At 60.8% G+C, this 53,700-nt stretch carries 48 protein-coding genes, 1 tRNA gene, 1 rRNA gene and 1 riboswitch; of the genes, 19 read left to right on the plus strand and 31 right to left on the minus strand.

Annotated features, from left to right (window positions below):
* Window positions 1–355 precede the first annotated feature (355 nt).
* Window positions 356–715, plus strand: coding sequence for a hypothetical protein (locus ACTJJW_RS13730; RefSeq protein ID WP_462645570.1), 360 nt, complete (start codon window positions 356–358; stop codon window positions 713–715).
* A 322-nt stretch (window positions 716–1,037) separates the two neighbouring features.
* Here the strand turns inward: ACTJJW_RS13730 and ACTJJW_RS13735 are convergent, their stop codons facing one another.
* The 4 genes from ACTJJW_RS13735 to ACTJJW_RS13750 all read right to left on the minus strand — a co-directional run bounded on the left by ACTJJW_RS13735 (window position 1,038) and on the right by ACTJJW_RS13750 (window position 7,466).
* Entirely contained in the window at window positions 1,038–1,859 is an 822-nt protein-coding gene (locus ACTJJW_RS13735) for a hypothetical protein (RefSeq protein ID WP_462645572.1), read from the minus strand.
* Window positions 1,860–1,940: 81 nt separating this feature from the next.
* The gene (locus tag ACTJJW_RS13740; RefSeq protein ID WP_462645574.1) at window positions 1,941–3,227 is read right to left on the minus strand and encodes an AlbA family DNA-binding domain-containing protein; all 1,287 of its coding nucleotides are present in this window, start codon (window positions 3,225–3,227) and stop codon (window positions 1,941–1,943) included.
* Window positions 3,228–3,391: 164 nt separating this feature from the next.
* Window positions 3,392–7,222, minus strand: coding sequence for a YobI family P-loop NTPase (locus tag ACTJJW_RS13745; RefSeq protein ID WP_462645659.1), 3,831 nt, complete (start codon window positions 7,220–7,222; stop codon window positions 3,392–3,394).
* A gap of 121 nt (window positions 7,223–7,343) precedes the next feature.
* The gene (locus tag ACTJJW_RS13750) at window positions 7,344–7,466 is read right to left on the minus strand and encodes a hypothetical protein (RefSeq protein ID WP_462645575.1); all 123 of its coding nucleotides are present in this window, start codon (window positions 7,464–7,466) and stop codon (window positions 7,344–7,346) included.
* 659 nt (window positions 7,467–8,125) lie between these two features.
* Between ACTJJW_RS13750 and ACTJJW_RS13755 the strand changes: the two genes are divergently transcribed.
* The 7 genes from ACTJJW_RS13755 to ACTJJW_RS13785 all read left to right on the plus strand — a co-directional run bounded on the left by ACTJJW_RS13755 (window position 8,126) and on the right by ACTJJW_RS13785 (window position 14,472).
* A complete protein-coding gene (locus ACTJJW_RS13755; protein ID WP_462645579.1) occupies window positions 8,126–8,323 on the plus strand; it encodes a helix-turn-helix domain-containing protein in 198 nt (65 codons plus the stop codon).
* Between the two features lie 242 nt (window positions 8,324–8,565).
* Window positions 8,566–9,303, plus strand: a complete 738-nt coding sequence (locus ACTJJW_RS13760) for an ABC transporter ATP-binding protein (RefSeq protein WP_462645581.1) — start codon at window positions 8,566–8,568, stop codon at window positions 9,301–9,303.
* 50 nt (window positions 9,304–9,353) lie between these two features.
* Entirely contained in the window at window positions 9,354–10,640 is a 1,287-nt protein-coding gene (locus ACTJJW_RS13765) for a permease (RefSeq protein ID WP_462645583.1), read from the plus strand.
* Window positions 10,641–10,737: 97 nt separating this feature from the next.
* Entirely contained in the window at window positions 10,738–11,649 is a 912-nt protein-coding gene (locus tag ACTJJW_RS13770; RefSeq protein WP_462645585.1) for an ABC transporter ATP-binding protein, read from the plus strand.
* A gap of 32 nt (window positions 11,650–11,681) precedes the next feature.
* Entirely contained in the window at window positions 11,682–12,473 is a 792-nt protein-coding gene (locus ACTJJW_RS13775) for an ABC transporter permease subunit (protein WP_462645587.1), read from the plus strand.
* Window positions 12,474–12,577: 104 nt separating this feature from the next.
* Complete coding sequence (locus ACTJJW_RS13780) at window positions 12,578–13,792, plus strand: sensor histidine kinase (protein ID WP_462645589.1); 1,215 nt, start codon at window positions 12,578–12,580, stop codon at window positions 13,790–13,792.
* Window positions 13,789–14,472, plus strand: a complete 684-nt coding sequence (locus tag ACTJJW_RS13785; protein WP_462645591.1) for a response regulator — start codon at window positions 13,789–13,791, stop codon at window positions 14,470–14,472. The genes ACTJJW_RS13780 and ACTJJW_RS13785 overlap by 4 nt, the downstream gene beginning before the upstream one ends.
* A gap of 138 nt (window positions 14,473–14,610) precedes the next feature.
* Here the strand turns inward: ACTJJW_RS13785 and ACTJJW_RS13790 are convergent, their stop codons facing one another.
* From ACTJJW_RS13790 to ACTJJW_RS13810, 5 genes are all read right to left on the minus strand, one after another.
* Window positions 14,611–16,440, minus strand: coding sequence for an ABC transporter ATP-binding protein (locus ACTJJW_RS13790; RefSeq protein ID WP_462645593.1), 1,830 nt, complete (start codon window positions 16,438–16,440; stop codon window positions 14,611–14,613).
* Window positions 16,437–16,868 carry a lasso peptide biosynthesis B2 protein gene (locus ACTJJW_RS13795; protein ID WP_462645595.1) on the minus strand — a complete coding sequence of 144 codons (432 nt, stop codon included), beginning with the start codon at window positions 16,866–16,868 and terminating at the stop codon, window positions 16,437–16,439. Before ACTJJW_RS13795 ends, ACTJJW_RS13790 begins: the two co-directional genes overlap by 4 nt.
* Window positions 16,861–17,121, minus strand: a complete 261-nt coding sequence (locus ACTJJW_RS13800; protein WP_462645597.1) for a PqqD family peptide modification chaperone — start codon at window positions 17,119–17,121, stop codon at window positions 16,861–16,863. The genes ACTJJW_RS13795 and ACTJJW_RS13800 overlap by 8 nt, the downstream gene beginning before the upstream one ends.
* Entirely contained in the window at window positions 17,118–18,944 is a 1,827-nt protein-coding gene (locus ACTJJW_RS13805) for an asparagine synthase-related protein (protein ID WP_462645599.1), read from the minus strand. The genes ACTJJW_RS13800 and ACTJJW_RS13805 overlap by 4 nt, the downstream gene beginning before the upstream one ends.
* A gap of 99 nt (window positions 18,945–19,043) precedes the next feature.
* Window positions 19,044–19,160 carry a lasso RiPP family leader peptide-containing protein gene (locus tag ACTJJW_RS13810; protein WP_462645601.1) on the minus strand — a complete coding sequence of 39 codons (117 nt, stop codon included), beginning with the start codon at window positions 19,158–19,160 and terminating at the stop codon, window positions 19,044–19,046.
* A 496-nt stretch (window positions 19,161–19,656) separates the two neighbouring features.
* On the opposite strand from ACTJJW_RS13810, the gene ACTJJW_RS13815 reads away from it, so the two are divergent.
* The 3 genes from ACTJJW_RS13815 (at window position 19,657) to ACTJJW_RS13825 (ending at window position 21,708) form a co-directional block, all read left to right on the plus strand.
* On the plus strand, window positions 19,657–20,799 hold the full coding sequence (locus tag ACTJJW_RS13815; RefSeq protein ID WP_462645603.1) for a sensor histidine kinase: 1,143 nt from the start codon (window positions 19,657–19,659) through the stop codon (window positions 20,797–20,799).
* Window positions 20,796–21,479 (plus strand): response regulator transcription factor, encoded by a 684-nt coding sequence (locus ACTJJW_RS13820; protein WP_462645605.1) that lies wholly within the window; start codon window positions 20,796–20,798, stop codon window positions 21,477–21,479. Before ACTJJW_RS13815 ends, ACTJJW_RS13820 begins: the two co-directional genes overlap by 4 nt.
* 73 nt (window positions 21,480–21,552) lie before the next feature.
* The gene (locus tag ACTJJW_RS13825) at window positions 21,553–21,708 is read left to right on the plus strand and encodes a hypothetical protein (protein ID WP_462645607.1); all 156 of its coding nucleotides are present in this window, start codon (window positions 21,553–21,555) and stop codon (window positions 21,706–21,708) included.
* 456 nt (window positions 21,709–22,164) lie between these two features.
* Here ACTJJW_RS13825 and ACTJJW_RS13830 read toward each other — a convergent pair whose 3' ends face one another.
* Complete coding sequence (locus ACTJJW_RS13830; protein ID WP_462645608.1) at window positions 22,165–25,665, minus strand: SIR2 family protein; 3,501 nt, start codon at window positions 25,663–25,665, stop codon at window positions 22,165–22,167.
* Window positions 25,666–25,981: 316 nt separating this feature from the next.
* Here ACTJJW_RS13830 and ACTJJW_RS13835 point away from each other — a divergent pair, with 316 nt between their 5' ends.
* The gene (locus tag ACTJJW_RS13835; RefSeq protein WP_462645610.1) at window positions 25,982–26,755 is read left to right on the plus strand and encodes a hypothetical protein; all 774 of its coding nucleotides are present in this window, start codon (window positions 25,982–25,984) and stop codon (window positions 26,753–26,755) included.
* A 192-nt stretch (window positions 26,756–26,947) separates the two neighbouring features.
* Here the strand turns inward: ACTJJW_RS13835 and ACTJJW_RS13840 are convergent.
* The 4 genes from ACTJJW_RS13840 to thiM all read right to left on the minus strand — a co-directional run bounded on the left by ACTJJW_RS13840 (window position 26,948) and on the right by thiM (window position 30,174).
* Window positions 26,948–27,021: transfer RNA gene (locus tag ACTJJW_RS13840), tRNA-Pro, on the minus strand.
* Between the two features lie 77 nt (window positions 27,022–27,098).
* On the minus strand, window positions 27,099–28,661 hold the full coding sequence (locus ACTJJW_RS13845; protein ID WP_462645612.1) for a bifunctional hydroxymethylpyrimidine kinase/phosphomethylpyrimidine kinase: 1,563 nt from the start codon (window positions 28,659–28,661) through the stop codon (window positions 27,099–27,101).
* The gene (thiE, locus tag ACTJJW_RS13850; RefSeq protein WP_462645614.1) at window positions 28,658–29,368 is read right to left on the minus strand and encodes a thiamine phosphate synthase; all 711 of its coding nucleotides are present in this window, start codon (window positions 29,366–29,368) and stop codon (window positions 28,658–28,660) included. Before thiE ends, ACTJJW_RS13845 begins: the two co-directional genes overlap by 4 nt.
* Entirely contained in the window at window positions 29,365–30,174 is an 810-nt protein-coding gene (gene thiM / locus ACTJJW_RS13855) for a hydroxyethylthiazole kinase (RefSeq protein ID WP_462645616.1), read from the minus strand. The genes thiE and thiM overlap by 4 nt, the downstream gene beginning before the upstream one ends.
* Window positions 30,166–30,257, minus strand: a riboswitch (TPP riboswitch). Its footprint overlaps the gene before it by 9 nt.
* Before the next feature lie 194 nt (window positions 30,258–30,451).
* On the opposite strand from thiM, the gene ACTJJW_RS13860 reads away from it, so the two are divergent.
* Complete coding sequence (locus tag ACTJJW_RS13860) at window positions 30,452–31,960, plus strand: DHA2 family efflux MFS transporter permease subunit (protein WP_462645617.1); 1,509 nt, start codon at window positions 30,452–30,454, stop codon at window positions 31,958–31,960.
* Between the two features lie 72 nt (window positions 31,961–32,032).
* Here the strand turns inward: ACTJJW_RS13860 and der are convergent, their stop codons facing one another.
* The 12 genes from der to ACTJJW_RS13920 form a co-directional block, all read right to left on the minus strand.
* Complete coding sequence (der, locus tag ACTJJW_RS13865) at window positions 32,033–33,553, minus strand: ribosome biogenesis GTPase Der (protein WP_462645619.1); 1,521 nt, start codon at window positions 33,551–33,553, stop codon at window positions 32,033–32,035.
* A 14-nt stretch (window positions 33,554–33,567) separates the two neighbouring features.
* Window positions 33,568–34,242 (minus strand): (d)CMP kinase, encoded by a 675-nt coding sequence (gene cmk, locus ACTJJW_RS13870; RefSeq protein WP_462645621.1) that lies wholly within the window; start codon window positions 34,240–34,242, stop codon window positions 33,568–33,570.
* Window positions 34,239–35,321, minus strand: coding sequence for a prephenate dehydrogenase (locus ACTJJW_RS13875; protein WP_462645623.1), 1,083 nt, complete (start codon window positions 35,319–35,321; stop codon window positions 34,239–34,241). The genes cmk and ACTJJW_RS13875 overlap by 4 nt, the downstream gene beginning before the upstream one ends.
* Window positions 35,318–36,091, minus strand: a complete 774-nt coding sequence (locus tag ACTJJW_RS13880) for a pseudouridine synthase (protein ID WP_462645625.1) — start codon at window positions 36,089–36,091, stop codon at window positions 35,318–35,320. Before ACTJJW_RS13880 ends, ACTJJW_RS13875 begins: the two co-directional genes overlap by 4 nt.
* Entirely contained in the window at window positions 36,084–36,701 is a 618-nt protein-coding gene (scpB, locus tag ACTJJW_RS13885) for an SMC-Scp complex subunit ScpB (protein WP_462645661.1), read from the minus strand. Before scpB ends, ACTJJW_RS13880 begins: the two co-directional genes overlap by 8 nt.
* Before the next feature lie 31 nt (window positions 36,702–36,732).
* Window positions 36,733–37,581 (minus strand): segregation and condensation protein A, encoded by an 849-nt coding sequence (locus tag ACTJJW_RS13890; RefSeq protein ID WP_462645627.1) that lies wholly within the window; start codon window positions 37,579–37,581, stop codon window positions 36,733–36,735.
* Entirely contained in the window at window positions 37,565–38,452 is an 888-nt protein-coding gene (locus ACTJJW_RS13895) for a ParA family protein (RefSeq protein ID WP_462645628.1), read from the minus strand. Before ACTJJW_RS13895 ends, ACTJJW_RS13890 begins: the two co-directional genes overlap by 17 nt.
* A 109-nt stretch (window positions 38,453–38,561) precedes the next feature.
* Window positions 38,562–39,497, minus strand: a complete 936-nt coding sequence (xerD, locus tag ACTJJW_RS13900) for a site-specific tyrosine recombinase XerD (protein ID WP_462645630.1) — start codon at window positions 39,495–39,497, stop codon at window positions 38,562–38,564.
* 35 nt (window positions 39,498–39,532) lie between these two features.
* Window positions 39,533–40,165 (minus strand): NUDIX domain-containing protein, encoded by a 633-nt coding sequence (locus tag ACTJJW_RS13905; protein WP_462645632.1) that lies wholly within the window; start codon window positions 40,163–40,165, stop codon window positions 39,533–39,535.
* Window positions 40,155–41,855 (minus strand): CTP synthase, encoded by a 1,701-nt coding sequence (locus ACTJJW_RS13910; RefSeq protein WP_462645634.1) that lies wholly within the window; start codon window positions 41,853–41,855, stop codon window positions 40,155–40,157. Before ACTJJW_RS13910 ends, ACTJJW_RS13905 begins: the two co-directional genes overlap by 11 nt.
* 117 nt (window positions 41,856–41,972) lie before the next feature.
* Window positions 41,973–43,679 (minus strand): DNA repair protein RecN, encoded by a 1,707-nt coding sequence (recN, locus tag ACTJJW_RS13915; RefSeq protein ID WP_462645636.1) that lies wholly within the window; start codon window positions 43,677–43,679, stop codon window positions 41,973–41,975.
* Window positions 43,676–44,620: an NAD kinase gene (locus tag ACTJJW_RS13920; protein ID WP_462645638.1), complete on the minus strand. Its 945-nt coding sequence runs from the start codon at window positions 44,618–44,620 to the stop codon at window positions 43,676–43,678. Before ACTJJW_RS13920 ends, recN begins: the two co-directional genes overlap by 4 nt.
* 199 nt (window positions 44,621–44,819) lie before the next feature.
* Between ACTJJW_RS13920 and ACTJJW_RS13925 the strand changes: the two genes are divergently transcribed.
* The 6 genes from ACTJJW_RS13925 to ACTJJW_RS13950 all read left to right on the plus strand — a co-directional run bounded on the left by ACTJJW_RS13925 (window position 44,820) and on the right by ACTJJW_RS13950 (window position 50,312).
* A complete protein-coding gene (locus tag ACTJJW_RS13925; RefSeq protein WP_462645640.1) occupies window positions 44,820–45,590 on the plus strand; it encodes an IclR family transcriptional regulator in 771 nt (256 codons plus the stop codon).
* Window positions 45,591–45,693: 103 nt separating this feature from the next.
* Window positions 45,694–46,701 (plus strand): thiamine pyrophosphate-dependent dehydrogenase E1 component subunit alpha, encoded by a 1,008-nt coding sequence (locus tag ACTJJW_RS13930; protein ID WP_462645642.1) that lies wholly within the window; start codon window positions 45,694–45,696, stop codon window positions 46,699–46,701.
* Complete coding sequence (locus ACTJJW_RS13935) at window positions 46,698–47,756, plus strand: alpha-ketoacid dehydrogenase subunit beta (protein WP_462645644.1); 1,059 nt, start codon at window positions 46,698–46,700, stop codon at window positions 47,754–47,756. The genes ACTJJW_RS13930 and ACTJJW_RS13935 overlap by 4 nt, the downstream gene beginning before the upstream one ends.
* Complete coding sequence (locus ACTJJW_RS13940) at window positions 47,753–47,983, plus strand: biotin/lipoyl-containing protein (RefSeq protein WP_462645645.1); 231 nt, start codon at window positions 47,753–47,755, stop codon at window positions 47,981–47,983. The genes ACTJJW_RS13935 and ACTJJW_RS13940 overlap by 4 nt, the downstream gene beginning before the upstream one ends.
* A gap of 433 nt (window positions 47,984–48,416) precedes the next feature.
* Window positions 48,417–49,874, plus strand: coding sequence for a multicopper oxidase family protein (locus tag ACTJJW_RS13945; protein WP_462645647.1), 1,458 nt, complete (start codon window positions 48,417–48,419; stop codon window positions 49,872–49,874).
* 15 nt (window positions 49,875–49,889) lie between these two features.
* Window positions 49,890–50,312: a DUF302 domain-containing protein gene (locus ACTJJW_RS13950; RefSeq protein WP_462645649.1), complete on the plus strand. Its 423-nt coding sequence runs from the start codon at window positions 49,890–49,892 to the stop codon at window positions 50,310–50,312.
* Between the two features lie 16 nt (window positions 50,313–50,328).
* On the opposite strand, the gene ACTJJW_RS13955 is transcribed toward ACTJJW_RS13950, so the two are convergent.
* From ACTJJW_RS13955 to rrf, 5 genes are all read right to left on the minus strand, one after another.
* A complete protein-coding gene (locus ACTJJW_RS13955; protein ID WP_462645651.1) occupies window positions 50,329–51,123 on the minus strand; it encodes a TlyA family RNA methyltransferase in 795 nt (264 codons plus the stop codon).
* Complete coding sequence (locus tag ACTJJW_RS13960; protein WP_462645653.1) at window positions 51,116–51,268, minus strand: hypothetical protein; 153 nt, start codon at window positions 51,266–51,268, stop codon at window positions 51,116–51,118. The genes ACTJJW_RS13955 and ACTJJW_RS13960 overlap by 8 nt, the downstream gene beginning before the upstream one ends.
* Before the next feature lie 2 nt (window positions 51,269–51,270).
* Entirely contained in the window at window positions 51,271–52,329 is a 1,059-nt protein-coding gene (locus tag ACTJJW_RS13965) for an HAD-IIA family hydrolase (RefSeq protein ID WP_462645655.1), read from the minus strand.
* Entirely contained in the window at window positions 52,259–53,509 is a 1,251-nt protein-coding gene (locus ACTJJW_RS13970) for a hypothetical protein (protein WP_462645657.1), read from the minus strand. Before ACTJJW_RS13970 ends, ACTJJW_RS13965 begins: the two co-directional genes overlap by 71 nt.
* Window positions 53,510–53,597: 88 nt before the next feature.
* Window positions 53,598–53,700, minus strand: a 5S ribosomal RNA gene (gene rrf / locus ACTJJW_RS13975); the annotation flags it as partial.

A 53,700-nucleotide genomic window follows, 5' to 3' on the forward strand; every position in this document is an offset into this window, starting at 1 on the left:
GCCATCGTGTGGTGTCCTTCGTGTGAGTAGCTTTAGTCGGTTCTCACTGACCATCACACGGTGGCTCCTCACGTCGCCGTAGCGACGCTCAGCAGCCGGAAATTACACCACTCCCAGGGACGTGACCGGAGTCAGAAGGTTTCCTCACAATGCCGAAGGGCATTGGTGGACGCCAAACACACGGAGGATAAACGTGTACCGAGTGAATCTCTTCGCTTGAATTGCCGTCAGGCTGGGATTCGCGCAACGAAACAGTCACTTGAGAACGGTGCAATGTCAGTCAAATAGGCATAGCATAAACCCTGTGCCGCTCCGTAGGGGAGTTGGCCGGTAATCGTTCCACTAGGAGGAACCAATGGCACTTAGCGTGCTCGCCCAACAGTTCGCAGATGAAATTGCTCTGCAGGACTGGTCCGATGCTCATAGCCGCACTGATCGTGCGGGGCACGACCGAAGCGTCGACCACACCACCTCCGCGCAACTTACGCGCGGAGAAACCGACGCCATTCGGACGAACGTCATGTGGGTGGTCGCGCAAGTGCTGCGTTACAACGACCCGAACTTCGATGTACATGAGTTTGCCGAATCCGCAGGTGTACCGGGCAGCATCCGGCTTACGTCCCGCGGAAAGCCGAGTGGCGCGATGGACTACGGCTTGCGGCAGAATATGACGACAAGTAAAGTCGCAGCGCCGGGAGATCCCTGCATCCCGTAGCAACTACGCCGAGCGTGCGGGGTGATAACCCCATCCGGGTGACCTGCGTGCGACGCTTCAGTTGAAGCGGTAGCGGCTTCCTACCGACAGCGACGATTACTGGCTGGCATACGAGCAACAACCACGTTTGTGGTTCAACGAGAAGGGTCTGCTGCACGTTTAGGTGACAGTTTGACCTAAACGTGCAGCAGACCCCTTTCTCGATTTTCCGGATATCTTCGCTGCGCAAAGCACCGATCTTCATGCCATGTTTTCCATGGTTTGCATAGCTCCTATCCCGGCTAGGTCACGGCTCTCGTCAGGTCTCGTTGACGCCTTAACTTCACGAGTAGGTGCGCGAGGGAAGGCTGCGGAGCTCGCGCCAAGACCGACCATCCCAGAGCCAGCCTAAGCGCGCTCGTTCATGTACAACCCAGAGGTGCGTGACAGCAGGATCCAGCGACGGCGCGCGGGATGGAACTCCGAAGCCTTCGTCAGCCCAGCTCGGCGCATCATGGCTGAGTGGGCGGGCGATATCGAACCGCGTGTCATCGTCGAGCCACACGAAGAGATGCCTTTGCGGGGCGCCAGATTGGGCAAGTTTGATGACGTTGTCGGTCTTCTTGCCTAGCGCCTCGGTGAGATGTTCAAGTGCCTCATCACTACCGCTGGAGGATCCTCCGCTGCCCAGCATTGGGATGACTCGGTGAGAGTGCGAAGGATCGCTTTGGTGAGAGTTTCCGGATGCCCTTTCGACGCCAGCATCCAACAGCGGCCGATAGATAGGCGAAAGCGGACCCCGCCCGACCACGTGGAGTGCGGCTGCCTGACGCTCAAAACGAGTCTCACCTGTCGCTTCGAGTTGGGCAAATAGAGGGGGCAAGTTCTGCAACACCGCTTTCATACCGGGCTGGGTGTCGGAGAGAAACACTAGCCAGCAGTTCCGAAGCTCCACACTGGTGGCGGCCCCTGCCCGTGATGCGCTCAAGGCGTGGTGGGAGGACTTCTTCTTCCCGTTGGTGACGCGTGTCACCTCAACCGCGAGTTCCTTGCCTGCTGAGCGGTAGTCGACGCCACCTGTTGTGTCGGCGTGCTCGAGTCCGATCCCTAAGACAAACTCAATGATGCTCTTCGCATCTTTCTCGTTTGGGCGCTCCTTGTTCAAGGTCCGACCTTTCGTGTCCGGTGTCGCATCGAAACGGAGTCTTGCTCTATCCAACGGCAAGCGGGTAGAGCGTGCTTCCACCTATGGCTGATCGGGCCCGAATGCTTCGACTTGAATGCCGTGTAGGAGCTCTCGCGTGACGCCTCGCCAGCCGAATCTCTGCAAGAGGTCCAGCGCCGCGTCGGCGGCGAGTTCCCTATAGCTCGTGAGCCCCTCTTCCGGGGAGAGGAGAATCTCGTAGTCCCACGTATCATCGTTGTAGGCATAGGTGCCATGGAGCCCTGAGCGACTCCGATGCGCGGACACCAGAACGAAGCTTCGGATGTTGTGAAGCGCAAGTTCGATGGTGAGGTGCTCAGTTCCGAAATGTGCCCGTTGGAGGCGGCCGGCGAACTCAATCGCTTCAGTGAAATTGAGTAGCGGCAGCCAAATTGGAAGATAGCCGCTGATCTGCTGACTATCGTCGAGGACGCCGGCGGAGTCTGGCCCGGATTTTTCAATGTAGCGGCAGTCGAAGAACTGGCCGCTTTCGAAGAACTGCCAAGTCTCCGGATGCATGCTGGTGATTTGCTCGCCAACCCAGTCTCGTCCAGATGTCGGGTGTTGCACCCACGGGAACGGCCAGCCGCGTTTGCGGACGGTGGCGCTTTGGACCGTCGAAAGCAACTCGCTGAATCGGATCCGCCGTGCTTCAAACGCTTCTGGCCGGATGGTGGTGACTAGCTGCGGCAGAGTCGGATCCAGGTGCAAGCCGTCGTTGCGCGCGCGGAGCACCTGGGCCGTGAATTGCTCGCGTGCCGCGGTCGCCTTCGATTGGCCAGGTCCGAGGCCCGCTCGTTGCGCGGTCTCGAGGAAGCGTGCAAGCTGTTTCTCGGTGGCCAGAGTAATCACTTCCCTCAACTCGTTCTGCGTGAGCGCCGCGGAGCTCTCGGGCTTCGCCATAGAGCGGGTATAGAGCTGTTTCGCGACAATGCGCTGGGGATAGTCCTTCTTACTGAGGATAGGAATCTCGGAGAATTCAGCTACCTCTACGATCGCAACTAAGCGGCCGTTCGGAAGCTGCCCCTGACCGAGCTGAATCGTGACCGGCGGGTCAGCATAAGCATTGATCTGGTCCGAAACGTCGTCGAACGACAGCCACTGTCGGAGCTGCTCATCCGTCAGTCCGGTTGCGGGTGCGTCGACACCGTCCTCGCTGAGGCCGATGATGACGTGCCCACCGTCTCGTTGGTTCGCGAGGGCAAGGACCGCACGTGCGACGTTCGCAAGGAACACGCGATCCGTGCGGTCGCCAACGCTCTTGAACTCGACACCGCGTTGTTCGTACCCGACTTCGATGATCGCTGCGAGCTGTTCATCGTTGAGCATACTCCTCCTCCACGCGACGCCGCATGAGTCCCTCTCCCGACCAACTGCCTTTCGCATCTGCATCTCAGCTTATCGGGAGCCGCGCCGTCGGATGCGTGCACGTGGACCCGCGACGAGTGGGTCTCAACCGAATCTCGGCGTAATCCAGCCGATGATTGACTCACCTACACCAGCGCTTGCTTCAGATTTGCCTCGAGTTTGGTGCCGTGCCTCAGAGTGAATCGCTGTTTAGCGCCCGTGTGTGTGACTCCTTCCAGCCGCGCGAAGAGGGCGCGATGATGGTCGTCGACGTCGAACCGCACGACACCGCTGCCACCCTTCGATAGTCGCTCGTAGTCGCCAGGCATGGCGAGAAGGACGGTTCTCAAATCCTCGACTGAATAGGCCTCGTTCTGAATGACGAACAGATGCACTAGCGACTGGTATGACGCTCCGGCGAGCCGCAGTGCTTGGATGCGCGGCAAGTCGAGCTGCTCACACTTTTCGGCGAGTACGTTCGCGACTACGGTTGCGTTCGCTGAGGATGCTCCTACGAGCAGTGAGTCAAGCTTCGCGATGAGCGCCTTCCGTGTCACGTTTGAGATGGCTTCGCTCTTGAGCGCAGCAGCAAGTTGATGAGGTGGCATGGTAGATACGTCCGCGAATTCGCCGAAGTTCTTGGACGCCACGATCGCCGACTCGAGGTCGTCCCAGCGCGAGAAAAGGTTTGCGGAGAACGTTTCCGGCTCATCAGCCAACAGGCCCTCGGTGAGGAGAAGTCCGACTAAGTAGGCGTCGTCGGGCGTGACATGCGTGATCGGGAGTGTCCCTGGTGCGATGGAGGCCACGAGAGTCACTCGCGTATCAGGCGCGAGAATCACGTCACGAGCGGCAAGGAGGTCAACTGCCAACGCAATTCGCTCCGGTTTCGGTGTCACGTCCGAGATTGTGATGCGCCCATGATTCATGAGGAATCCACCAAGTGCCTCATCTACACCGTACGCAGCAATGTAGCGCTGGACGTTCTCGAAAGCAGGGTCCGTGCGGTTGTTCGTGACAAGCGTGGCCCATGCTTCGAGAGCCACGCTCGCGAGATCCGCGATCCTGCATGCGTCAGAGGTGCTTTCGACGAAATCGTCAAGATGGGAGAGTGTCGGCGCATTCGCTATCTCGTTCAAGACAACATTGAATTTCGCCGGATCCGTGATGGGTAGCCGCGGCGAGGCGAGTTCGGGGAGCGCCTGAAGGTAGCTGTCGAGATTATCAAGCATGTGCTCATACACAGGACGTGTCCCCGGCTGCCCGCTCAGCATATCGAGTGCGACTTCGTCAGCGCCGCCCAGAGTACGGAGGTTGGCGGTGGTTACGGGGTAGATGCTGAGCTCCGTTGCGGCAGACAAAGCGTGCTCGTTGAGCAGTGTTAGGTCCTGGACTGTCGCTCCGGCCGCGGCTAGGGTCGCCATCACGACAGTTGCGCGCTCCGAGCTGGGCGGCGCGATAACAGCAGTCAGTTCGCTGTAGTGCTCAGTCAGGTACCTGCCGACGTCAGGATCGAGGTCGTCGCGCTCGCCTGCACCAATTGCGCCAAGGAGTGCGTCGATCAGTCGCAGCCGGCTGACAGGCGGGAGCTGCGCATCCGTCGTAATGAATCGAAGCGCCCTCTCCCACTTGGGTGCCATCATCGCCGCGAGTGCGGTCGCTTGATTGAGGTCTGTGCGCTGGAAGAAGCGATCCACGAACTCCTGCTCAAGAGGGCTCCACCTCGTCGCAAGATGATCCGCGACTCGCTGCGCGGCTCGCGGGCGGTCCGTGAGTAGATACGCAACTATGTCGAGGTTATAGATGCTCAGATCGTCGAAAAGGTCGGCGTTGTCATCGTTCGCCTGCTGTTCAGTGAGGATTTGTCCAATGGCGTCTTCATCGAGCTCGTACTCGAGGATTGGCGTGCCTGGCTCGATCGCACGCGATATGTATTCGGTAGCATCAGGGCCGACGACATTACCGTAGAACATCGAGGAGTATCGGGCGAAGTGGCGCGGCAAGTGCCCGTGGGCGATGAGGTCTCGGACCAGTTCCGTTGGGGCGTAAGTGTCAACGAGATTCGCGAAGCTGACGCGTGTCGGAGTCTCCTCAGCGCTGCTTTCCTTGGCCCCCTCCGCTGAAGTGGCCTTCGACTCATTTGAGGCTTCCCCGGGCTTGATCGCCACGGTCAGGTCCTGTCTTGAGCAGATCTGGGCCCAGGTATGGTGCCGGAGAAAGTCGATCTCGCCCTGGGCCGCCCCGATCTTGTCCCTGATGTCGTCGAGGTCAGCGTCCCGCCATGCGTCCGGGTCGATGGGCATCTCGATTAGACGCGCGAGCATCTGGCGGCCTATCCTCGCAGGTTGTGGCCTGTCGCGCCCGTGCGCGTCCTTGAAAATGAGACTCAAGGTGAGCGGCTCTCCTTCGGCGATTCGCTGCCAGCCCTTCAGGCTCGCGAGGTCGTCGTCAGTGATCGGGCTGGTGAATCGGACGCGCTCGGCGGCGACTCCTACTTGAGTCAGCTCAAGCAACTCAGCACGACGGGCATCGAGCCGTTGCCCGGCCAGTTCGAGGCGACCGTGAAGCGACTCGCCGTTCTCGAGCTGGGTGCGCAGCGATGTCAGTCTGTCGGTTTGGATCTCGAGGTTTGCACCGAGGAGCGCGAGCCAGCGTTCTGTGAGTTTGTCGAGTGGGCTGGTTTTGAGGCGGATCTTCTCGTAGGCATCGGGACTGGTGGCGCGCAGTAGGACGAGGGAGAACACGATGTCGTGGTTGATCTCAGGCATGACAGTGCGAGCAGACATCATCAGCCTGTCGAGATGTACCTCGAACTCATTGCGGATTGACAAGAGGGTTCTCATGTCTGCCACATGTCGTGCGGCCAGACGGACGAGCGCTGGTGAGATTCCTACTCCCTCTGCGGTTGAAGCAATGTGCGGCCGCATAATCTGCATCATGAGGTCGCGGGCGTTGTCTGCGGTAACGAACGGGACCATGGGGATGATTACATCGAAGTACTTCGCCCGATTGGCTTTATCGATCTCCAACAAGGGGACAGCAGTGGGAATGGCACCTTTCGGCTGGTCTCTGTCAGCCTTGCTCTTGGCCCCGAGGTGGCCCAGCACGCTGTCCCGGATCGCATAAACGAAGACGACACGTCGGCCGACCTGGCGAGAGCTGTTGACGAGGATGTTCAGCGCACGCAGTGTGTCGAATACGACGGTATCGTCGAACCTATCGACATCTTCGATCAGGACGACTCGCGCCTTGCTGATCTGGAAGAAGTACATGATCTCGTCGAGGTACTGATCGAAGTAGCTTGACGAGGTGGGTTCCAGGTTGACGGTCAACGAACCCGTTTTGAGTCCGGCTCGGAGCGCGTAATTGCCCGCAAGGCCCCACCATCCGGCAAGGGCGACGAGAACACCGGTGATGGTTGCACCTCCCCAGAACCACGGTACTAACCAGCCGACTTCCTCGAGGCGCTGGGTGATGGTTGGCTGCCAGCCGAGGAGGAGTGTCGTGATCCAGACCACCCCAACAACCGCCGCCGCGGTGATCGCAGCGAGTACACCCGTCTGCCATGCAGGTTTCGATGCTCGCGCGAATCTGGAGCGTGGTGTCTTCCCCGGAGGTAGCCTATAGAGAAGTTGCTTGACAAGTTCCTTCTGGATCCGGTTGGTCTTCTCTCTTTCCGCAGGATTCTGTGTCTGCGTTGGAGGCACCAGTTCGGGATCGAGCGTTGAAAGAGATAGCTCTACAATTCGCCGTCGCTGCCACCACCTACGCCCCAGAGCTTGTAGAACGCTTGATTTTCCCGAGCCGTAGGAGCCAGTGAGAGCGACGTTACGGGTGTCCGGGTGACGCAACGCTCGCTGAAGCAGATCCACGTACACTTCGTGATGCTCGGGATGGTATCGCGGAGCCAGACTCGTCAAAGGGATAGTGTTTCCGATTCGCGCCGGGCGACGTGGCTTGATCTGCTGTCGATCTATCTTCGCGGAGGTAAGCTGGCGCCGGTGATACCCGAGCCACCTCTGGACAGCGTTGCCTTCACCAGAAGAGGCCTTCGCGCTCCGGTTGCGCACCAAGCCATCCGGCACTTCCTGAGGCACTTCAGAACTCGCCTTCGCGATGGTCACCGTTCGGGTGCATCATCGGCAGACGCAACCGACCCTCGCTACTCGCGAACCCGGATGCGCGCGTGCGGGGCCGGGGGAACTCGGCGCGGGTGCTCATGATGCCTAGCGTATCCAAGGGACTCTGACAGAACGCAGCGGCTCGCCGGGGTGGAAAACGGTCACTCGGTAGGGCGCGCCTGCTTCCCAACAGGGTGCGCTGTTCAGAGGTCGGCTGGCGGCGGCCGCGCAAACGTAGTGCTGTGATCAAGGGAACGGCATCCGAGGTAACGCTCCGCAAGAGTCGTCGCGAGACGCCGTGCCGCTCTCATCTCCGGCTGTCGGCATGCGAGCCGAGCGCGTACGCGGTGGACGATACGGACACCAAACGCACCAGCAAGTTCACTCGCCGAGGAGAGCCAAATTCGCCCTATTTCACAAGCAATAGAGAGGCACATGTAAAGACCCCTAGGGCAACCTTCTCCCGACGAGCGCTGCAAGTCCGCGTGCCACCGGAGAGGCATTCGATCTTCCTACGCGAGGCCGCCTGTCGAGAGGGCACAAAGAGCCCCAGCTCTCCGTCATTGCGCGAGCAAAGGACTAGGAGGGAACCAGTGAAATGCCCACCGACGGACATGACGGAACCTCTACGAAAATTGCTCTTCATCGGGGTTCTTCTGTCGAGCTGACAGTGTTCTGGTGCAGGACATAGGAATAGGGTGTCGCACGACATCGGAATAACCTGTCGCACGTCATCGGCATACACGTTCAGGCTGAGGCATGAGTAAACAGCGCCTCGTGATCACCGCCGTTCTTGCCGGCCAAACGCAGTCAGACGTCGCCCGCCGATACGGTGTCTCGCAAGGGTGGATCTCGAAACTCATGACCCGCTGGCGTCTCGAGGGAGACGCCGCATTCGAGCCACGATCCCGTCGCCCTACGACCAGCCCCGCCGCATCACCACCGTCATCGTGCTGAACACCTTCGCCCGCATCAGCGCATCACGATCACTGGACTATCCAGGTTTCATTCCGCTACCACAGCTCTCGCCGACGCCGGAGAGCTAGTTGCCCGCGCCCGCATGCGGTGCGGGCCGCACTAGAAACGAACCTGTTCTGTATCGATAGGCTATCCCCCTGGAATTGTTCTACAGCCTCCTAGCGCAGCATCAACCCCTGGTTGGCATCGCTCACCTCGGTGAGACTCGTAGCGTTGATGGCATGTGTCCACCAGATGAGTTCGTGAGCGACATCGATGACGCGAACGTCGTCAGGATCCGGGCACGCGGTCTGTCGAAGTCATATGGCAGCACTGTCGCTCTCGACAATGCGCATCTCCAGATTCGGGATGGCGAGTCGGTGGCCATCATGGGTCCATCCGGCTCCGGAAAGACAACGTTGCTACATATCTTGGCGGGCATCATCCGACCTGACGCGGGCGAGGTGATACTGCGCACTGACACGGGCACGAGCGACATCGCGAGTTTGAGTGATCCGGCACGCTCAGCGCTGCGACTAGTCGAATTCGGCTTCGTCTTTCAGCAGGGCTTGCTCATTCCCGAGCTGACCGCTCTGGAAAACGTCGCTTTGCCATTGCTGCTTCGGCGTGTACCTCGATACGAGGCGCAGGAGCGGGCTGCTGCTTTGCTCGACGAACTCGGCTTGCACGGTATGGGATCCCGTCGTATCGGCCAGCTCTCGGGCGGTCAGGCACAACGGGTCGCGATCGCCCGGGCCTGTGTGACAGGTGCGCGGGTGATCTTCGGGGACGAACCGACCGGAGCGCTGGATTCCAAGACCGCCCACGACGTACTTACAGCTCTGATGGACTCCACAGTCGGTCAGGGAAAATCTCTGGTCGTCGTCACCCACGACGAGGCGGTGGCAGAGCGGTGCTCACGGATCGTACGCCTGCGGGATGGGTGCATGCTCGACACTGAGATCGGGTCCGGGCGATGAGGTCGCATGCGCTGTGGTTGCTGGTGCGGCCGTCGCGTTCGGACCTGTCGATGTCGCTGTTGCCAGTGATCGCGTTCGCGGCACTCGGGACGATCGTTTTCGTTGTTGCGGCGTTGGCGCAGGTCTTCTGGTCGGTTCCGGATGACGGCTCCGACGGCTACCGAATTCTCGCCGTAGCGCTGCTCGCGGTGCTCCTCGTCCCGGTGACCACGCTCGGATCGTCTGCGGCGCGGCTGTCTGCCCGCCGCCGCGACGAGCGGCTGGCGACCGTGCGACTGCTGGGCGCTACAGCTGCGTGGGTGCGCGGCGTCGCCTTGGTTGAGGCCTCGATGCTCGCTGCGGCCGGAGTGCTGCTCGGCGTGCTCGGCTATGCGCTGGTGACACCGTTGCTGTCGTTGTTAATCGTTGCAGGCAAGGGGGTGTCTCTGGATGCGGTGTGGCTTCCTCCCCTGATGCTGCCTGCGCTCGGCATCTCCGTAATCGTAGTCGCGGTTATCAGCGCGGTGTCCGGGCTGCGTCAGGTCGTGATTTCGCCCCTAGGTGTGCGCGCGCGTACAGATGCGCCGAGACTGCACTGGTTGCGTTTGGTGGTCAGCGCTGTCGTAGTTGTCGCCGCAATCGTGATCCTGCAACTGACGTCGGTGAGCTGGGGGGCGATCGGGATCACCGCCGCGATCATCGTCGTGCTCATCGCGGTGATGGCAGCGCAAAACGTCGCGGGCCCATTCGTAGTCGGCGTGCTCGCACGCCGCAAGCTCGCCGTCGCATCCAACGCCGGAGAACTGATCGCCGCGCGCGGCCTCCTCGAATCGCCGAAGTCAGCATGGCGGCAAGTGTCCGGAGTCGCGCTGACCAGTTTCGTCGTGGTACCCGCGGGCGCGGTCCTCGGATTCCTGCATACGGTGGAGAACAGCGTCACCGAGCTCAGTGCCGGCCAGGTGCTGTTTTTCGGCGATATCCGCACCATCGTGCTCGCCGCCGTCGCCGTCGCATTTCTACTTGTTGCGTGCTCGGTCGGAATCGTGCAGACCGCCGCAGTGCTGGAACGTCGTGATCTCTACGTCAGCTTGGACCGGATTGGGATGTCTCTCGCCGTCATGCAGGCATCCCGGCGGATCGCGGTGATGCTGCCGTTGAAGGTTGCGGCAGTCGGATCGTCCGTGCTGGCATTCGCGCTAGTCATCCCGGTCGTCGCGGTTGCGCTATTCACTTCGCCGTTGTTCGTCCTCGCGATCGTGGTCAGCATCGTCGCCGGTGTCTGGCTGGTGCGCCTCGGGCTGACCACGACCACACCGGTGCTGCGGGGCGTGCTCGCCCACCCCGATCGCGTCATGTAGTCGCCGTCGGGGTGCAGGAGATCAACCCCTGGTTGGCCGACGCGGACACCGCTCTCTTCGTAGCGTGGAAACACACCACCGAAAAAGGAGAACTGTTGTGGCGATCGAAGTACAGGGCCTGAGCAAGAAATATGGAGACACGTTCGCGGTCAACAACGTGTCTTTCCGCGTGGAGCCCGGCCAGGTCACCGGCTTCCTCGGCCCGAACGGCGCTGGGAAGTCCACCACGATGCGCGCCATCGTCGGCCTCGACCGGCCGACCTCCGGGCGGGCGTTGATCGACGGAAAGCGTTATGCGGAGCATCCCGCACCACTACATCGGGTCGGAGCACTCCTCGATGCGAAAGCCGCCCACCCAGCGCGCACCGCTGCGAACTACCTCGTTTCCATTGCGGCGACGCATCACATCCCTCGCAGCCGAGTGGACGAGGTTCTGGATGCGACCGGCCTCACCACGGTCGCGGATAAGAAGGTCGGCGGCTTCTCCCTCGGCATGGGCCAAAGGTTGGGGATCGCGGCCGCCCTGCTCGGCAATCCCGACACATTGATACTGGATGAACCCGTGAACGGACTCGACCCGGAAGGGGTCACCTGGGTACGCAATCTCCTCGGTCGCCTCGCCAGCGAGGGGCGCACAGTGTTCCTCTCCTCACACCTGCTGACCGAACTGGCTTTGATCGCCGATCACGTCATCATCATCGGCCGAGGACAGATCATTGCTGACTCCCCGTTCAGCGAGCTCACCGCAGGACCCGAATCGCGGGTTCGGGTTCGCACCCCGAGAGCGCATGAGTTCTCCCGACTCATCGCCGCCCAAGATGTCACGGTCACGTCCGCCGAACGCGACATTCTCGAGATCACCGGGGTGCCCGTCGAGACACTCGCGAAGGTGGCGCATGATGCCAACATCCTCCTCTACGAACTCACCCCGATCAGAGACTCGCTCGAAGATGTCTACAACAAGATCACCCGCGAAGCGGTCGAGTACGTTTCCACTCCATCCAAATGACAACGCCAGCGGCCGAGAAGGAGCCCGCCCTCATGACATCTGACACCTCCACCCGCCCCGCCGACCTGCTCGGCGCGATCCGATCTGAGTGGGTCAAATTCCGCGGCCTGACTTCCAACAGGGTGCTCACCATCTTCGTCTTTGCCCTCATCCTCGCCAACGCGATCCTGATGCCTGTTGCCTACGTCTTCCGCGACCGCGGTTCGCCGCAAGCCGACTACGATGCCTACCCGGGAATGATCATCGACAAGACCGGCTACATTGGCCTTGCCCTCGCGATCCTCGCCGCCCTTCTTGTCACCAACGAGTACCGCTCCGGCCAAATCAAGACCACCCTTCTCTCGCTTCCCCGTCGCACCCCAGTACTAATCGCGAAGGCGGCAGTGATCGCCAGCGTCTCCTTCATCATCGGCGTTCTCAGCGCCGGCATCGGCTTCGCCCTTGCGCCCGCGCTTCTTGCGAGTGGTGGATACCGTTACGAGTTCGGCATCGGGGACGGCCTTCGACTCATCATCGGCTCGGGCCTCTACCTAGCCACGCTAAGCCTGATCGGCATCGCCCTCGGAGTGCTCATCCGCAACGTCGTCGCCAGCGTCCTAGCCGTCATTGCCGTGCTGATACTGGTACCCATCGTTCCGCAGATCTTCTCTGAGTACGGAGGCGAAATTACGCGGTTCTTCCCCATCCAAGCGGGCTCGCTCCTTCTCGCCCAGCCTGCCGTCGTCGGCCCCTTAGCGCCTTGGGCCGGGTACCTCATCCTCCTAGCCTGGTCTCTCCTCCTGCTCGCGATCGCCGCAGTCGCACTCAAGCGACGAGACGCCTGAACTTCCACGGCGCAAACGGCGACACTTCGACCTACCGTGTCACACAACGATCTTCACGCACGGCCGAGGACAATGGGCACTGACCCACGACAGGATGATCCACGATGACCATGACAGGTAGTACAGCACTGCTGGATGCCGCCGACTTGGGCCGGAAGCCGTGGCCACCCATGAGGTGGCTGGCCCAGCATCCGCGCATCGTGGACTGGATGGTGGTTCTGGCTTGCACCGGACTTCAACGAGTCGCGCTCCTGTTTGCCGGAGACCCGAGCAACTGGATGGCATACTTGGCCCTCGGTGCGACATCCATCGCTCTGTTCTGGCGGCGGCGCTATCCGTTCATCGTCTTGACCGCGGTCGTCATCGCGAGCACGGTCGGCGCGCTTCTTCACCCGGAGCTCGGCGTCCAAACCCTCCCCTTCAGCTTTGCGCTGTATACCGTCGCGTCCCGGCAGCCAATCGCCAGAGCCGCCCTCGGCTACGGGATCGGAGTCGGCATCCCGGTCATCGGCGCCGTGGCTCAACTCCTTGTAAGTGGTTCCACGTTCTCACCGACCGTGCTCGCCCCCTACGCCCTCCTTGCCCTCCTGCTCGGTCTGATCGTCCAGAACCGGCAACAGCGACGCGAGGCGCTCACCGAACTCGTCAATCAACGAGTCGACGCCGCCCGCGCGACCGAACGAACCCGTATCAGCGCGGAGATGCATGATGTTGTCGCACACTCCCTTTCTGTCATGATCGCCCTCGCCGACGGAGCATCAACCGGCTGGAAGAAGTACCCCGAACGCTCAGCGAAAGCTCTTGAAAACCTCTCAACGGTCGGCCGCGCCGCACTCTTCGACATGCAACGCATCCTGCACTTGCTCCGCGATGCAGACACAACCCTCGACGAAACGCTCCACGCTTCCGGGCACAACATCCCCACGCTGGAAGACCTGATCGAGGTATTCCGCAGCGCCGGCCTGCCTGTGACCCTCGCCAAGAGCGGCGCGCCGATCCCCGACGACCCGGCGCTCACGATGACCGTCTACCGAATCGTGCAAGAAGCACTTACCAATGCCCTCCGCTACGCCACCGGAGCCACGCTCGTCGCCGCCTCTATCAGCCATCACGCCCAGCTGATCGAGATCACCGTCACCGACAACGGCCTCAGCAACCGCCATCGCGAACCGAACCTCGGCACCGGCCGAGGACTCATCGGGATTCAGCAGCGCGCAGCAGCCTACCTCGGCGACAGCCAAGCAGCGCCGCTACCGAACGGCGGATGGCGAACTCGGGCGACGCTCCACCCGTCCGCACCACCCAGGAACGCGTCGTGAGCAAGATCACTGCTATCCGAGTACTCGTCGTCGATGATCAGCCATTGGTTCGCATGGGTCACGCACTCGTGCTGGACACAGCAGAGGACATTACGGTCGTCGGGGAAGCCGCAACGGGCGAAGCAGCCATCACGCAGACGGCCAAGCTTTCCCCAGACGTGGTGCTCATGGACATCCGAATGCCCGGCATCGGAGGCGTCGATGCCACCCGGATCATCACCGGGCCTCCATCTCGACCCCGTGTGCTCGTGCTCACCACCTTCGACCTCGACGAATACGCCTTCGGTGCACTCGAGGCAGGAGCCAGCGGCTTCTTGCTCAAGAGCTCCACCCCCGAGCAGCTTCTCGCGGCCGTGCGCACCGTCGCATCCGGCGAAGCCGTTGTCGGACCGCGCATCACCCGCCGCCTGATTGATCACTACACCGGCCGCGGCCCGGCCCCAACCTCCCGGGATACTGCCACTCGGCCCCCGGAACTCGCCGCCCTCAGCCCCCGCGAGTACGACATTTTCCTCACCATCGCCGAAGGGCATTCCAACCCCGAGGTCTGCGCGAAGTTGAATCTCTCACCTGCCACGGTCAAGACCCACATCAACAGGATCTTCAGCAAACTAGGCCTCCGCGATCGCGTGCAGGCGGTGATCCTCGCGTACACGCTCGGCGTCACCGAGAGACGCTGACCCCAACTCCGGCTGAAGCCCGCGGCGTCTTGACCATGTGGCGGTAGAAATGCGTCGACCGCTTGAATTTGTCGAGACCTCGCCCGCATACACGCTGTTGGAGCATCCGTCGCCCTTCAGAGATGGCTTTCGAAAGCCTTAGTTTGCCGGTACGAGACTCTGTTGGCGCGCGAACGTGCGGTATGTCTCATTGGTCTCAAGTAATTGATGATGTGTGCCTTTGTCTTCGACGCCTCCGTCGCGAAGCACAAAAATAACATCACTGTCGATGATCGTGGAGAGGCGGTGCGCAACCACGATGAGAGTACGGTCTCTGGCCGCCGTTGAGACCGCGGCTCGGAGCATAGTCTCATTGTCACTGTCCATTTGTGACGTCGATTCGTCAAGCAGCAGTATGGGACGGTCTGCCAACAGAACTCGAGCAATCGCTAGACGTTGTCTTTCACCGCCAGACAGATCAGAGCCCTCGTCCGCGAGATTGAGGTCTAAACCGTTCCCTCTGGTGAGAAGATTCGTGAGATTAACACTGGCGAGAACTTCAGTGCAATCAGCGGTCGTCGCACCGAGGGTGCCAAGGGTGAGATTGTCACGGAGCGTTCCAGCGATTATTGGAGCATCTTGCTCGACAAGGCCAATATAGGCGCGTAGAACCTCTCGAGGCGTCGATCGACTCGCCATGTTGAAGATCTTGATTTCACCTTCGTCGGGATCGTAAAAACGAGAGATCAATGCAAGCAGGGTGGATTTCCCTGCTCCTGATGGTCCGACGATTCCGACCTTTGCCCCGTGGGGTACTGCAAAGCTCATATCGCGTAGGGCGATGTGATCGCTACTGCGAATGGCATCTTGCTCGTTCCCGGGTTGGCTGTATTGAAATGTCACCCCCCTGAACTCGATTGCCAAGGGAGCAGGCGAAGTCGAAGGGGCTTCTGCTTGAGTCGTGAACAGCGAAGTGGCAGGCGGAGAATGCAACGGCTCAATATCAGGCAGTGTTTCCACTTCTTGTAGGCGCGACATAGAGGCAAGGGCTTGCGCCAAGGACGTAGCTGCAGCGATAGCCTGCCCGATTGGTGACAGCAGCAGGAACAGATACATAATGAATGCGATCAACTGCGCGACCGTCATTGCGCCAGTTGACACCTGATATCCACCGAATCCGAGAACGGATGCCAGTGAAGCCTGCAGCACCACCCCCGACAGAGGTGTAGTCATAGCCGAGATACGAGCAAATCGAAGTCCCGACCGCCAAGCTGAATCGACCCCTTGCTCGATGCTCTCTACTGCATGCTGTTGCGCATTCAGGGAGCGAATCGTCTTGAGAGCTCGCAGGTATTTGTCAGTGGAGCTCGCCACTTGACTGATGGACTCCTGGGCTCGTACGGATGACCGTCTGAGCCGACCTGACATTCCCACGAGAACACCGATCGCAAGCGCGACAACGCTGAGAGTGATGCCCAGCAGGGACGGACTAACGAACGCCATCGCGATAACGGCACCGACGAACATGATCGTGCCGCCCACCAGTTGGGTGGTGCTTTGCGTCAACGCCGTCTTTAGAATGGCGGTGTCCGTTGTGGCGCGCGAGACTAGGTCCGCCTTGCGGAACCGTCGTAGGTCAGTGAACGACAACGAGAATATCTTACGGATGAGAGACTTGCGGACGCTTCTCACCACCCCTTCGCCTAGTACTAGCAGCGCGTAACTCTGGAAGCCGGAAACAATCGCGGCCGCCCCCACCAGAGCTAAAAGCAGCCCGAGTGTCGGAGTGATGTTCACACTCTTCTCGAGGTCAGTGACGATCGCTGAAACAAGCAGTGGCTGCGCCAGGCTGAGGGCTGACCCTACGACGCTGAGAACGATGGACCAGACGACGAGCACCCGGTGTTTCTTCAGATGCGAGAGAAGAGCTCGAAGGTTTCCCCTGTTCGGACGCTTCTGAGAGGGCCCTGGTTCGACATTCTTGGTCATGGTGTCCGTCCCCGTGAAGCGACGGTAATCATCGATTCAAAGACATCACCCAGTCCAATCGGCTCACCGATCGGCTGCCCGTCAACAGCGACCCAGGCGTGGGCGCGAAATGGTTGGGTGCATGCGCCGGTGTGCCATTCGGGCCACGTGCCCTGGGAACGACAAAAGAGGGCGGTCGCGATGGATCGGTCTAGGCACCAACGTCCCGCACATCTCGCGCTGATCGAAATCACAACAGTGCGCGCTCGGAGGGTCTCTTCGACTCCCGCCGGTGTTGTTCTGTTGCTAAGGCGTTTCATCGCAGACTCTAAATGACGTGGTTTGAGCGCAGCCAGGCCTCGGGCACACGCAACAGCTACGATCGCTCGAAGCCGCTCGGTACCGCGAATGTGTGCTGCAGGAAGCGGGGCTACCACTGAGTCACTCATGGGCTATCGACCCGATGGCACGGAATTCACTGGCCATTCTGCGCACGTCACGCTCCACATCCAAGGCTTCTACTGGGTATTGTTTTTGGAGATCGGTGATGATTCGATCAAGTTCGTGCCCGTCTGCCAACCGATTGATGACTGTCATCGCTAGAGCGTTGAGTTGCCAGTACTCCCCTTCCTTGAGGTCAAGGAGGACTCCGCTGTCGGTGCTACCTGTCAGGCGGAACCTTTTGTTGAGTTGCCGCGTCATACCGTTGCTCCCAATCGTTGATTTTGCGTTGCATCAGGCTGGACGGTTGCACGCCGAAGCCATATTTCGGCGGCAAGGGTCGGATCGATAAATCTGAAAGGGCGCGTGTCAGGATGTATCGCTCCTAGGAAGCCTGTAAACACAGCCGGGTTGATCATCTTCGCTCGTGCCAGCGCGGAGTCCTCGAAAGCGCGCGCCATCGAATCACGATTCGCCGCCACGCCGGCATAAGCCTCGGCGCTGTAGTCACCCTTGGAGCGTCGGCCAAGAACCGCTGCGGGCACCAACCCGGTCGCCGCAGCGTGGAGCACAGGTTTGTACCTCCCAGCTTGGACACGGTCTTCGAAGCGCACGCGAAAAGCAAGATCGATGATTTGGTCGTCAAGATATGGCGACTCGTACTTGACTCCCTCAAGCTGCATCAGTTGAGACATTCGACGCACGAGGTTCCCATCTGCAATGACCAGCCTGAGCATCTCGAAATCGACAGCCGAATCAGCACTCGCCGAGTGGATCGCCGCCGCCTCCTCGAGCAACTTGCGAGCAGAATCGAGCGTCGATGTCAGAGCCCAATCCGGCATTCGCGATTCCGGCTCCCATTGGAGGTGCGGGCCCATCGTGCTCGGCATCGAGAGGCTTGTGGCTGCACGCCTCGCCCACCTCCGCCAGGATGGCGATCCCGTAAGACCGATGAAACTCTCGGCGATTCCCCACCGCCCCATGGCCCTCGCCCTCTGGATTGCTCCCCTTGAGGCCCCTGGCGCCGACCGGAACAGCGCATGCAAGTGGGCGAAAGATGGCGAGAACAATTCATCACCGCCCAGACCATTGATGTGGGTGGTGGCCCCGTGCGAACGAACCAGCCGTGCAAGATTCCTCGTGGTGGCGACAGTCCTGAGCGCCGGGTACGGCTCGCTGAGGTCGTTGTCGGAGACTGTGTCCCAGCCCTCGTACCATGGGACCGCGTCGGCGGCATCGACAACTAGGTGAGTTGCGCGCGGCAAATGCCGGTGCGCGATCCCCGCCCAATGGGCATCGTCGTTGGTCACATCGCGGGCGGCCTGCCGGACCGTGAGCAGGTCATCTGCATTATCATGAGCGAAGAAAGCAAGTGTCGTCGAATCCATGCCGCCCGATAGATCAGAACTAATCCGGCGTCCTGGTCTAATCCTTGCGGAGACTGCACGAGACAGAGCAGTCTTGAGTAGCGGTGCGATCTCGGAAAGAGGTTGTTTCTCGGCCGGAACTTCCCATCTGCGTTCAATCGATTGTTGACCGTTCGCACGGATCCTGAGGGCATGAGTCGAGGGCACCCCCTCGATTGCTTGCCATGCCGGGATCTCTGAATATGGCCATGGCTTTCGCGGTGCGAGAAGTAGCAGCGGAAGGTGATCCTCTTGCAGAGAACTCCCGATCGCACGCCGCAGGATGTCCGCCTTGTTCGATGCAACCGTGTATCCCGTTCGGGTTGTATAAACGAACTGATGTGTTGTCGAGAGGGTTCCGTTCACACGGAACTGGTCGCCAATCATCAAGAATGTTAGATAGGCGCCAGCGATTCGCTCGTAAAGCGAGTTGGCATCGCTGAACTGGCGGATTCTGCGGGCCTCTGCGGCCAATTGATCTGCGGTGACGTCAGCAGATCCAAGCAGCACTAGCATGCCTGTGGCCGTCGGTGCGACGTGCTCTTCTTCATCGGTCCAGGCTCCACGTATCCACGGTCGCCCCGAGGGGTGCGTGATACTGCGCATCGAGCCAGTAGGTAGACCCCAGGAGCTGTCTGCTCTATCACTCGACACGTCCGGAAAGACGATCACATCCATCAGCGCTTCCTTCTCCCAGCAACGAACGAGGAGTGGCCGACGAAGCATTTGTCCCGCCGGCCACCTTGGTATTTCTTCATGCAGACGTGCGGTTCTGTCTTAGAACCACCATCCACCGAAGAAGTCGATCCAGTAGCCTCGGCTCGTGGCGTTGGTCAGCTTGCTGAACTCTCCGACCTTCACCATCGCCGGCGCTTCGTATGATGCCTTCGACATGATTTCCCTCCCTTCCTACGGTTGCTGCGTACGGCTACGACGGAACGTATTCGATAGCCGTTGATTCGAGCTCTTGCATTCTTGACGGTACGAGGGATTCCGTAGTGACTCGTCAACCCCTGGTTGGTACCAGAGTCTCAACCCCTGGTTGGTGGTTCTACCGATATGGACTCATATGCTCAGTTGGATGGGAACAGCACCGATAGGGACGGTCAGCATTGGCACCGACTTTGCACTCGCGCCAGTATTCCTCGCCGCCGATGGGCGCTAGTGCGAACTCAGTGCAGGTGACTTCTTCCGCCTCATTCTCGACTCTGATGAGGATTGCTTACCGAGTAGAAGCTGTGAAACACCCTCACCCACCTGATGCAGTTTGCCTTCGGAGAGCACAATGGAACCTCACCCCTGCGTTAGGACCATGGTGATTCTGAGCGACAGTACCGGTCGAACGGAGGCCCACGAGCTGACTAGCAGTCCGTGGCTGCTCCAACGTTGGATGTCCGCGCGTCCTCGTGTGCTCGACTGGATCGTCGCTGTCTCCTGCGGTGCCGTTCAGATCGCCACGCTCATGCTCAACGGTGCCAGCCTGGACTGGGCGATCTTCGTCATCATCGCCTTTACCTCGCTTGCACTCCTCTGGCGGCGAAGCTACCCACTCACTGTGCTCTTGGCCGTTGTTGCAATCAGTAGTGCAAGCTCATTACTCCACACCACGGTGAGCTATCAGAACGCACCATTCGTATTCGCCCTCTACGCTCTAGCCAGCATCCGGTCGTTCAAACCAGCAATCGCCGGTTACTTTTTGGGCGTTCTGATTCCCGCCTCCGCAGTAATTGTCCAAGGCATCACCACGCAAGCCACGGTCTCACCTGTACTTCTGGATCCATTCGCGTTGTTCGCACTGGCGATCGGCCTCGCTGTTCGAGGCCAGCGAGAACATCGCCAAGCACTAGTGGAACTCATCAATCAGCGGCTCGACACTGCTCGACTCACCGAACGCAACCGGATCACCGCCGACATGCACGACGTCGTTGCCCACTCGCTTTCGGTAATGATTGCACTTGCCAACGGTGCCTCCGCCGCCTGGCAGAAACACCCAGAGCGCGCCGCCGAAGCGCTCAGAGACCTCACCGAAGTAGGCCGAACCGCACAAATAGACATGCGCCGAATCCTTCAGATGATTCAAGAAGGCGATGCAGACTCGGCCGCAGACCTCTTGGAGTCGGGCCACAACCTGCCCAGCCTCGAAAACCTCGTCGAAACCTTCCGAGCGACCGGGCTTCCGGTGTCACTCACCATAAGAGGGGCACCGCTATCGTCGGATGTGACATTTGCGATGAGTGTCCATCGAATCGTGCAGGAAGGCCTCACAAATGCACTTCGCTATGCCGTCGACGCGACTCGTGTCGAGGTGACAATCACAGGAAGTGAACATCAGGTAGAGATCACCATTGTCGACAACGGACTCGCCGCGGCGACGGGACGCACCACTCGCGGCTCCGAACGTGGTCTTCTGGGCATCGCTGCACGGGCAAGAACCTACAATGGGATCAGCACAGCCGAGGCACTTCGAACTGGTGGTTGGCGCGTCGCCGTTGTTCTGGAGAAACCTCACCAAGGGCAGGAATCCAACGAATGACCCCCATGTCCGATACCTGTATCCGCGTGCTCGTGGTCGACGATCAACCGCTGGTCAGGAAAGGTAACTCTCTGGTTCTGGAGACGACGGAGGACATCATCGTCGTTGCTGAAGCCGAAAATGGTGAGCAGGCCGTGGCAGCCGCTGCGGAGCTGAACCCACAGGTCGTGCTCATGGACATTCGCATGCCCGGTATCGGTGGCATCGAAGCAACTCGCCTGATTACTCGTGCTAATCCCAACACTCGAGTGATCGTGCTGACAACATTCGATATCGACGAGTACGCGTTCGGAGGACTTGATGCGGGAGCAAGCGCATTTCTGCTCAAAAGTACCACCCCAGAACGCCTCACTCGAGCAGTCCGAACCGTTGCGGCAGGAGAAGCTGTTGTCGAGCCCCGCATCATCAAACGGCTCATCGAGGTTTATTCGAAACGGACTGCCTCAGTCGGACACCCTTCGCCGTTTCCGGTCGCCGATACCGCCAGCCTGTTGACCCCCAGAGAATTGGATGTACTGACCGCGATCGGTCAAGGACTGTCCAATTCGGAAATCTGCTCGCAACTCTATCTCTCCCCCGCAACCGTAAAAACCCACATCAACCGCGTATTCAGCAAGCTAAACCTGCGAGACCGAGCACAAGCGATCATTTATACCTACCGAAACGGGATCAGCGATTAAGCTCGTCCGGAACTGCTGACGATTTACTTGAATCGTGTGTTGGGGTTCTGAAGCCGCGAGCTATCATTCGGCTTTGAAGTCGTTTCTAGGCTCATTCCGGGTTTATTTTGTCCTAGTGATCGATGCCGAGTTCATCGAAGGGGACACCGTCGTCGAGCATGCTCCAAACGATGACGAGGAGCGTGTGTTGCAGCGCAGCGACGGCATGCAGGGCGCTGACACGAGTTAGAAGCAACGCTTTCTTGCCTGCTTTAGTGATGGAGCATGAGGTCTAGACGGACTCGGTCAGTTGTGGTCTAAAGAGAAGGATCCCGCGAACTTTCGGCGGGCTATCTGCCGGGCTACGCTCCACCGGCACGGCCGTCACATCGCAGTAGCACGCAGAACACTGGCCATGAGCACCAGCGATGCGCCGGAACCGGCGCGGCGGAGACCCCGCTTATAAGCACTTGAGATACACGGAAGGGACCGCCCTGGCGGACGGTCCCTTCCGTGTATCTGTCGGGCTGACAAGATTTGAACTTACGACCCCTTGACCCCCAGGGACGTTCAGCAGTGCGGTTTCCTGTTGTTTGCTGCTGTTGAATCCCTTCACCTGCGGCCCATTGCACGCTGGTGTTGTACATGTTGTGCAATGACTGTGCAACGGCCCGAACCGTTGCACCCATTTCCTGCCGAGGGTCATTCAGAGAATGAATCCTCGTTCGCGTGCCGCGTCTACTATCGGCTGAACTGCGTCGCCGAGAATGGCGCGAACGCCATCAATCACCACCCGAACCGCGTGCGCTTGGAGCCCACCGCGGGGAGCCGAATTGCGAATTCTCTCGGCTAGATGGGCGACAATTTCCGATCCATACGCGGAGAGTGTTCCATCGGGAAAGCTCGGGGCACGGTACTGCTCTCCCAGCCCAATCCCACTGCCCCGGAAGATATCGATCGCGTCGGGAATTCGCGCCGCCAGGAAAGGCACGGTGTCAGCCCAACGCGCCAATTCTTCGGTCTCCGCCGATCTCGGCAGACCCGCAACCCGCGCCATCAAATGGTCGCGGAGCCAGAGATCCCATACCTCGGCACCTTCCGCGCCTGGGGAGCCAAGAAGATGGACCACCGCAGACGCGAACTGCGCCGCGTGCTCGCCGTTCGCTGCCAGAACCGATTCGTCGAGAAGCCGCTGCCGCTCAGACCCGCTAATTCCGGCGAAAGTCACTACCGATGCCGCGAGGTTATAGAACTGGCGACGCAGACCTCGATCGCCTAGGTTGTCGAGTCGGCCCCATTCGGCGATCAGGCCGTCAAGAAAGCCCGCCGCAAGCATTCGGTCATCGAACCGAGGATTGTAGAGAAAACTCCCCCACACCTGACCCGCTGACGCCTCTTCACCAAAAAGCGGCAACAAGTTCTCCTCCACAAAACTCGGGTCCGCAGCGAATAAAAAGTAGCTCAAATTGGCGAGTGCCGGACGGGTTGCGTCGAGCGTTTGAGGCGGCCCGTTCAACAACCCCAAAAACGCGAACCGTTCCCCGTCGTTCAGCCCGCTCCAGTTGTCTCGATTGTGCCGCCAGCGTCGATCAACTTCGACCGCCCAATACGTCGCTACCTCACCGGGCCACGAGTTGAGAGCGAGAGAGGACGGCTGTGAGTCGGGGCCGTGCTCAAAGTCGGCATTGTGAGTGGACCACAAAGAGTTGGCCAGTCGCCGCAGAGCAGCGGTTACCGGCGATTCGTCGCTCTCAACTTCCCTGCGAATCAGTGCCAAGAGGAACTGGCCGATCGGCCGCGCCGACTTCTCGGTCTCTACCTCAGATCCGACGAGACCGATTATCTCCTCGGCCTCGTCGCCCAACTCGGCGCGCTCCCATCCGCCGATGATCGCCCGCCGAAGCTGTGGTTTGCGCTCTCCAAGGTCTTCACGATCATTGACTATGTGCCAAAGGCTCATGCCCAAGCTGGGCCGAAGTTCCGCTACGCGGCGGACCACCGAGAGAGCGTCATCCCAATCGGGCTCGTCAAAGTTACGTTCTGAATAGTCGCGGTTGAGCAAGTCATCGAACGCTGCGCCTAGGTCAATTTCAGCATCTCTAATGAAGTCCTCTGGCTCGATCGGGAGGTGGCCTCCCCAAGTCCCGCTCGATGACCAGTGATCGAAATCCGGATTATCTCGAACACCGAACGTGGGGTTGGCGGCCTGAGCCGTTGCGAATTCGGCTGCTGCTTCATCCCAATCGGGGACAGATTGCACGAGCCAAGCAAGAAGGTTGAAGGTCGAGTAGGCGATATGCCGGTCCCGATCGGACATGTCCTCAGGGAAGTCCGGCCCGAGCAAAGCAACGGCGAGCAATTCGGCGCGTACGGGGGCACCGGCATTTGGTAGCGACTTCGCGATCAGTCGAAACGCCTCGTGCTTCTCGTCGCTGATGTAGAGAACGTCTCGATCAAGAATCCAACGAAGCTTCTCGTCGGCAGATCTAGCCCCGTCTTCCGCCAGGATGTGTAAGGCGAGCCGACGAAATAGTGGCCTTCCTTGCTTCCACCAGCGCTCGGGAAGATCGGGAATTGAGGGCAACTCCTTCTCTCCGAAGTCCCGCAGCGCATCGATTAGGGCGTCCAGGGCAGCGGGATAGCGGTCCTGCTCGTGCGGCTCGATCGCAGAACGGCCAAACCCAAGGGGATCAAAGCTGAGGTGACCTTGGTAGCCATTAAGAAGGTCGTACGCACCGTTGAGCGCATCTTCGAGGAGTGGCCCAAGGATCTGGTCGTCCTCGTCCGCTTCGCTGATTGCACGGCGGAGGTGCGCGCTCAAAGTGTGTTCGTCTGTGTGCCAGGCCACTTCGACGTCGGGCGGTGTTTCCCCGTCATCTTCTTGCAGGAACCAGTTCCTCTTAAGGGTGAGGAACGGGCGCAGCGCAGCACGGATTACCACTAGGGGCTCAACGCGAACGGTTGGCTCGTAAGGGATGAGCATGCCGAGATCGGGGGGCGCGGAGTGTCTATGAATAGAAGTCGCCAGCAGCGTTTTCCATCGTCTCCCCGCGAGCTCGTCCTCTGCCGACAGCCGCTCCGCGGCGAATGACGCCGCATTGACCAAGTTCGGGTGAAATCGCTGTCCAAGCCTTTGGACTGCTTGAAGAGCCGCCCCATGCTTGGCCGGGTCGGCAATAAAACTGCCGAACCAGTCAGCGAGCACCAAGGTTGACTTCTTCGCTGCTGCTCCGGTGAAGAGCGCCTTGAATCGGGGACGGCCTTCCGCCCACTGAAGCCAAGGAATCGTGTCGGCCACCGAGGTAAAATCCCTCGCCCCCTCGATGGTCCGCAGCCGCCGTACGACATAGTCACGGTCGACCGGCGTCATAGACGTGCCGCCCTCGACTATCTTGCGCATACGTGCGCGATGATCGAGTTGCCCCATACGCGCTCGGGAGTCCCAAGCTTGCAGCGCCGCGAGTAGAGCGGAATGATCCGTTGCTGTGCCGGGATAGCCAATCGAACGGATGCCGAGATGCCTCCATTTGGCATCCTCGGGCGCGTTGGTGAGAACATACCGCCGCGTCTTGGACGGAAGGCCAAGAGACAAGTACCGCATGATCGGATCGCTCAAGCTGTAGCCGATGAACACCACTGCAAACTTCTCGAACATCTTCTGGAGAAACCGTGTCGCCCATGCATCGTTGAGATATGCACGCCCAAAGTCGCGATCAGTCAACACAAGCTCTCTAGACGCTCGGACGACCGACCCGTGCAAGTGGACTACACCTGTGAACTTGTCGCCCATGGGCAAAGCGGGACCTATCCACCGATCATCGAATGGGACCGACTCGGTCAACGCGGCCGACGACAAATGATCGTCGAAGTTTGTAGTCACAACTCGCGCTGCCCCCATGGATGACGCTAGCCGCGCAATAGCGGTGTGAGTCGGGTTTGGTGCAGAGTCGGGGTGAGAGATGATCCTGTGAGCGTGCGCGTGGACGTCAAAGTTGGAGGGCATCGAGCCGATAAACAGGTCAATGTCGATGTCCTCATCGAACGGCACCCGCGCGTCGTCGGCCAGTTGGCGGGCAAGCTCCTTGAAGGACGGCAAATTGGAGGGATCGTCGATGGAAGCGCCCGCACCGATGAAAAACACCAGGCGCCGTTTCGCGTGGGCATCAACGATCTTCTCAGGAAGGTCCACGCCGTCCGTGATGAACACAATCTCCTCCGATCGGCAGAATGCTAAATATGGATCCAAGAGTATCGCTCAACACGATGATCGTTCGCGCTCCCCGGCACGACGAGTCCAATCCCTGCACAATGCTGTGCAGGTGTTTGCACCCGTTGGGTCGCGAACGCTGACGCAGCACTCCCCCGAATGGCGCGCGCGGCGTACGCTGATTTGAGTACCCTAGGGACGCCTACGTCTCGCCGCTCAGCGTGCTGCTGAGAGTGTTTGCGCGATCGCCAGCGGCCGCCCACACTGATTCGATTACTGAGCCCGCTGCACTCTAATGTCCTCGTATGCTTCACTGATGGAAACTTCATGGTGGAACGTAGCCGGAGCGCCGACGCCCGATGAATGGTCGGCATTGTTCGCGGGTCTCACACTCGTTGCTGCGGTCGTCGCCGCAGTGATCGCACTCGGACAACTGCGAGCGCACTTCGCCACGGAGCGAGCACGGAGCCGCCCGTATGTGATCGTCGACTTTGCTTTCAAATCAATTCTTATGCAAGTTGAAATCAAGAACATCGGGGTGACGGCCGCGAGCGATGTGATCCTGCGCGTCGATCCACCATTTGAGTCCGGCCTACGCGATCAGGCGGCTACCTTGAACGCAGTTTTCGCGGATCCTTCGCAAGTTTCGATGCTTGCCCCCGGCCGCCGAATCTTGTACACGTTCGATCGAGCACCCGATTACTACAAGGAGAAGCGACCGGAAAAGTACTCTGTGACGGCCACCTACTCTGATCTTCCGCAGCAGCACCGCCGACCGTGGCGTCGTTGGTGGCGGAAGGAAATTTTGCGATACACCGACACCTTCGTCCTTGACTTCCGACAGTGGAGTCAGGCCAGCACAGAGTCGGACTACGACAACATGAATTGGAACATCGCGTCACGCCAAGAGAAGCGGACAGAGCGCATCGCAAAGTCGTTGCAGTCGATCATGAACACCGCCAAGGCTCGTAGTGACGATCTTCTCGACGACCTGACTACGCGCGACGTAGTGCAACAAGACGAACTCACGAACGACTCGTCGATCCAACACCCAGTCGATGCGCCACAGCGCAAGCCGGAACCCGCATGATCTGCGTAATTCCGAGGCTTCTCATTGTCGGGCTGCGCCCCACCGGCACGGCCGTCACATCGCAGTAGCCCACAGCGACCGAGTTGCTCGCGGCAGCGATGCGCCGGAACCGGCGCGGCGGGGACCCCGCTTATAAGACCTCGGGATACACGGAAGGGACCGTCCTGGCGGACGGTCCCTTCCGTGTATCTGTCGGGCTGACAAGATTTGAACTTGCGACCCCTTGACCCCCAGTCAAGTGCGCTACCAAGCTGCGCCACAGCCCGTGACAACTCAAATAGCTTACCGTGGAAACGGAGTGCCCGCGTTCATATTGAGGCCCAAAACGGGCGCGGGAGCCAGATCAGGTCTGCGCGACACCAAACGCAGCGGCGAAGAACTCGCGTTCGTGCTCCGTGGAGGCCACGAAAGTGGTGAGCATCGCATCCCGAACCTGCGGGGTTGCATCTGCTGCGAGCGCCGTCACTACCGTGATGGCCTGCTCCGTGGCATCCGTGAACTCCTGATCGGCGTAGGTCGTCAGCCAGTCAGCGTAGGGGTGCTCGGCGTGCGCTAGCGGGTGCAGGCGCGAACCGACGTCGTGGTACACCCAGAAACACGGCAACAAGGCCGCAACGAGCACCGCATAGTCACCACGGGCAGCTGTTGCGAGCAAATGGTTGAGGTATGCCGTGGTTGTCGCACTGGGTGAAGCAGCGAACACCTCGCCCTCGGGAGACCACGACTCGTGCAACTGCAACTCCGTCACAATGCAGGCCTCAGCACTCGACGCCCAAAACGCTTGCTCCGCCGCTGTGGGAGCCAGCCGGGCGGCTTCGGCGAGCGCCCGCGCATAATCCCGCAGATAGAGCGCATCCTGAGCCAAATACCACACGAAGTCGGCACGGTCGAGGGAACCATCGCCGAGGGCACGCACAAAGTCGCCCCCATCAATCTGCGCCCGGATGCCCGCCACCTCAGCCCACCAGTGCTCCCGCACCTCAGCCGGCGTCGGCGCCGTCACCACACCCCCGCGCTGCCACAACCCCGCAAAATGGTTGATGGGACCATGCCCGCTCCCCACCTGCAACGCCGCACCGGCACGGATGCTCTCGCTCAACCACCGCTTCGACTCCCCTACAGCGGCAGCCCAATCACCCGTCGCCGCAATGCGAGTGGCTAGAGCGCTCGAGAGCGAACAGCCTGTTCCATGCGTGTTGCTGGTGTCTATGCGGATGCCGGCAAACTCAGTCACGACCGGGGCGTTCCCGGAACGGGCATCCACCAGCGCATCCGGAGCCTCCACCCCACTCAAGTGTCCGCCCTTGGCCAGCACCCGCACCCCGTAGGACGCAGACACCCGCGCGGCCTGCGCCAGCACCTCAGGCCAGGTCTCGGCGGCAGGTTCCGCGGCAATGATCGCCAGCTCCGGAATATTCGGAGTCACCAGGTCACACAACCGCACCAGCTCCCGCAGCGCCTGCTCAGCCTCCGCATCCAACAACCGGTCGCCGCTCGTCGCCACCATCACCGGATCAAGCACCACCAGGGGCGGCTGCACCTGCTCCAGCCACGAACGCACCACAGCAACCACCTCGGTGGTAGCGAGCATCCCGATCTTCACCGCATCGATCGCTATATCGTCACTGAGCGCATTAAGCTGCTCCCGCAAGAACTCGGCCGGAGGCACATGCACACCGCGCACCCCCAGCGTGTTCTGTGCCGTCAATGCCGTAATCGCCGCCATACCGTAGCCGCCATTGGCCGCAATCGACTTCAGGTCAGCCTGGATGCCCGCACCACCCGACGGATCACTACCGGCAATACTCAGAACGCGAGGCACCGCGGTCACCGTGGTCATTGGGGGCAGTGGTGGCGCTGTTGGCACCGTGGGCACACCGCGCGGTTCGAATGCTGCCCCGCTCATGCGTCTTCCCCTTCGCTCTCTCCCACAGGTTCGCCAGCCCAGGCTTCGGCGAGCGCCCGAACCGCTTCCCGCGGATCAGCCGCACCACAGATCGCCGACACCACCGCGGCGCCATCCGCACCCGATGCGCGCAGCAGGGGCAAGTCATCCACCCCGATGCCACCAATGGCGACTGTCGGCAGGGTGCTCATCGCAATGAGTGCCGCAATGCGTGTGTGCCCCAAAGCCTCAGGGGCATCGACCTTACTCGTTGTGGGGTGCAGGGCACCAATACCGACATAGTCGACACCCGCCGTGCGCACACCCGCCTCATAGAGTTGATCGCCGGTCGCAGCGCTCAGCCCGACAATCGCATCGAGGCCGACGAGCGCGCGCACCGCCGAAACGGGCAAATCTCCCTGACCCACATGCACGCCAGCAACCCGGGCACCCATCTCGCGGGCGGCCAGATACACATCGACCCGATCATTGACGAGCACCGGCACCGTCAGCCCCACCGCCGTGGACACCCGCAGCACCAGATCAAGAAAATCTCGGGCCGGCATGTCCTTCTCGCGCAACTGCACGATCGTCACTCCCCCGGCAACAGCCTCAGAGACGAGATCAACAAGGTCGTGTCCGGCAGCGTGTGCCTGGCCCGAGTCAGTCACCAGATAGGTAGAGAGGTCGAAGCTCTCGCGGTAGCCGGTCACAGAACCGCCGCTCATACGATCACCGCCCGCGCCGCAATGTCATCAACCGAGACTTCGTTCAGTGCATCGAGCAGGGCCACCGCAAAACTGCCGGGCAGTGCCGAACGCTCGGCCGCCAGATCCGCCGCCACCGTGTACACAGTCGTCGCAGCAACCGCAGCAGTCAGACTATCGGGGGTGACCGCAGCAAACGCCGCCATGAGCGCACCCAGCGCACAACCGCCACCCGTCACCCTCGTGAGCACCGGATGCCCGTTCGACAGCCGCACAACACTCTCGCCGTCCGTCACCACGTCAGTCGCTCCCGAGATGGCAACAGCACCACCGGATGCCCGAGCCAGGCTCTGCGCGGCGGCGAGCGCGTCATCCACACTGTTCGTACTGTCGACACCACGACCACCAGCACCGAGTTCGGCGAGCGCCATAATCTCCGAGGCATTGCCGCGCACGATCGACGGGCCAAGTTCGCGCAGTTGGTGGGCGAGAGGAGTGCGCACCGGCAGAGCACCGATCGCAACCGGGTCGAGCACCCACGGCGTTCCGGCAGCATTGGCAGCAGGGGCAGCTTCGAGGGCAGCGGCCCGCTGTTCAGCGCTGCAGGTGCCGAGGTTGATCAGCAGCCCAGAAGCGATACCGGCAAAAATGCCCGCCTCATCCGGAATATCGACCATCGCCGGAGCCGCACCCACCGCGAGCAGAGCGTTAGCGGTGAAGCCCACCACCACGCTATTGGTGATGCACTGAACGAGCGGCGACGACGATCTCACCGCCTCGAGCGCATCTTGAGTGGCAGTGAGTAGGTGTGGTGGCGTACGCGACATGCACGACATCCCTTCGCTAGTTCTAACTAGATCAGGTTCGACGGGTGTGATCTCAGCCCCGCAGGGCACCCCGTGTCACAAGTTGTTCCTCCACGATAGCGGGTTGGCGCGGGCTCATGTTCGCCTCAGGCGGAAGCGAATGTGGACTATTTCACTGACGGATGTCGTTGGCTTCGGTGACAATAAAGATGACGTTAGATTTGTGCGCCCATTTCAACCCCGGCTGCTGCTTCGTCCCACGATTTGCACGACGCTATTTGCAGCACGACAGGATCCCATGACCAGCACGACGCCGATTACCGGCAGTATCCCCCTCATTGAGCGCGGGACACCCGGGCCAGAGGCAGCGGTCGATCACAGTGGTCGCAACCGCCTCGTTATCGCCCTCATGCTTGCGGCGACCTTCGTGGTGTTCCTCAACGAGACCTCGCTCGTGGTCGCTATCCCCCGCATCATGGCCGACCTGGGCATAGAGCCCAGCACCGCCCAGTGGTTGTCGACCTCGTTCATGCTGACGATGGCGGTAGTGATTCCGATTACCGGATTCCTCATCCAACGCTTCTCGACCCGCAGCATCTTCATCACCGCGATGTCCCTTTTCACCGCCGGTACCCTGCTGGGAGCTATTGCGCCAACGTTCCTCGTGCTCATCGTCGGACGGGTGATTCAAGCCTCGGGCACCGCCATGATGCTTCCGCTGCTCATGACGACCGTGATGACCCTCGTACCCCCGGCAACTCGCGGCAAGACCATGGGAAACGTCTCCATCGTCATGTCGATGGCGCCCGCAGCTGGACCCACCGTTGCCGGACTCGTCTTGGCCGTCTTCGACTGGCGCTGGGTGTTCATCGTGATGATCCCCATCTCCGTCACCGCACTCGTGCTCGGCATCACCAAGGTCAGAAACGTTACTGACCCCCGCAAGGTGTCGATCGACGTGCTGTCCGTCATCCTCTCGGCCGTAGCATTCGCCGGCCTGATCTATGGGCTCTCGAGTCTCGGCGAATCTGCCAGCGGTGACCCTGTTCTCATTGCCCCCGGCATCCCGATCGCCGCCGGAGCGGTCAGCCTTGCGCTGTTCATCATCCGTCAGCTCAAGTTGCAAAAGACTGACAGCGCGCTACTCGACCTGCGCACCTTTGCCGCCCCCGGCTTCGCGATCTCCATCGGCCTCATGATGGTCATGATGGCGGCGCTATTCGGCACCATCATTCTGCTGCCCATGTTCACTCAAAACGTTCTCGGACTCGAACCCATCCAGAGCGGACTTCTCGTGCTGCCCGGCAGCCTCATCATGGGTCTGCTTGGCCCCGTAGTCGGCCGCCTCTATGACAGAGTCGGCCCCCGGCCCCTCATGGTCCCGGGGTCGATCCTGGTGAGCGCATCACTATGGAGCTTCACCATGCTCTCCGAAACCAGTTCACCGTTCATGGTCGTCGCCATCCACATCCCCATGAGCATCGGCCTCGCCTTCATGTTCACACCGCTGTTCACCTCGGCGCTGGGCACACTCAAACCGCACCTGTACTCACACGGCAGCGCCACCATCGGCACCGTGCAGCAACTTGCCGGCGCCGCAGGAACAGCACTGTTCATCGCCTTGCTGACGGTTCAGTCGGTCGCTCTGGCCTCAGACGGCGCGACAGACACCGTCGCCCTCGCCGGCGGCGTTCGCCTCGCCTTCATGGCTGGCGGAATCATCTCGCTCTTCGCCGTCGTGGCCACGTTCTTTGTGAGGCGCCCCGCATCTGAGTTGCAGCCCAGCGAAGCACCCGCAGGCCACTAGCGGCCACTGCGTAATGCCAAACGGCGAGTCGCCTCTCGAAAGAGAGTGACTCGCCGTTTGGCATTTCAACAACTACTTACGCTTGCGCTTCTCACGAACACGCATGTTGACCTGGATGGGCGTGCCATCGAAGCCGAAGATCTCACGCAGTCGACGCGTAATGAATCGACGGTACTGCGGATCCAAGAATCCGGTCGTGAAAAGCACGAACGTCGGTGGGCGGCTTGATGCCTGCGTGCCGAACAGGATGCGCGGCTGCTTGCCACCACGAAGCGGGTGAGGATGCTCTTGCGTGAGTTCAGCAAGAAGCGCGTTGAATTTTCCGGTCGGAACGCGGGTATCCCACGACTCCAGCGCCAATTCGAGAGCCGGAACCAGCTTCTCCATGTGGCGACCAGTCTTTGCCGAGATGTTTACGCGAGGCGCCCACGCAACATGCGACAGGTCCTTGTCGATTTCGCGTTCGAGCAGGTCACGACGTTCGTCATCGAGAAGATCCCACTTATTGAAGGCCAGAACGAGCGCACGGCCCGATTCGAGCACGAGGTCAACAATCTTGAGGTCCTGCACGCTGAGCGGCTGGCTGACATCGAAGATGACGACAGCAACTTCAGCCTTCTCCAGCGCTGCGCTGGTGCGCAGCGTTGCGTAGAAATCTGCGCCCTGAGCCAACGCAACACGGCGACGGATACCCGCGGTGTCAACAAAGCGCCAGAACTTTCCGCCAAGCTCGATCTGCTCATCAACCGGGTCACGAGTCGTGCCCGCAAGATCGTTAACAACAACGCGCTCTTCACCGGCAGTCTTATTGAGCAAGCTCGACTTGCCGACGTTGGGGCGACCAAGAATAGCGACGCGGCGAGGGCCACCCACTTCTTCTTTAGCAACCGTTGAAATCTTGGGAAGAACCGTGAGCACATGGTCGAGCAAGTCGGCAACGCCGCGACCGTGAACAGCGGAGGCGGGCCACGGCTGTCCGAGGCCGAGGCTCCAGAGCGATGCGGCATCCGATTCCTGGTGAACGTCGTCAACCTTATTGGCAACGAGAATCACTGGCTTCTTGGTGGCACGCAGCATGCGCACGACGTGCTCGTCGGTCGAGGTGGGGCCAACGGTGGCATCCACCACAAACAGCACAGCGTCGGCGAGGTCGATCGCGATCTCAGCCTGGGCAGCAACGGAAGCGTCGATGCCCTTAGCGTCGGGCTCCCAACCGCCGGTGTCGACGATGGTGAAGTGACGGTTGTTCCACTCGGCCTTGTAGTTCACGCGGTCGCGAGTAACACCGGGGGTGTCCTCAACAACAGCTTCACGACGACCGATGATTCGGTTGACGAGAGCAGACTTACCTACGTTCGGGCGGCCAACGATGGCCAACACGGGAAGCGCTGGCAGATAGTAGATCGCATCAGGATCGTCACTGGCCGAATCGAGAACTTCAAGGTCTTCATCGTCGAGATCGTAGTCACTGAGGCCGGCGCGTAAAGCGGAGGTGCGCTGCGCAGCCTCGTCTTCGTTCATGCCGGAAAGTCGTTCGACGAGAGCCGGATTCAGTTCGGGAAAGTCGTCTTCGGCGGGCGAATGATCGGCCATGGGTAGTCCTTTAGTTACATGCTGGAGCGAACGAAACTCGCGACGGCCGTCACGGTCTGATCGAAGTCAAGATTGGTCGAGTCAATGGTGATGACTCCTTCTGCGGCGTTCATGAAGTCCACGACTTTGGAGTCCTGCGCATCTCGATAACTGAGTTGTTGCGCCGTTGTCGCGCTCGATTCTCCGGAGAGTTCGGCCGCACGTCTTTCCATTCTAGCTTCTTCACCGGCAGTTAGCAGAATTCGTGCCTGAGCGTCGGGGGCAACGACCGTCGTAATGTCCCGACCTTCGACCACAATGCCCGGCTTTTCGCTCCCAGCGATGATGTTGCGGAACAGCTCAACCATGTGTTCGCGCACCTCAGGAATGCGGGCAATGTTCGACACAACACCGGTGATACGAGGTTCGCGGATGTCGTTGGTCACGATCTCCGAGTCGACCTTCACAAAGTAGTTGTCGGGGTCAATCCCGATGGTGTACTCAAAGCGCGGAAGTGTATCGATCACGTTGCTCGGGCCGAGGGTGTCAACACCACGGTCGAGGCAGTGCAGGGCCAGACCGCGGTAGGCGGCCCCGGTGTCTAGGTAGTCAAAGCCGAGCTCGCGAGCGGTCGCTTTCGACACACTCGACTTTCCGCTGCCGGCCGGGCCATCGACGGCCACAACAACAAACGACGGGTTCTTGTTCACGCGAAGGTCTCTGCAATCTTCCAACCACGAGCTTCGAGCTCGCTAATCAATGTGGCTTCCTTTTCGGGCAGCACCGAGATTTCGGCGAGACCGAATTGGGCGCCCGGTGAGTGCTCAAGGCGCAAGTCTTCCATGTTCACCTGGGCTTCGCCGATTTCGGTGAGCAGTCGCGCCAGCTCCCCCGGCTTATCGTCAACCATCACAACGAGCTGGCTGAAGTGCTTGCTCGTGCCATGTTTGCCGGGGATACGAGCGACTCCCGCGTTTCCTCCGGCGAGCAGTTCGGCGATCGTGCGACGTGCGCCAGGTGCATCCGGTGTCTCCAGCGCATCGATCGCCACGCCAAGCTCGGTCTGCAGCTCACGCAAAATCTGGGCGACCGGGCCCGAGTTTGCGCCCAAAATCTGCACCCACAGCTCGGGCGCGCTTGACGCAATGCGGGTGGTGTCGCGCAGTCCCTGGCCAGAAAGAGCAACAGCAGCTTCGGATGCCCCAGCCAACCGGTGCGCGAGCAGGCTCGCCACCACCTGGGGAACGTGCGAAATCAGAGCCACCGCATTGTCATGCTCGGAAGCAGACATCGCCACCGGAATCGCACCGAGTTCGATGACCACATCTTCGACCGCACGGCGTCGGAAAGGTTCTCCCCGGCCAACCACCCACGGTCGACCAATGAACAGATCGGCGCGCGCGGCACTGGCACCGCCACGTTCGCGTCCAGCGAGTGGATGCGATCCAACGTAGCGATCAAGATCGACACCCAGTGCGATCAGTTCGTCGAGCACGCCCACTTTCACGCTGGCGACATCCGTTACGGTCGCTCGGGGCCACGCCGCAAGTTCACTCGCGACAACCTCGGCCGTGACGTCGGGTGGAACAGCAACGATCACGAGCGTGGGCGCATCGTCGGGTTGCGGTACACGACCAGCCCCGTAGTCAATCGCGAGCGTCACAGTGCTGCGTGACGCATCGTGCACAATCACATCGACACCCTTGGCGCGTAGGCCGAGCCCAATGCTCGCACCGAGCAGTCCAGCACCAACGATGCGCACCTGCCCGGTTATCCGGCCAAGATTCACGACTGTTCCTCGGCGTCACGGGCGATCGTCAACACCGCGCCCAACTCGACCTTCGTCAGGTTGCGGGTGCGGCCCACGCCAAGGCTGCCAAGATTGAGCGGACCAAACTGGCGGCGAACGAGATCGATCACCGGGTGGCCAACGGCTTCCAGCATCCGACGAACAATACGGTTGCGACCCGAGTGCAGAGTCAGTTCCACCATCGTTTCGTTGTTGGATGCTCGGCCGAGCGCCCGCGCCTTGTCGACCGCAATGGGGCCGTCCTCAAGCTCGATGCCCTTCATCAGCTGCGAAATGGTCTGCGCGCTCACGGTTCCTTCGACCTTGGCGATGTACGTCTTCAATACGCCGAACGAGGGATGTGCGAGCACGTGAGCGAGTTCGCCATCGTTCGTGAGAATAATCAGGCCCGACGTTTGGGCGTCAAGACGGCCAACGTTGAAGAGCCGCTCGTCGTAGTTGCCTGTGAACGGGAGCAGGTCGGGGCGACCATTCTCATCCGCCATAGAGCTCACAACGCCCACGGGTTTATTGAGCATCACGTAGCGCTTCGTCGTGTCAAGCTGAATCGCGGTGCCGTCCACGGTTACCCGGTCGGTCGGCGTCACGCGGCGGCCAGCCTCTTCGACCACTTTGCCATTCACGGCAACGCGTCCCTGATAGATCAGGTCTTCCGATACCCGACGCGAGGCAACTCCGGCCGCGGCCATAACTTTTTGAAGGCGTTCACCTTCGGGATTGCTGGGGCTTGCGCCATTAGCGTTATTCATCAAAACCATCCGAGCCATCAGATAAGAGCGGCGAGATCGGAGGCAATTCGGCAATGGAGTTGATCCCCAATTGCACGAGCATAAGCTCCGTTGTTTCGTAATGGATGGCGCCCGTCTCGTTGTCAGTAAACGCCTCCGTAATAAGTCCTCGGCCTAGTAGCGTACGCACAACCGAATCAACATTGACGGCGCGCACGGCGGCGACCGCTCCCCTGCTGATCGGTTGCTTATAGGCAATGACGGCCAAAGTTTCGAGGGCAGCCTGGCTCAAACGTGACGGGTTTTGGGTAAACACAAAGTCGCGCACCGCAGCGTCGTAGTCGGCACGCACGTAAATGCGCCATCCGCCGCCCACTTCGCGCAGTTCAAAACCACGACGGGGGCCGTTGCTTTCGCCATCAAAATCGGCGCGCAGGGCGGTAATCGTTTTGCGAATCTCCGCAACGGGCGCATTGAGCGCGGTCGCTAAGCTCACCAGGCTCTGCGGCTCGTCGGCCACCATGAAGATCGCTTCGAGCCCGCGTGCGAGGTCAACAACGGGACCGGCCTCAAGTTCTTCGGCGGTCGGCTCCGCAGTCGGCGCATCGTCGACCGTCGACTCAGCGACCAACTGTTCGGTTGAGGCGTCAGTTATTACAGCATTAGTTTCCATAGTCAGCTCCCAGATTAGCGAGGCTATCGTCTGACCAGTGCTGCGCGGTCCAGCGCACGGTCAACTCGCCCAGCGGCTCGATCTGTTCAAACGCCACATGTGAATCGCGATACAGCTCCAATACGGCCAAGAATCGCGCAACAATCACGCCTTTGAGCTCCGCACCAGCAATCAATTGTCGGAACGTCATCGGCTCCCCCGCACGCAACAATGCGACCACATATGCGGCCTGTTCGCGAATGCTGATCAGCGGTGCGTGCAAATGGTCGAGCCCAACGCTCGGAATCTCTCGCGGCGTGAACGCAAGAGTCGCGAGGGCGGCGAAATCGTCAAGGCTGAGCGTCCACACCAGCTCGGGAGTTTGCGTGCGGAACTTCTCTTCGAGTCGCACCGAACGCACCGTGCGCGTCGACTCGGCGTCGAAGTGGCCCGAGAACCAGTCACTTGCCTGCTTGAACGCCCGGTACTGCAGCAAACGCGCGAAGAGCAGATCGCGGGCTTCGAGCAGGGCGACGTCTTCGGCATCCACTAGTTCGCCCTGAGGCAAAAGCCCGGCAACCTTGAGGTCGAGCAGGGTCGCCGCAACGACGAGAAACTCGCTGGCTTGGTCGAGCTCATCGATTCCATCGCCGCTGCCATCGCCCGTGGACTCGATATCCCGCAGGTAAGCAATGAACTCGTCGGTGATCCTCGACAGCGAAACCTCGGTGATATCGAGTTCGTGCTTAGTGATCAGCGAAAGCAATAGGTCGAATGGCCCGGTGAAGTTATTGAGCGAGACCGCGAAACCCGGCGCCGGCGACTGGGCCTCTTCCACATCGCTAGGCGACGGCGCCACGGGCGATCAGCTCTCGCGCCACCTGGCGGTAGGCGTGTGCCGCGGAATGATCGGGGGCAAAGGTCGTGATGGGCGCGCCAGCGACGCTCGCGTCCGGGAACTTCACGGTGCGACCAATCACGGTCTCCAAGACATCGTCGCCAAAGTTCTCGACGACGCGCTCAAGCACCTCGCGCGAGTGCAACGTGCGCGAATCAAACATGGTGGCCAAGATGCCGTCAAGCTTGATCGCGGGATTCAGGCGATCCTGAACCTTCTCGATCGTCTCAACCAGCAGAGCGACGCCGCGAAGCGCAAAGAACTCGCACTCCAACGGAATCAGAACGCCGTGAGCGGCCGTCAACGCATTGACGGTCAACAAACCTAGTGAGGGCTGGCAGTCGATGAGGATTACGTCGTACTGATCGCTGACCTTGCGCAGCACTCGCGCCAAGATCGTTTCGCGGGCAACCTCATTGACGAGGTGCACTTCAGCAGCCGAAAGGTCGATATTGGCCGGAATCACGTCGAGCCCGGGAATGTTCGTGTGCACGATTGCTTCTGCCGGGTTCTTAATCGTGCCGAGCAGTAGGTCGTAGATGGTGGGTACATCGTGCGTAGGCACGCCCAGGCCCGCCGAGAGGGCACCCTGAGGGTCGAAGTCGATCGCGAGCACGCGTCGGCCGTATTCGGCAAACGATGCGCCCAGATTGATCGTGGTGGTCGTCTTGCCTACGCCACCCTTTTGATTGCACAGCGAAATGATGCGTGCAGGGCCGTGCCCCCTGAGCGGTGGTGGCTCAGGAAAGTTAGTGAGCGGCCGGCCGGTTGGGCCCAGTGCCTGAACATCCAACCCTGCCAGCCCCGACTTGGTATCACGGGGTGCTGTCATGCGAAAAGTTTACGTCGCGCATCCGTCACAGCTTGTGCTCCCACGCGCGGACACCGCAGGGTCACCTCTACCAAAGGTTGAGGGTTTGGATGAGCGACACGCGGGAATGCTAGCGAGCCCGCGGATGCGCCGTCGTGTACATGTCGCGCAGGGTGTCAGCGGTGACCATTGTGTAGATCTGCGTTGTCGCAACCGACGAATGGCCGAGCAGTTCTTGAACAACACGCACGTCGGCACCGCCCGAGAGCAGATGCGTCGCGAACGAATGCCGGAAGGTGTGGGGAGAAATATCGATCCCTAAGTTCACGCGTTCGGCGGCGGCCCGGATGATCAGCCACACGTTTTGCCGAGACAACCGTGCCCCGCGCGCGCCCATAAACAGCGCCGGAGTAGACGGCCCCTTCACCGAGAGCGTTGGCCGCGCCCGCACCAGATACTTCTGGATAGCCTCCTGAGCAAAACTGCCCACCGGAACGATGCGCTGCTTATTGCCCTTGCCCAGCAGGCGCACGATGTCGCCATCGATCATGTCGTCAACGTTCAGCGACACCACCTCAGAAACTCGGGCACCCGTGGCATAGAGCAGTTCGAGCAGGGCAGTATTCCTCAACGAGATCACATCATCCCCATCAAACGACGACAGCACCGCTGACATCTGCTCGATAGTGATCGCTTTCGGCAGCCGCATCGTCTGCTTCGGAATCGCCACCGCGTGCGCAACATCGACAGTCGCGAGCGACTCATCGACAAAGAACGTGTGTAGCCCGCGCACGGTCGACAGCATTCGTGCGACCGAAGAGGCCGCGAGTGGACGCTCCACATCAGCTCGCAGGCTGTGCGCAAACGCGGTCACGTCATCCGCAGAAATCCCGTCGGGGCTCTCAATTTCGTGCTCACTCAGAAACGCGAGATACGACTCAATATCTCGGCGATACGCCGCCAACGTGTTCTGCGATAGGCCACGTTCAATCGCCAGATGCCGAAGGTATCGCTCAGAGGCGACCGCAATCGCGTTCCCCGCCCCGGTGCGCGTCGACTCACTCATCTGGCTCCGCTTCTCGCGCGAACTTCTCGGGCGAACTATTCGTCGTAGTTTCGTGGATGCCGCGGCCACGGCTCATCGGCAGCGCCGAGTGTGTTCCAGCCCCGCTCGCGCCCGAGTTGGGCGGCAAGAAGCCCAACGCAGACGATCGAGTTCTGGATGCGTCGGTCAAGTACCGCTTCGACAGCATCTTCCAGCGGGACCCAGCGCATTTCAATGCCGGCCTCTTCCGCAAAGCGGTCGAACGTGTCACCCGTGGCGCTCACGCCGCGTGCCAGATAGATGCGCACCGCTTCGTTGCTTCCGCCAGGCGAGGTCAGCATTTCGCTGAGCACATGCCAGGACTCAGCCTGCAGATCGGTTTCTTCAGCGAATTCACGTTGCGCAGCACCCAGCGGCGACTCATGGAGAACGTCGAGGAGGCCAGCGGGCAGTTCCCAATCGCGCAAGCGCACCGGATGCCGGTACTGCTTGATCAGCAAAACCCGGTCACGCTCATCCATGGCCAACACCGCAACTGCGCCCGTGTGATTCACAAACTCACGGGTGATGGCAGAGCCGTCTAGCTCAAAACTTTCCCGGTCGACATTCCACACATGACCGGCGAACACTGTTTCGGTTTTCAGCAGTCGTGGGGTGACGCGGTCGTCACTGAGGTCGTTATGCATCATCCTGCTCAGTCACCTCAAAGAGGCGGCTGGACTTTTGACGTTCGAGCGCTGCCGCAACAAGGCCACGGAACAGCGGGTGCGCGCGGTTCGGGCGCGACAGCAGTTCGGGGTGAGCCTGGGTTCCGACGTAGTAGGGGTGAACTTCGCGCGGCAGTTCCACGAACTCGACGAGGGTGCGGTCGGGTGAGATTCCGGAGAACGTGAGTCCGGCATCCGCGATCTGCTGGCGGTATTCGTTGTTCACTTCGTAGCGGTGACGGTGACGCTCGGCTGCGGTCGGTGCGCCATAAATTTCTTCGACGATCGAACCGGGCTCGAGGTTGGCGTTGTAGAGGCCGAGACGCATCGTGCCTCCCATGTCTCCCCCAGCGATGATGTCGACCTGCTCGGCCATCGTGGCGATGACCGGGTACTCGCTGTCGGCGTCGAACTCAGTCGAGGATGCACCTTCGAGGCCTGCCATGTCGCGGGCGTATTCGATGACCATGCACTGCAGACCCAGGCAGATGCCGAGGGCGGGGATGCCGTTCTCGCGAACGAACTTGAGGGCGCCAAGCTTGCCCTCAATGCCGCGCACACCGAATCCACCGGGAACGATGATGCCGTCGAGGTCACCGAGTTGCTTTGCTGCGCCTTCGGGAGTTTCGCAGTCGTCGGAGGCCACCCAGCGGATGTTGACTTTGGCGTTGTTCGCGAATCCGCCGGCACGCAGTGCTTCGATTACCGAGAGGTAGGCGTCGGGCAGGTCAATGTATTTGCCGACAAGACCGATCGTGGTTTCATGTTTGGGGTTGTGCACGGCGTCGAGCAGCTCGCTCCAGCCATCCCAGTTCACGGACTTAGCTTCGAGACCGAGCTGGTTGATGATGTAGGCGTCGAGTCCCTGGCTGTGCAGCATTTCGGGGATGTCGTAAATGCTCGACGCGTCGGTGGCGTTAACGACGGCATCCTCTTCAACATCACACATGAGCGCAATTTTGCGTTTGTTGGCTTCGGAGACGGGGCGGTCGCTGCGCAACACGAGTGCATCGGGCTGGATACCGATTGAGCGCAGTGCGGCAACCGAGTGCTGGGTGGGCTTGGTCTTCTGCTCACCGGATGCGGCCATGAAGGGCACGAGCGAGACGTGCACAAAGAAGACGTTCTTGCGACCGAGTTCGTGGCGAACCTGACGCGCGGATTCGATGAAGGGCAGGCTTTCGATGTCACCGACGGTTCCCCCGATTTCGGTGATGATCACGTCGGGCTGCGGGTTGTCACCGTCAAAAGGGCCGGCGGCTTGCAGGCGCATGCGGCGCTTGATTTCGTCGGTGATGTGCGGGATGACCTGCACGGTGTCGCCGAGGTACTCGCCGCGACGTTCTTTGGCGATCACTTCGGAGTAAATCTGACCGGTGGTGACGTTCGCTGCCTGGTTGAGCTTGATGTCGAGGAAGCGCTCGTAGTGGCCGATGTCAAGGTCGGTTTCGGCGCCATCATCGGTGACGAAGACTTCACCGTGCTGGAAGGGGTTCATGGTGCCGGGATCCACATTCAGATAGGGATCTAGCTTCTGCATGACGACGCGGAGCCCGCGTGCTGTCAGCAGGTTACCGAGACTCGCCGCCGTGAGGCCTTTACCGAGAGAAGAGACAACTCCTCCGGTGACGAAGATGTGCTTTGTTACGACCGCGTTTTTATTGTCCACCACGGGGTTCTATCGTATCCCACGACTGACGTTTCTGGCGCGGCGTCAGGGCGTTTCGTTATCGGTTTAATAGGCTGGGTGTCGCAAGGCGGGAATGCTTCGTCGCGTTTGCAGCCTGCGCTAGCGGCTTGCGTGCTCGAGTTCGTGGGCAGTCTGAATGAGTTCACGCGCGTGAGCGAGCCCCGACTCGGAATCCGGTAGGCCCGAGAGCAGTCGCGCCATCTCGGCAATGCGCGCCTCCCCTTCAAGCTTGTGAACGCTGGATGCCGTGACGGAGCCGTCGTCGCCCTTGATCACGCTGAGGTGGTTGTCGGCAAACGCGGCAACCTGGGCCAGGTGGGTGACAACGATCACTTGGGCGGTGCGGCTGAGCTGTGCCAACCGCTTTCCGATTTCGATTGCGGCGGCACCGCCGACTCCGGCATCCACTTCGTCGAAGATGAAGGTGGGCACGGCGTCGTTGCCGGCGATAACGACTTCAATGGCAAGCATGACGCGAGAGAGTTCGCCCCCGGATGCGCCTTTGCCGAGCGGACGTGGTGGCGCTCCCGGATGCGGGCGCAGCAGAATTGAGACTTCGTCTTTGCCGTTGAACGAGTAGTCACTGCGGTCCTCGACGGTGACAACGATTTCGGCATTGGCCATCGCTAGTTGCGCGAGTTCGCTCGTGACCTCTGCAGAGAGCCGTTCGGCGCTTCGCGTGCGCACGTCGCTGACCTGAACGGCCAGAGCAATCAGCTCAGCCTGGTCAGCCTCGACGTGTGCGCGCAGGGCGTCAATGCGGGTGGAGTCGTTGTCGAGCTCAAGCAGGCGCTGGCTGCCGGTATCGAGCACGTCGACGACATCGTCGAGGCGCTGGCCGTGCTTGCGCACGAGGGCAGCAAGTTGGCTGCGACGTTCTTCTACTTGTTCTAGTTCGCGGCTGCCATCGGCATCGAGGCTCGCGAGGTAGCCAGCCAAATCGGTGGCAATCTCTCCGAGGGTGATGGATGCTGCCGCCAACCCTTCGGCGATCGATGCGAGCTGTGCGTCGTGCTCAGCAACCCGCTCAAGCCCTCGATGGGCCGAGGCAAGCTGGGCAACCACATCGGAGCTGTCGTCTGCGGCATCCGCCGACAACACCGCGTGGGCACCTTCAGCCGCGAGGCGCAGTCCTTCAAGGTTGGCGAGTCGATCGGCTCGTTCGGCGAGCTCGACGTCTTCGCCGCGGCGCACCTCGGCCGCCTCAATCTCATCGATCGCTACGCGAAGTTCTTCGGCTTCACGACTGCGCAGATCCCCCTCGGCAACAAGGACATCGAGTTCGCCCTGGGCAGACTGCCAGCGGCGGAACACAGTTTGGTACTGCCCAAGCACTGCGGCAAGCTCGGCTCCGGCAAAGCGGTCGAGTGCGTTGCGCTGCGCTATGGATGACTTGAGCCGGATTTGGTCGGATTGCCCGTGCACAACGACGAGCTGATCGCCCAGTTCGGTGAGCACGCCCACTGGTGCACTTCGGCCACCGACGACTGCGCGACTGCGGCCCTCCCGCGAGACGGTACGCACGAGTAGTAGTTCGCCGTCATCAAGATCGCCACCGGCATCCCGCACACGTTCGGCGACCGCCGACTCCGGGTCGATGACCCAGCGACCTTCAACGGATGCCTGGTCACTGTCTGCGCGGATCGCTGCCGCATCGGCGCGCTCCCCCAACAGCAGCCCGAGGGCGGTGACCACCATTGTCTTACCTGCGCCGGTTTCGCCGGTGAGCGCGGTGAACCCGGGACCGAGCGGAAGGCGGGCTGAGGCGATGACACCGAGGCCGCGAATGGAGATCTCTTCGATCACGGGTGGGTGCCCTCCTCCGAGGCCGGGCCACGCCATCCATTGACAGGCAAATTGAACTTCTTGACGAGACGATCAGTGAACGGGCTCTGTGCGAGTCGAGCAAGCCGCACCGGAACCGGCGAGCGGCGCACGATGACACGAGCACCTCGGGGCAGGTCATAGGCGCGACGGCCGTCACACCACAGCACGCCGATTCCCATGTTGCGATCGAGCACCTCAACGGCGAGAGCCGAGTCTGGCCCAACGACAATCGGTCGCGCAAAGAGAGCATGGGCGCTCAGCGGCACAAGGAGAATGGCATCGAGGCTGGGCCAGACGACAGGGCCTCCCGCCGAAAATGCGTAGGCAGTGGATCCGGTGGGGGTCGACATGACGACACCGTCGCAACCGAAGGATGAGAGGGGTCGGCCGTCGACCTCAATCACGACTTCGAGCATCCGCTCACGACTCGCTTTTTCAACGGTGGCTTCGTTGAGGGCCCACGTCTCGTAGACAACCTCGGAATCGACTTTCACTCGCACAGAGAGCGTCATGCGCTCCTCAACGAGGTAGTCGCGAGCGAGAGCGCGTTCGACAGTGGAGGTGAGTTCTTCGCGTTCGCTTTCAGCCAAGAAGCCAACGTGGCCCAGGTTAACCCCGAGCAGTGGAGCACTGCACCCACGGGTCAGCTCAGCCGCACGGAGGATTGTGCCGTCGCCACCGAGGACGATAACAAGCTCGAGCTCGCCCGTCTCGACCTCGTTACCTAGTCGGGAGACGGGAGACAGGGTCGGCTCAGCCTGAAGAATAGTTTCGTAGCTATCGGGCGCCAACACGGGCACAATGCCAGCGCTAATGAGCTGATGACACACCGAGATCGCGGCCGTCAACGATTCGGCACGACCGGTGTGGGCAATTACCAGAATGTGACGATCGGAAGCGTGAGAGTTCTCGGACTGCACCGTGCACCTCTCCTTCATAGTGATGGTTCGTATCGCGCTGGCTCAGACCCCGCCCTAAGCGATGGTAGAAACCTGTGTTAACCATTCTGTCGGATTCCTCGGTTCTATGGCTCCGCTCTCGCAAATTGGGGATCCTTCGCAAGAGATCACTGATTCCGGTTGCGGCGCTTCGCGGGTACCCTGTGAGAGGGAGTCACCGATGACCATAGAGCACGAACACACCCTCATTGCGTCGGTTCAGCGCGCTCTGCACCTAGTCGACATGGTGGCGAATGCGACACGGCCGATGCCGGTCAAGGCGCTGTCACAGGCATCCGGTCTGAGTCTGGGCACGACCTACAACATCGTGCGCACCCTGATCCATGAGGGCTATCTCTTAAACGAGCCAGATGGCCTCATGCTCGGCACCCGCTTTCCGACCCTCCGCCCCGGCCACGATGAAGGCGTCTTTCTCGCACGGGTGCGCAATACTCTCCGCTCCGTGACCGAGGAACTCGGCGCCACCGCCTACCTTTCGCGGTTTAGTGATGGCGAGGCGCACATTATCGACATAGTGGATGCTGCGCCAAACCCCCGGGTCGAACTCTGGGTCGGCATCGACAACAGTGCCCACGCCACAGCGCTCGGCAAACAGCTTCTCACCGAGCTCGACAACGAAGGGCGCCTCGATTATTTGTCGCGGCATCCGCTTGCCCAACTCACCCGTCACACCATCAGTGACCGCCGGACTCTGCTTGCACAACTCGAACACCACGCCGACGCCGCCATCGACCGGGAGGAGTATGCCATCGGCTACACCTGCATCGCAGTTCCGGTGCGGGCGCCCGATGTTACTGCGTCGATCGCGGTGTCGCTGCCCTCCGACCTGAAATCGATCGATCTGGATGCCATGGTACGGCGCATGAAGACATCAGCCGCCAAGCTGTCTCTCCAGTTGGGTGCCGACCGGTTCGGGCAGTTCACCATCTGAAATCCTGCTCCTGATATCTCTCCCGCCGCGGTCATAGTGTGAAGTTCACACCGTGCGACGGAGCATCCGCCTCGCTGCACGTACCCGACTGCGAGGAGAAGCAATGACGCTCTATCCCGAACTCACCGACGACAAACGTCGTGAGATGTTGACCATGATGGTGCTGATTCGCACCTATGAAGAAGCGATCCTGAGGGAGTACCACGCCGACAAGAGCCCCGGCTTCGATATTGGTGCCGGACTCGTCCCTGGTGAGATGCACCTGTCCGCCGGGCAGGAGCCGGTCGCGGCGGGCCTCGGCCTGCACCTCACCAAAGACGACGCCATGACGGCGACCCACCGCCCGCACCACGTGGCCATCGCAAAGGGCGTGCGGCTGCGCGAAATGACTGCAGAAATATTCGGTCGCGAGACCGGGCTTGGCCGCGGCCGCGGCGGGCACATGCACCTCTTCGACCCGGAGACGCATTTCTCCTGCTCCGGCATCATCGCCGAGGGGCTGCCGCCAGCACTCGGTCAGGCGTTCGCGTTCCAGCGACGCGGCACCGACCGGGTCGCTGTCGCAGTCGCCGGCGAGGGCGCGGCCAACCAGGGCGCGTTCCACGAGTCCCTCAACCTCGCCGCACTCTGGAAGCTGCCCGTCGTCTTCGTGATCGAAGACAACGATTGGGGAATCTCGGTTCCGCGCGCGCAGTCGACGTCGGTCACCTCGAATGCCGTGCGCGGCGCCGCATACGGGATGCCGGGCATCCGGGTTGAAGAGAATTCGGTCGAGGGCGTGTATGAGGCCGCCGGCGAGGCGATCGCTCGCGCCCGTGCTGGCGAGGGCCCCTCGCTGATCGAAGTGCACACACTGCGGCTGTGGGGCCACTTCGAGGGAGACGCCCAGGGCTATCGCGCCGATTTGGATGGAGTGCCGGGCCGCGACCCGCTGCCGACCTACAAAAACACACTGACGTCGCAGGGACTCATCACTGACAGCGAATATGCCGCCATGCAGGCATCCGCATCGGAGCTCGTCGAAGACGCCATCGACTTCGCCAAAGAATCGCCGACGCCCAACCCCGCTGATGCACTTCAGTACGTCTTCGCCGAAGGAGCACGCTCATGAGCACAACTATTCACACCACCAGCCAGGCTCTCCCCGTCGAACCCGAGGCCGGCAAGCGCAAGCTCTCGACGGCCAAGGCCATGCAGGAGGCCATCGCACAGCAGATGCGAACTGACGATTCGGTGTTCGTGATGGGCGAGGATGTCGGCCCGTACGGTGGCATCTTCTCCTCGACCACCGGACTGATCGAGGAGTTCGGCCCCACCCGCATCATCGACACGCCCATCTCGGAGACGGCGTTCATCGGAACCGGAATCGGTGCAGCAGTCGAGGGAATGCGCCCGATCGTCGAGCTCATGTTCGCGGACTTCTTCGGCGTCTGCATGGACCAGATCTACAACCACATGGCGAAGATCCACTACGAGTCCGGCGGCAACGTGCAGGTGCCCATGGTGCTGATGACGGCGACGGGCGGCGGATACTCTGACGGCGCGCAGCACTCCCAATCGCTCTGGGGTACCTTCGCGCATCTGCCGGGAATGAAGGTTGTCGTGCCGTCGAGCCCCTACGACGCGAAGGGTCTGATGACGGCGGCGATCCGGTCAAACGATCCCGTCGTCTTCATGTTCCACAAGGGTGTGATGGGTCTCGGCTGGATGAAGAAGAACCAGCGGTCCATCGGCGCGGTGCCCGAAGAACCGTACGAGGTGCCGATTGGCAAAGCCCGCGTGGCCCGGGAGGGCACGGATGTCACGATCGTGACACTGTCTCTCTCGGTGCACCACAGCCTTGATGTCGCCGAGAAACTCGAGAAAGAGGGCATCAGCGTCGAGGTCATCGACCTGCGCAGCCTGGTTCCACTGGACCGTGACGCGATCGTGGCATCCGTGTCGAAGACCGGACGACTGATCGTTGTCGACGAGGACTACCAGTCGTTCGGTGTCTCCGGCGAGGTGATCGCCTCGGTCGCCGAGCGTCAGCCGGAACTGCTCAAGCACGTCGCACGCGTGTGCGTCCCGGATGTGCCGCTCCCCTACGCGAGCCAGCTCGAGTATGCGGTGCTTCCCACGCCGGCCCGCATCGAGGCGGCAGTTCGTGAGGCAGTCGCCTCGTGAGTGACGTGATCTTTCCCACGATGTCGGCTGCCGACGATGCGACGGGTGTGGTCGTCACGTGGTTCGTCGAATCAGGCGACGAAGTGACGCCGTCGACTCTCATCGCCGAGGTGGCGGTCGACAAGGTGGATGCCGAGATCTACCCGGAGACAGCCGGCACAATCACCGTGTTAGTTGATGAGGCAGCGGAGGTTCCACAGGGCAGCGTGATCGCGACGGTTGCATAGTTTCGCGACCTCATGGGTGTCTGCTCGCTGAAATCGCCGCCCTGCAGGTGATTCTGGGAATTTTGCTCTGGAGGATCCGGGTAGCCCTCGATTTGACACGGTAATGACTCGCACCCAGCTATCCCTATACCACTGGGGGTATCCTGACGTTAACGATCACGACGTGGAAGGAATCAAATCTGATGATGTGGGGCTACGGAAATATGGGATGGGCCTGGGGATACGGACTGCTGGCAATAGTAGGTGTAGCCGTACTCATTTATGTCGTTGTTCGTTTACTGTCGAACAAGTCCGAGAGCGACAACACACGATCTTCTCCGAGGCAAGGTGATCCGTCCGATGCCAGGCGAATCCTAGAGGAACGTTTCGCTCGCGGGGAACTTACCGCGGAACAATACCGTGAACAGCTGCAGGTGCTCGACGAATACCGATAATGCCCACTTTCAGTCGCCGTAGTGCCCTGATCCTCGGCGGTGTGGGGATTGCGGGCACAGCTGTGGGCGCGACCGGTTTCTTCGTCAATCAACGCCTCTCGTCACCCTCGTCGCCGGCAGCAACATCCGGGAACACCCTCATCGAGCCCACCGAGCTACGAAGCGTCAATGGTGCCCTCACCGTTGACCTCGAATCTTCACCCCAGCGGGTGACCATCGCCGGCCGCGACGTGAATGCACTGAGTTACAATGGTGGAGTGCCCGGCCCCACGCTGCGCGTTCGAGCGGGAGACACCCTCAAGGTGAGCCTTCGAAATGGTCTGGCAGACCCCAGCAACCTGCACGTACACGGCCTCCACGTGTCACCCGAGAACAACAGCGACAACATGTTCGTCACCGTCGCAGCTGGCGACTCCTTCGACTACCAATACGAACTGCCCACCAATCACCCCTCTGGCGTGTACTGGTATCACCCGCACCACCACGGTTTCGTCGCCGATCAGGTGTTCGGCGGGCTCTACGGTGCCATCATCGTCGAGGACCCCGAACCTATCCCGTCCGACCGGGAACGACTCCTCGTCATCTCCGATATCACCCTCAATTCCGCAGGAAATATTCCAGCGACTACACCGATGGAGGAAATGTCCGGACGCGAGGGAGAGCTTGTGCTCGTCAACGGACAACTCACACCCGGCATGACTGCCCAACCCGGCGAACGCGAACGATGGCGCATCATCAATGCCAGCGTGTCCCGCTACCTGCGACTGCGCCTCGACGGGCAGCAACTGACCCTGCTCGGGATCGACTCGGGACGTTTCGAATCCGCGCAGGAGGTCGACGAGGTCGTGCTGGCGCCTGGTAACCGGGCAGACCTCCTCGTCACCAGCAGCGTTGGCACCTCCACACTGCGCGCCCTTAGATACGACCGCGGATCATTCGGCGGAATGATGGGAGGGGGCAGCTCTCGTGGCGCCGATGAAATCGCGCTGGCCACACTCACCGTGGCGGGTGATGCCGTTGCCGCACAGCCAGCCATACCCAGCCAACCCGCTCAGCGCGACTTGCGCACGGCTACCGTAACCGCCCGGCGTGAGCTGGTCTTCGCAATGGGAATGGGCATGGGCGGTGGCATGATGTCAGCCACGATCAACGGTCGCGCATTCGACGCCAGCCGAATCGACACAACCGTACAATTCGACAGCGTCGAGGAATGGCTGCTGACGAATACCAGCACGCTGGATCATCCCCTGCACCTGCACGTCTGGCCGATGCAGATCGTCGAACAGGATGGGCGGCCCGTCGACACCATGATGTGGCAGGACGTCGTGAACATTCCGGCACGCAGTACCACGCGCGTGCGGATCGCGTTTGAGGACTTCAGCGGAAAAACCGTGTACCACTGCCACATCCTCGATCACGAAGACAACGGGATGATGGGAATCATCAATGCTAACTAACAATAAGGAGAAACCATGAACTATGCACACACCATCACCGTCTCGTTGCCCTACGAGGAAGCAGTCTCCAGAGTGAAGGAAGAACTCGCAAACCAAGGGTTCGGAGTTCTTACCGAAATCGACATCCGCGCGACCTTCCACACGAAACTCGGCGCCGAAAGCGCAGACACGCTCGGCGACTACGTGATTCTGGGCGCGTGCAACCCGGTCCTCGCTGAAAAAGCACTCGCCGCAGAGGCCGATATGGGATTGCTACTACCATGCAACGTCGTCATCCGACGAAGCCCGTCAGCGCAGAGCACTACGATTCAAGCCATCAACCCACAAACCATGGTCCAGCTGAGCATCGCCCCGGAAATACAGGGCGTTGCAGACCATGCCGATGAACATCTTCTCGCCGCTCTGGCCGCTCTGGAAGAAGAGAGCAGCAACAAATAGTAGGAGCTCTCAGAATCTAGGCGATGGCGGAGACGCGGCCTAACCACTCTGTCGGATTGCTGCCTGATCGGGCACTCAACCAGACCAGATACTCACGGTTTCCCGCGTTTCCGGCTATTGGGGAGGGCATGACGCCAGCCGTGCCGAGTCCCACATCCCACGCTGCCCATAAGACGCCCATGATCGCTTCGTCGCGCAGCGCCGCCCCGTGCACGATGCCCTCGCGAATGTTGGTACGGCCCACCTCAAACTGTGGCTTCACGAGCAGAACGTAGTCTGCGGCATCCCCTACCGACGCGTGCAGCGCTGGCAAGACGGTGCGCAGCGAGATGAACGACAGATCAGAAACCACGAGCGTAGGAGTCTCGGATGTCCCACTCAACTCAGCAAGCGACTCTGCTGTGAGATAGCGAGCATTCTCTCGCTCAATAGTGCGCACTCGAGCATCCGAGCGGATCAAGTCCACGATTTGGCCATGCCCCACGTCAAGCGCGATCACTTCACGGGCGCCGCGTTCGAGCAGCACTTGAGTGAAGCCGCCGGTCGACGCGCCAACATCGAGGGCGAGCGTACCGTTGGTATCAATGGCAAAGGAGTCGAGGGCCGCGACAAGCTTATGTGCGGCACGACTTACGTAGTGATCGGTTTCGGCAACCGCGATCACGTGGTCGCCGGTCACCGGGGTGGACGCTTTGGGAACCGCAACTCCCTCGACCGTCACGAGGTTGTCCGCGATCAGTTTCGCCGCGTGGGTGCGTGAGCGTGCAAGGCCACGAGCAGCGAGAGCCGCATCCAGACGCATGCTAGCCATTGCGCGGGAACGAGTCCTTGCCCTCAAGTTGCTGCTGCAGCTCATCGTGGACCTGCGTGAACGCGGCAGCCCTCGACTCAAGCGGTTGATCTTCGATCAGGCTCAGTCGTGACATCAGTCCGTCGACGGGTGATTCATCGCTCATACTCACGAATATAGCTCCGCAGACACTTCAAGGGCGTAGATGGCGCTCCCTGAGTTCCAAATTGCTGCGGATCCCGCCCGCAATCGGTCGATGGATGTTCCGGCCGAGGTCACGGTCAGTCGCTGTGCTTCAAGGCGCACGGTCGCCGTTCCCACTGTCGTCACTACGGCGGCGCCGTCATGCGTGACCACGGTTTCTGGATACGGCTCATGCAGTCCCCGCAGGTCGTCGACGATCATCGTCGGACGCTCCTCCGGAATCGCCGCGAGCACTTGTTTGGCCTGGTCGATGCCAGTGAGCACGAGCAGCGAGGGGATGCCGGCCTTATTCGCGCCGAGAATGTCGGTGTCGAGGCGGTCGCCAATCATCAACGCTTCGCGTGACTCGTAGCGAGTGAATGCTTCTTCGAAGATTGCTACTTCGGGCTTTCCTGCAATAATCGGAAGCCGGCCCACGGCGGTGTGTACAGCGGAGACGAGCGTGCCGTTTCCGGGCGCGGTTCCGCGAGCTTGGGGAATCGTCCAGTCAGTGTTCGTAGCGATCCAGGGGATGCCGGCGTCGCCACCTTTGAGCGCGAACGCGGCTTCGGCAAGGTGCACCCACGCCACATCTGGGGCAAAGCCCTGCACTACAGCGGCTGGCGAATCTTCAGCAGAACGGGTCACAACAAAGCCGGACTTCTCCAGCTCGCTCGTGAGTCCGTCTCCCCCAACAACCATGACCGTGGCGCCCGCAGGAACCAGTTCGCGAAGCAGCCCCATCGCCGCTTGCGGTGAGGTCACAACATCGTTCGGTTCTACGCGCAGTCCGAGCTCGCTCAGATGAGTGGCGACGGATGCGTCGGTGCGCGAAGCATTATTGGTGATGTACGCGACCTGAGCGCCCTCAATCGCATTGATGTTCTCAACGGCATACGGAATCGCATCCGGTCCACGATAGACAACACCATCGAGATCGGCGAGAACCAGCGTGATGCCGGCGAGCGGTGTCTTACTCGACACGCTCGCCGCTTTCGCCTTTGCTATCGTCAGCTTCGTTCCCGTCAGCTTCGTTAGTGACATCCAGAGGCCCATCGGCATTCTCAATTTCGAACTCTTCTTCGATTATCTCGATGGTGGCGTCGTCGTCTTCGTTCAGCGCATCGGCAGCAACATCGGCTCGATCAAACCAAGTCGCTGCTTCCTCTGCGCGACCGAGTTCTTCAAGTACGGTGCCGTAGGCACCAAAGAGCGCCGGGCTGTAGCTGAAGGCCTTCGTGGGGTCGAGCTGGGGAATCTGTAGCTCGACGAGTGCTTCTTCGGTCTGTCCAAGATCCAGTCGAGCACCAGACATGGCAATCGCAAGTTCCACCTGCACGCCAGTGGACAAAGTGCTGCGGCGCACGGAACGTCCCAGCTCCAATGCACGTTCTGGGCGCTCAAGGCCACGTTCGCTATCAACCATCATCGGAAGTTGGTCATCGCGACCAGATATCCGTCGGTAGGTGCGCAGTTCGCGCAGCGCGAGTGCGTAGTCCTCTGTTGCATAGGCGGTGATTGCGAGTGTTTCGCGCACAACACCGATACGTCCGGCGCGACGTGCAGCCGAAATCGCGTGCTGGTGAGCGAGCTCAGGATCACTCTCGATGAGTTGCGAGACCATCACGAGGTGCAGGGCAACGCCTTCTGCGTTTTCCTTGCTCAGAGTCTTCAGTTCATTGGAAGCAATGCGGTCAAGCATCTTCGGGGTGATTCCCTCAGGGATCTCGGGTGCCTGGTGGAATGCACGAACCGAACGGATGCCGAACGGATCACGATCTTCTTCAGGCTCACGTTCGCTGGCGTTGTGGTCTCCACGCGCGGGCGCTCCGCCCTTGGTCCACAAGCGCTTCTCGGGGGGCCCATCGCTGCGACCTGAACCGCGATCGGGACGTCCTCCACGTTCCGGACGACCGGAGCCATCGTTGCGCTGCGGACGAGCCGGGCGATCACTGCGCTCTGGGCGCCCTGATCGGTCGCTGCGCTCGGGTCGAGCTGAGCGGTCTCCGCGGTCGTCATTGTCACGTCGAGGTCGGTCGGAACCGGATGCTGGCTTGCCGCGAGCTGGACCACCTGCGGCGTTGTCGCGGCGTGGCCTTCCATCGCTTGGTCGTCCCTCGCCTGGTCGCCCACCGGTGGGGCGACCACCAGATCGTGGCGCGCCAGAGCGGTTTCCGTGGGGTCGGCTATCGCGACGTCCATCGTTACCTGACGAATCACTCACTTTTTGCTCCTGAATCTGGGTGGGACTTAACGCAAAATGGCCACCCGCCGTGTCTATTAAACACAGGTGTGGCTATTTTACAATTGAAGTCCGGCGGTGTCCTACTCTCCCACAAGGTCCCCCTTGCAGTACCATCGGCGCAGAGAGTCTTAGCTTCCGGGTTCGGAATGTAACCGGGCGTTTCCCTCTCG

The organism is Rhodoglobus galactosidasius (genome assembly GCF_054957775.1).

Bases quoted from the DNA above. Each gene is read 5' to 3' on its own strand.
- ACTJJW_RS13730 (WP_462645570.1), top strand. From the start codon at position 356: ATGGCACTTAGCGTGCTCGCCCAACAGTTCGCAGATGAAATTGCTCTG.
- ACTJJW_RS13740 (WP_462645574.1), bottom strand. From the start codon at position 3,227: ATGCTCAACGATGAACAGCTCGCAGCGATCATCGAAGTCGGGTACGAA.
- ACTJJW_RS13750 (WP_462645575.1), bottom strand. From the start codon at position 7,466: ATGAGCACCCGCGCCGAGTTCCCCCGGCCCCGCACGCGCGCATCCGGG.
- ACTJJW_RS13755 (WP_462645579.1), top strand. From the start codon at position 8,126: ATGAGTAAACAGCGCCTCGTGATCACCGCCGTTCTTGCCGGCCAAACG.
- ACTJJW_RS13760 (WP_462645581.1), top strand. From the start codon at position 8,566: ATGTGTCCACCAGATGAGTTCGTGAGCGACATCGATGACGCGAACGTC.
- ACTJJW_RS13765 (WP_462645583.1), top strand. From the start codon at position 9,354: ATGTCGCTGTTGCCAGTGATCGCGTTCGCGGCACTCGGGACGATCGTT.
- ACTJJW_RS13775 (WP_462645587.1), top strand. From the start codon at position 11,682: ATGACATCTGACACCTCCACCCGCCCCGCCGACCTGCTCGGCGCGATC.
- ACTJJW_RS13780 (WP_462645589.1), top strand. From the start codon at position 12,578: ATGACCATGACAGGTAGTACAGCACTGCTGGATGCCGCCGACTTGGGC.
- ACTJJW_RS13790 (WP_462645593.1), bottom strand. From the start codon at position 16,440: ATGACCAAGAATGTCGAACCAGGGCCCTCTCAGAAGCGTCCGAACAGG.
- ACTJJW_RS13795 (WP_462645595.1), bottom strand. From the start codon at position 16,868: ATGAGTGACTCAGTGGTAGCCCCGCTTCCTGCAGCACACATTCGCGGT.
- ACTJJW_RS13800 (WP_462645597.1), bottom strand. From the start codon at position 17,121: ATGACGCGGCAACTCAACAAAAGGTTCCGCCTGACAGGTAGCACCGAC.
- ACTJJW_RS13805 (WP_462645599.1), bottom strand. From the start codon at position 18,944: ATGGATGTGATCGTCTTTCCGGACGTGTCGAGTGATAGAGCAGACAGC.
- ACTJJW_RS13810 (WP_462645601.1), bottom strand. From the start codon at position 19,160: ATGTCGAAGGCATCATACGAAGCGCCGGCGATGGTGAAGGTCGGAGAG.
- ACTJJW_RS13815 (WP_462645603.1), top strand. From the start codon at position 19,657: ATGTCCGCGCGTCCTCGTGTGCTCGACTGGATCGTCGCTGTCTCCTGC.
- ACTJJW_RS13820 (WP_462645605.1), top strand. From the start codon at position 20,796: ATGACCCCCATGTCCGATACCTGTATCCGCGTGCTCGTGGTCGACGAT.
- ACTJJW_RS13835 (WP_462645610.1), top strand. From the start codon at position 25,982: ATGGAAACTTCATGGTGGAACGTAGCCGGAGCGCCGACGCCCGATGAA.
- ACTJJW_RS13845 (WP_462645612.1), bottom strand. From the start codon at position 28,661: ATGAGCGGGGCAGCATTCGAACCGCGCGGTGTGCCCACGGTGCCAACA.
- thiE (WP_462645614.1), bottom strand. From the start codon at position 29,368: ATGAGCGGCGGTTCTGTGACCGGCTACCGCGAGAGCTTCGACCTCTCT.
- thiM (WP_462645616.1), bottom strand. From the start codon at position 30,174: ATGTCGCGTACGCCACCACACCTACTCACTGCCACTCAAGATGCGCTC.
- ACTJJW_RS13860 (WP_462645617.1), top strand. From the start codon at position 30,452: ATGACCAGCACGACGCCGATTACCGGCAGTATCCCCCTCATTGAGCGC.
- der (WP_462645619.1), bottom strand. From the start codon at position 33,553: ATGGCCGATCATTCGCCCGCCGAAGACGACTTTCCCGAACTGAATCCG.
- ACTJJW_RS13880 (WP_462645625.1), bottom strand. From the start codon at position 36,091: ATGAATAACGCTAATGGCGCAAGCCCCAGCAATCCCGAAGGTGAACGC.
- ACTJJW_RS13895 (WP_462645628.1), bottom strand. From the start codon at position 38,452: ATGACAGCACCCCGTGATACCAAGTCGGGGCTGGCAGGGTTGGATGTT.
- xerD (WP_462645630.1), bottom strand. From the start codon at position 39,497: ATGAGTGAGTCGACGCGCACCGGGGCGGGGAACGCGATTGCGGTCGCC.
- ACTJJW_RS13905 (WP_462645632.1), bottom strand. From the start codon at position 40,165: ATGATGCATAACGACCTCAGTGACGACCGCGTCACCCCACGACTGCTG.
- ACTJJW_RS13925 (WP_462645640.1), top strand. From the start codon at position 44,820: ATGACCATAGAGCACGAACACACCCTCATTGCGTCGGTTCAGCGCGCT.
- ACTJJW_RS13930 (WP_462645642.1), top strand. From the start codon at position 45,694: ATGACGCTCTATCCCGAACTCACCGACGACAAACGTCGTGAGATGTTG.
- ACTJJW_RS13935 (WP_462645644.1), top strand. From the start codon at position 46,698: ATGAGCACAACTATTCACACCACCAGCCAGGCTCTCCCCGTCGAACCC.
- ACTJJW_RS13945 (WP_462645647.1), top strand. From the start codon at position 48,417: ATGCCCACTTTCAGTCGCCGTAGTGCCCTGATCCTCGGCGGTGTGGGG.
- ACTJJW_RS13950 (WP_462645649.1), top strand. From the start codon at position 49,890: ATGAACTATGCACACACCATCACCGTCTCGTTGCCCTACGAGGAAGCA.
- ACTJJW_RS13955 (WP_462645651.1), bottom strand. From the start codon at position 51,123: ATGGCTAGCATGCGTCTGGATGCGGCTCTCGCTGCTCGTGGCCTTGCA.
- ACTJJW_RS13960 (WP_462645653.1), bottom strand. From the start codon at position 51,268: ATGAGCGATGAATCACCCGTCGACGGACTGATGTCACGACTGAGCCTG.
- ACTJJW_RS13965 (WP_462645655.1), bottom strand. From the start codon at position 52,329: ATGTCACTAACGAAGCTGACGGGAACGAAGCTGACGATAGCAAAGGCG.